This is a genomic window from Streptomyces sp. NPDC041784, assembly GCF_055591025.1.
Genome location: NZ_JBVJAB010000001.1, coordinates 243,496 through 295,135, shown reverse-complemented (window position 1 = coordinate 295,135; position 51,640 = coordinate 243,496). Strand labels below are relative to the sequence as shown.

The following is a 51,640-nucleotide window of genomic DNA, read 5'->3' as shown; positions in this document are numbered from 1 at the left end:
TCACCCACCCGCAGATCGCCACCAACCTCGACCAGCCCACCCCGGCGATCTCTCCCCCCCCCCCCGCCCCCACCCCCCCCCCCCCCCCCCCCTTCCCCCCCTCCCCCCCCCCCCCCCCCCCCCCCCCCCCCCCCCCCCGGACCGGCCGGACCGGTGTCAGGTCGCCGGCAGGGCCTTGCCGCGGCGGTGCCGGGACTGCTCGGGCGCCCGGGGGCCGACGCGGCGCAGGAAGCGCTCCAGCGGGTGCTCCACGCAGTGGTAGGCAAGGCCCGCGAGTGCCAGGCTCACCGCCAGGACGAGGGCCCAGAAGACCGCCGTCTCCGTGGTGCTGTCCGGGCGGCCGGTCACGTCCAGCAGGACGCGCAGCACGATCTCGTGGATCAGGTACCAGGCGAACGACCAGTTGCCGAGCCGGATCATCCACGTTCCGCCGAGACCGGTGGCCCGCCGTTGCAGGTCGCTGTACGCGGCCGCCGAGACCAGCGCCGCGAACAGCGGGGCCGACAGCAGGTGCGACGCGCTGTAGGCGCTGTTCCAGGCGGAGTCGGGGACGGCACGCGACCACGGGATGAGCGCCGCCTGGAAGGCGAGGACCAGCACCACCGCGACGGGCAGGTTGACCGGTGGCCGCCAGCCCCGCTTGACGGCGAGTCCGGCGGCGACGCCGAGCACGAACTGGAGCATCCGGACCGGCGGGAAGTAGTCCAGGAACCAGCGGCGGACGAGCAGGTCGGTGATCTGCGAGCCGAGCAGCCACACCGCGAGCGACGCGGCGCACGCGACGACCGCCACCCACAGACGGCGACGCGGGGTGCGCAGGAGAGGCAGCGCCATGAGCAGGGGGAAAGTGGCGTAGAACCACGCCTCGTCGCTGAGGGACCAGGCCGCGGGGTTGCCGCCCTTCAGCAGCGCCTGCTCCGGTACCCAGGCGTTGACCAGCAGCAGGGTCGCGGCGACGCCCTTGCGCGACCACTCCGTTCCCAGGGCGTGCCAGGCGGCGACGGACGCGATCACCGAGACGGTGAGCATCGGCCAGATGCGGGCGAAACGGCGCCACAGGAACACCTTGGCCGGCACGCTCTTCCCGTCGTAGGTCCAGGCCAGGACGAAGCCCGACAGGACGAAGAAGAACGTCACTCCACTGCGTCCGTACCAGGCCATGTCGCTCACCACCGGCAGGCGTCCGGCCTGGCGGGAGAGGTGGTACAGGACGACGACCAGCGCCGCCCAGAAACGCAACCCGGTCAACGACGGCAAACGGTCACGACCGGCCAGGACACCTGACTGACGGGCTATGCCCACATCCCACCCATTCTTCGCAAGTGCGGTCGCGTTGATTCGCCGCGGCACGGTGGCGCGCGGTGTGACGACTGCACGGCTCTACGGCTTCTCGCTCCGGGCGGGTGCTGTCCGATTCCCCTGCGCACCACGCCGGTTCCGGCGGCTCCCCTGGGTGCCGAACGGTGGCTCACCGGTCCGGGGAGCCGGTCGTGCGGCTCAGACCGCGCGCTCCGTCAGGACGCCGTCCTTCTCGTCGTAGAGGGCGCCCGTCTGCGGGCACTCCCACGCGCCGGGCTCACCGTCGCGCTCGACCAGGCGGACGCCGACGCGGCCGACCCAGCCGATGCGGCGGGCGGGGACACCGACGACGAGGGCGAAGTCGGGGACGTCCTTGGTGACGACGGCGCCGGCTGCGACCATCGCCCAGCGGCCGATCGTGATCGGCGCGACGCACACGGCACGGGCACCGATGGACGCCCCGTCGGCGATCTTCACACCGACGGCCTCCCAGTCGCCGCCGCGCTTCTGCTTGCCGTCGGGGTCCACGGAACGCGGGTTGTGGTCGTTGGTGAGGACGACCGCCGGGCCGATGAAGACGCCGTCGCCCAGCTCGGCGGGCTCGTAGACGAGCGCGTAGTTCTGGAGCTTGCAGTTGTCGCCCATCCGCACGCCCGAGCCGACGTACGCCCCCCGGCCGATCACACAGCCCTCACCGAGGCGCGCGCCCTCACGGATCTGCGCGAGGTCCCAGACACTGCTGCCGGCCCCGATCTCGGCACTGTCGTCGACCTGCGCACTGGGCTGCACCCTGTAGTTCACTTCTTCGCCTTCCGGTGTCTGGGTTCGCTTGGTGAGCATACGGGCCTGGGGAGTTGGTCGGGCATGGAGGGGCGCGGCGGACACGTCGTTGCCCATGAGTCGCTTTGGCGAAACGTGTGTGGATTCTGTGATTGTTGTCACCCCCCGAGGTGACGGAGAGGTGTTGATCGCGTGCGTCGCGTAAGGGGAGGATCATTTGACTTTCTTTAGTGTCTCTTTATGTAGCGATCGCGATGCCCAGGGTGAGGGATGCGAGCCAGGGGAGGGCTCGGCCCTACTGATGTCAGGGGCATGGCGAAAACGGGGGAAGGGGAATACCCATGCCGATGAAGCGGCTGTGGCGGCCCGGTGCCGCCGGAGCGCTGATCACGGCGTTGCTCGCGCTGGGGCTCGGGACCGGAGGCAGCCAGGCCGCGGCGGCCGCCTCCTGCACGGCGGGCACACCGTCCGACTTCAACGGCGACGGAGTCCGGGACATGGCCATCGCGGACCCCGACGCCACGGTGTCGGGCAAGCAACGGGCCGGACTGGTGCACATCGTTCTGGGCGGGGGCAAGGGAGTCGTCGAGATCTCCCAGGAGACCGCGAACGTGCCCGACGGGGCGGAGGCCGGTGACCGCTTCGGGTTCTCGCTGGCCGTGTACGACGCCAACAAGGACGGTTGCGGCGACCTGGCCGTCGGCATCCCGTACGAGGACGTCGGAACGGTCAAGGACGCGGGTTACGTCCAGGTCATCTACGGCTCGGCCACCGCGGTCGGGTCGGAATTCAACGCGAGGGGCTTCATCCAGGGCGAGGCCCAGCCGTTGAGCGGCGGGCCCGAGATCGGTGACCTGCTCGGTTACGCGATCGGAGCCGGAACCTCGACGACGGGCGTCCCCTACCTCGCGATCGGCATACCGGGCGAGGACGGGGCCTCCGGCACGGACATGGGCCTGCTCGGCTACATCCACGGCACGTCCTACGACGCGGCGAACGTTTCCCAGAACAGCCCCGGAGTGTGGGAGGACGAGGAGGCGTACGACCGTTTTGGAGCCTCGATCACCGCCACGGACCAGTTCTTCGCGGTCGGCGCACCCGGGGAGAGCGTCGGAACGGTGACGTCCGCCGGCGGTGTCCAGGTCTTCCGGCCGTCGATCAACACGGACGGGATCCCCGAACCTCTGGGCGGCCTGCATCAGGAACGCACGGTGACGGACGAGGACGTCACCGCCGAGACGGACGACCTGTTCGGTACCGCTCTCGCGATGGCGCCCCATCGCCCGTCGGGGGCGGGCACCGTCACCGATGCCCTCCTGGCCGTGGGCGCGCCCGGGGAGGACGTCCGCACGGTCGCCGATGCCGGAGCGGTGCGCACGTACCACGTCAAAGCCGACGGTACGGTCGCCGCCCTCACCTGGGTCGACCAGAACGCGGAGGGCGTCGACGGCGAAGCCGAGCCCAGCGACTACTTCGGCCAGCGGCTGGCGGCCGTGAACACCACCACCAGCGCGGTGAGCACCGCGACCACCATGCGCCTCGCTGTCGGCGTACCCGGCGAGGAGTCGACGGAGGAAGCCCCTGACGCGGGCGGCGTCCAGCTCTTCTCGCTCCTGGGTGCCCCCGGCGCCGCTGACTCCTGGATCGAGCCCGGCAACGGCATTCCCTCCGGACCGGCGCCCCGGACCTACGCGGGCATCAGCCTCGGCGCCGGCCCCTCGCTGCTGTACGTGGGGCTTCCCTACGGGCCGGCGGAGGGCCGCGCGGTGCACGGCTTCCCGTGGAACGCGGCCACGGGCAGTGCGCCGACGCAGACGTGGAAGCCCGGTGAGGGCGGGATCCCGGCGGTGAGTACGGCGTTCGGGGCGACGGTCCGATGACGACTCGGCCATGGCGCGGTGCAGTCCGCCGGACAGGACGTTCCGGCGGCTCGACTCCTGAGACCGACATGAACCGACTGGAGAGTGGACGAGTGTTAGCGGGGAGACCCAGATCGATGCGGCGCGGCCTGGCGTTCCGGGCCGTCGCAGCGGCAGTCGCCACCGGCGCGGTGGTGACGGGCGTGGTGGCCCTTCCCGCAGGTGGCGGAGGCTCGGCGCCCGGCCGCCCGGTCGCAGCAGAGCAGCCGGCTCTGACCGAGCAACTCGCCCTGGCCGCGGCCAAGGACAGCGGACGGAAGACCGAGGTCCTCGGACTGCGTACCGAGCGCAGGGAGATCTTCGCCGAGCCCGACGGCAGCTTCACCGCACGCGAGTACACCGAGCCCGTCCGCACGATTCGGGGCGGCAAGTGGGTCGACATCGATGCCACGCTGGTGCAGCGGGCGGACGGCAGCTGGGGGCCGAAGGCCTCCACCGTCGACCTGGCCTTCTCCACCGGCCGCGCGGGCGCACCCTTCGTGACGATGCGGCGGGCCGGCCGCGAGTTCGCCCTGGCCTGGCCGTACGGCAAGCTGCCCACGCCGGAGGTCGAGGGCGACACCGCCACGTATGCCGAGGTCCTGCCCGGCGTTGACCTGACCGTGCGCGCCGAGGCCGACGGCTTCGGCCATCTGTTGATCGTCAAGACGCCCGAGGCGGCGGCTGACCCGAGGTTGGCCAGGATCGACTTCGGCATGACGACTGACGGCCTGAAGGTCGCGGAAGATGTCACCGGGGCCATCGTCGCAGAGGACGCGGAGGTGGGTGGCACTGTCTTCCAGGCGGGCAAGCCGTCGATGTGGGACTCGGCCGCCGTAGAGGAGGCCGCGTCCAAGAAGCAGGGGCCCACCGCTGTCGCGAAGTCGTTGAAGGCCGCCACAGCGGGCGAGGTCGAGACCGGCGATGCCACGCCTGGCCCGCAGACCACACCGGAGCCCTCGCTGGACGGGCCGGGCGGCGGTGGCCGCGTCGCCCCGCTGGGCGTCGAGGTCGGCAAGGGCAAGCTGAGCCTCGTCCCCGACCAGAAGCTGCTCAAGGGCGCCGAGACCATCTTCCCGGTCGTCATCGACCCGATCTCCCGCACCACCTCGCGCACGTCGTGGACCGGAGTCATGTCCGGAATGCCCAGCGAGCAGGACTGGAAGTACTCCGGCAGCGCGGGTGTCGGCAAGTGCCCCACCGACTACAACCCGGTCTCCTGCAACGGAGTCGGCGTCCGTCGGGTGATGTTCACGATGCCGCTCTCCTTCTACAAGGGGAAGCAGATCCTTGGCGCGACGTTCTCGGCCCGGGTGGAGCACATCTACAGCGCCACTCCGACCGCGGAACCCATCCAGCTCTACCGGATCGGTGGACAGAACTACTCACTCACCTCGTCCAGCAACTGGTCCAACACCTCGGACGACTGGGACGACTATCTGCAGACCGTCGACAAGGCGATCTCCCCGACCTCCTGCTCCAGCCAGGCCAACCTGCACTTCGAGAGCAGCGCGAGCGGCGAGCTGACCAGCGAGATCAAGACGGCCGCCGCAGGTGGCTGGAACTCCATGACGCTGGGCCTGCGTGCGGCCGACGAGTCCCGTTTCGCCGAGTGGAAGCGGATCTGCGGCAACGCCTACCTGTCGGTCAAGTACAACAATCTGCCGCGGCAGATCAAGACGTCGGACATGTTCACCGACCCAGGTGGCGTGTGCAAGTGGGGCACGAACCGTCCCTATACCGACGTCCCACCGAAGCTCATGGCCATCGCGAGCGACCCCGACCACGGCAACGGGCAGACCGACCAGGTGAAGGTCGAGTTCAGGATCGAGTGGACCGACCCGGCGACCGGCACGGCCAAGAGCTACACCTACACCACGGCCTCGCTCGCCCCCACGCCCAGCACCAAGTTCGAGCACACCGTCAGATCGACGATCCCGCAGAACACGGTCATCCGCTGGAGCGCACGGGCCAACGACGGTGACGGCAGCGGCCCATGGAGTTCGGACGGGACGCAGCGCTGCGAGTTCATCTATGACAAGACATGGCCCGGAAAGCCGAGCGTGCTGTCCGAGAAGTACCCGTCCGACACCGTCTACCACGACGGCGTGGGCACGTACGGCACCTTCACCTTCGCACCCAACCCGAACGACGCCGCCAAGGGCAGCGACGTCGTGAAGTACCAATACTCCTTCGACGGCGCCGCGCCGACCACCGTAGCCCCGGACGCGACCGGCGGCTCCGTCACCGTGTCGTGGGTCCCGACCTGGGCCGGACAGCACGTGCTCGATGTGAGCGCCGTCGACAAGGCCGGTCACTCCAGCAGCACCCCGTACCTCTTTCTGGTGGGCGAGGGCAGGCCGGTCGTCGCACAGTGGAACCTCGCCGACGAGGCGGGTGAGACCGAAGCCCACGACGAGAGCGACGACTACTCGGCGGCCGCCGGCAGCGGAGTCACGTTCGGCGTCGAAGGCCCAGGGGGGAAGGTCGACCGGGCGGCCCGCTTCGACGGAAGTTCCGATGCCTACCTCGACACCGGCAAGACCGTGCTCGACACCGCCAAGGGCTTCAGCGTCAGCGCCTGGGTGCGCCCCACCGCCCTGGACAAGGACATGGCGGTCGTCAGCCAGGACGGCACCGGCGAGCCCGGCTTCACTCTCGGTTACGACGCTTCCGCGCAGACCTGGAAGTTCTCCGTCCCGGTCAATGACGTGGAGTCGCTCGGCGAGTGGAAGGCCGTTTCCACCGGAGTGTCCGTGGTCAAGGACCAATGGGTGCTGCTGACCGGTGTGTACGACGCCCAGAAGAGCGGCGGCCCCGAGCTCAGGCTCTACGTCAACAAGGACGCCAAGGGCGCCGGCCAGCGCCGATCCACATGGATGTCCCACGGACCGCTCCAGATCGGGCGCGCAACCGCCAAGACCGGATACCGCGACCACTTCGCGGGCGACCTCGCCGAGGTCCGTGTCTTCGACCGTGTCCTGCCGGCGGCCGAAGTCGCCGAGCTGATCACCGTCAAGCCCGAACGCAAGGGATACTGGCAGCTCGACAACGCCCTTGGCGGCGCTTCCGCCGAGACCGGCGGCGGGCAAGCACTGACGCTGTACGGCAATGCGACGATCTACCAACCCGCCGATGTGTTCGACAACGCCGCCCTGGTCGGCGACGGCCACCTGCTGCTGGACGGCGACGGGGACTACGCCTCGACCGCGAGCGCCCCGGTCACGGGGGGCACCAGCTTCACCGTGACCGTCCGCGCGCAGCTCACTACGCCGGACGCCGAGAAGTCGCAGACAGTGCTGTCCCTGCCGGGCGCCAACGCCAACCGGGTCCAGGTCCGTTACCAGGCCGCCACCGGTCAGTGGGAACTGGCCGTTGCCAAGACGGACGTGGCCGCACCAGAGGTCATCACCTTCACCAACGACCAGCAGACGCCCAGCGCTGACGGCTCCGGCCAGCACCTGGCGGTGGTCTACGACGCCTTCGCCAACTCCCTCCGGCTGTACGTCGAGGGCCAGCTCGTCTCCGGCGCCTATGGCAGGGACGCCACGCTGTGGCCCGCCACCGAGGGCCTGCAAGTGGGTCGTTCGCTGCGGGGGGAGAGCGAGTACTTCGCCGGCGCCGTCGACGAGGTGCGCGTCTACAGCGGGGCAGCCGACCAGATCGCGATCCAGCGGATGTCCGGGCTGACTGCCGAGCCGGACATGTGACGAGCGGTCACCTGGGCGGGGGGGGGGGGGGGGGGGGGGCCGCCCCCCCCCCCCCCCGCTCCCCCCCCCCCCCCCCCCCCCCCCCCCCCCCCCCCCCCCCCCCCCCCCCCCCCCCCCCCCCCCTCCACACCTTTCCTCCTTCGACCAGGGAGTTGTCCGATGCTCTTCCGTGGCCGCTCACTGAGCCGCCGCATGCCCAGACAGACGGTCGTCGCGACAGTGATCGGGCTTTCACTCGCACTGTCCGCGTCGTCGGTCCAGGCATTGGCTCTCGACGACGGCGCCCGGGGCTGGAACAGCCCCAGCGTCCAGGACGAGGATCCCGCCAAGGGATCCAACGCGAAAGCGAAGTCCCGCCCCACCGATCCGGCACGCAAGGCCGCGATCAAGGGGCTCGACAAGGCGGTGTGGCCCCAGCGGGGCGGCGCTGAACTGACCGTGGGCGCGGCTGGCGCGACCGAGGCCGGCGGACTACCGGTCAAGGTCGGCAAGGCCAAGGCGCAAGCGAAGAGCAAAGCGGCGACGACCGCGGACAAGGTCCGGGTCGACGTTCTCGACCCGAAGCGCGCCGCGCAACTAGGCGCAGGCGTTCTCCTCGGCGTCGAGCGCGCCGACGGCGCCGACCAGGCCGCCAAGGTGCGGCTGACCGTGGACTACTCCGAGTTCGCCGAGGGATTCGGCGGCTCCTACGCCTCGCGTCTCCAGCTGGTCCAGCTGCCGGCGTGCGCCGTCGTCGCCGTACCTGGCAGCAAGGACTGCCCCGAGCAGCCCAAGACGCTGCCCACGGTCAACGACGTGCGGGCCGGTACCGTCTCCGCCGACGTGACCGCGGCCCCGGCCCCCGCCGACGGCGTCTCCACCATGGCCGCCGACGCGACCTCGCTGGTCGCGGTGGCCGCGGGCCCGTCCGGCGCGCAGGGCACCTACAAGGCGACGGCGCTGGCGCCCTCGGCCAGATGGAGTGTCGCCCCTTCTTCCGGCGGGTTCAGCTGGAACTACCCGCTACGCTCCGTCCCCACCCCGGGCGGCCTGGTTCCCACTGTGGGCCTGGGCTACTCCTCCCAATCGGCGGACGGGCGCACGGCGGTCACCAACAACCAGGGCTCCTGGATCGGTGAGGGTTTCTCCTACGACCCCGGCTACATCGAGCGCCGCTACAAGCCCTGCTCCGACGACGGCCATGAGAGTTCCGGCGAGCAGTGCTGGGCGTTCGACAACGCCACGATCATGCTCGACGGCAGGTCGGGCGAACTGGTCAAGGATGACACGACCGGTGAGTGGCACACCGCGTCCGACGACGGCACCAAGGTCGAGAAGCTCACCGGCGCCACGAACGGCGACGAAGGCGACACGGCCGACAAGGGCGAGCACTGGAAGGTCACGACCCCTGAAGGCACCGAGTACTACTTCGGTCTGAACCGCCTTCCGGGCTGGGCTACCGGAAACGAGGAGACCAACTCCGTCTGGACGGCCCCGGTCTTCGGCGACGACGACAAGGAGCCCTGCTACAACGCCACCTTCACCAGCGCCCACTGCAAGCAGGCCTGGCGTTGGAGCCTCGACTACGTCAAGGACACCCACGGCAATGTGATGTCCTACTTCTACGAGCGCGAGACCAACTACTACGCGCTCAACGCGAAGACGGACGTCAACGGCACCGCGTACGACCGCGGCGGCTACCTCGAGCGCATCGACTACGGGCAGCGGGACGGCAGCGTCTACGCGGCCAAGGCCCCGGCCCGGATCGCCTTCAACACCGCCGAACGCTGCCTGCCCACCGCGGACTTCGACTGTGCGGAGAGCAAGCGCACCAAGGCGAACGCCTCCCATTGGCCGGACGTCCCGGTCGACCAGGAGTGCAAGTCCGGCACCAAGTGCACCTCGCCCGTCCAGACCTTCTGGACCACCAAGCGACTGACGTCGATCGTCACGCAGATGCGCAAGGACGCCACGAACCACTCGGACGTGGACGCCTGGACCTTCGCGCACCTGTTCACCGACAACGGCGACGACTCCAAGACGCTGTGGCTGTCGAAGATCGAACACGAGGGCCGGGTCGGCACCGCCGTGAAGCTGCCCTCCGTGGATCTCCTGGGCGAGCAACTGGCCAACCGCGTCGACGCGGTCGGCGAAAACATCGCGCCCTTCCACCGCTTCCGTCTGACGACGGTCATCAGCGAGACCGGCGCCCAGCTCGACGTCAACTACGCCCCCACCGACTGCACCAAGGCCGACCTGCCCAAGCCGGGCGAGTCGACCAAGCGCTGCTACCCGGTGAAGTGGGCCCCGCCGGGCTACGTCGACCCGATCACGGACTGGTTCCACAAGTACGTCGTGGCCGCGGTCATCGAGACCGACCGCACCGGCGGCAACGCCCAGATGGTGACCCGCTACACCTACCAGGGCGATGCCGCCTGGCGTAAGGCCAAGCCGGACGGCATCACAGACGAGAAATACCTGACCTGGGGCGGCTGGCAGGGCTACGGCAAGGTCAAGGTCACCAGCGGCAGCGCCGACAAGCAGACCACCCGTGTCGACTACACGTACCTGCAGGGCATGGATGGGGACAAGGACTCTGCCGGTGACACCCGGTCCGTGAAGGTCAAGGACTCCACCGGCGCTGAGTACACCGATCACGAGGAGTTCACGGGCCACCAGTTGGAAGCAGCCACCTACGACGGTGACGCGCTGATCTCCAAGACGATCGACATCCCTTGGAAGCACTACACGGCCACGCAGACGAGGAGCTGGGGTACTACCCACGCCTCCATCGTCCGCACTCGGACCAGCCGGGACTTCAACCTGAAGTCCGACGGAACGTGGACCGAGACGAAGTCCACGACGACGCACGACACGGCGAACGGCACCGGCCGCGTGCTGCAGGTCGACGACCTGGGAGACGTCTCCATCTCCAAGGACGACACCTGCACCCGCACCACGTACGCGGACAACCCGGCGAAGAACATTCTTTCGCTGCCCGCACGCAGCGAATCGGTCTCCGTCAAGTGTTCCGTCGACCCCGACCGTAAGACACAGGTCCTGGCCGATGAGCGCACTTCCTACGACAAGGGCACGTTCGGCGCAGCCCCCACGAAGGGGGATGCCACCAAGACCGAGCGGCTGGTCTCGCACGACGGGACCACGGCGACGTATCAGGTCACCGGTGCAACGACCTACGACGCCTACGGCCGTCCGGAGTCCCAGCAGGACGCCAAGCAGTATGCGGCAGGCCCAGCGGCGGACGGCACGCCGGACGAGACGAGAACCGTCTACACCGAGACGAACGGTCTGCTGTCGAAGACGACCGTCTACAACGCGCTGGACCACAAGACCGTCACCGACTATGCCCAGGCCTGGGGCATGTCGAGCGGCCAGACCGACCCCAACGGCAAGCGCACCGACCTCGCCTACGACGGGTTGGGCCGTCTGACCTCCGTATGGCTGGCGGACCGGGCCAAGGCGAAGACGCCGAGCATCAAGTACTCGTACAACGTCCGCAAGGACAAGGTCACCTCCATCAAGACGGAGAAGCTCGAGAACGACGGCTCCTACGGTGCCGAGTACCAGATGTACGACAGCATGCTGCGGCCCCGCCAGATCCAGACCGAGGGCGCGGACGGCAGCCGCATGGTCGCCGACTCCTTCTACGGCGCGACCGGGAACCTCCGTAAGACCAACTCGACGTACAACGCGGACGGCGCGGCCGAGGGCGAACTGCTGCTCGTGAGCGACAGCCAGGTCGGCGCACAGAGCCTGATCGAGTACGACGGCCTGGGCCGGACCACCGCTGACATCTTCGCCGTGTCGGGTGCGGAGCAGTGGCGCACCACCACCACGTACGACGGTGAGAAGACCCATGTCGACCCGCCGGTCGGCGCGATACCCGAGACGACGATCGCCGACAGTCAGGGCAACACGGTCGAACTCCGCCACTACCGGGGCTCCTCGCCGGGCGCGGGCGTGCCGTACGAGGCGACGAAGTACACCTATACGACGGCCGGCCTGCTGGAGACGGTCACCGACAGCAAGAGCAACCAGTGGCGGTACGAGTACGACCAACTGGGCCGTAAGAAGACCTCGATCGACCCCGACGCCGGTACGTCTCGCACGGAGTACGACGAGCTGGACCGCCCGGTCGTCAGCTACGACGGCAATGAGAAGAAGACCTCCACGGTCTACGACAGGCTCGGCCGCGTGGAGTCGACCTGGCAGGGCGACGTCAGTACCGGCACCAAGCTGAGCGAGACCAGGTACGACAAGGCGGGCTGGCTGGGACAGGCCTACGGCTCCCTCAACTACGTCTCGCCGACGGAGTACTTCACCTCGGCCATCCAGTCGATGGACGCGTTCTACCGCCCGCTGCAGACCGCTTACGTGGTCCCTGCTTCCCAGGACTCGCTCGCCGGTACGTACACCTTCACCACCACGTACAACCAGGACGGGTCGGTCCGTACCACCGGCCTGCCCGCCGTCGGCGACCTGCCGGCGGAGAACGTGACGTACACATACGACGCGCTACAGCGCCCGATGACCATGACGGGCAGCACCTCGTACGTCACCAGAACGGCCTACACGGACAAGAGCCAACTCAAGGAACTGGAGCTGTACTCGGGCAGTGGCAAGAAGGTCGGGCAGACCTTTTTCCACGAGAAGGGCACCGACCGACTGACCCGCTCGGTGACCGGCGTCGTCGGCTCGACCGCCCCGGCCCGGGACTCCTCCTACTCCTACGATCAGTCGGGCAATGTCCTGTCCGTCGCGGACACGGCGAACACGTCGACTCCGGACGTGCAGTGCTTCGCCTACGACACCCGGCAGCGGCTCGAGGACGCCTGGACCCCGGCGGCCACCACGGCGACCGCGGCCGGCTCCGGCACCCGCGGCTCCACCGTGCCGGTGGAGGGCTCCGGGCCGACGGCGTGTGACTCCGCCGCCGGCGCGAGCGCGCTCGGCGGTCCGGCTCCGTACTGGAAGTCGTACGAGACGGACGCCATCGGCAACCGTGTCTCCGAGATCAACCACGACACCGGGCTCGACGCGGCGAAGGACATCACGCGCGACTACGCGTACGGCGGCGCGGGAGCGCTGGGCGACGGTCCGCACCAGGTCACCAAGGTGGTGGAGAAGACCCCGACCGGGGACAGGCAGTCGACGTACGAGTACGACGACGCGGGCAACACCACCAAGCGCGTGATCGGCGGCAACGCCCAGTCCCTGCTCTGGAACGACGCCGGAAAGCTCAGCGAGGTCACCGAGGCGAACGGCTCGAAGACCAGCTACCTGTATGACGCTTCCGGTAGCCGCCTGGTGCGCAAGGACCCCTCCGGTACGACCGTCTACCTGCCAGGCACCGAGCTGAAGCTGTCGGCCGACGGCACCAAGAAGGAAGCCACCCGCTACTACGACTACGCCGGCCAGACCGTCGCGGTCCGTACCGCCACGAAGCTCTCCTTCATCGCCTCCGACCACCACGGCACGGGCGAGGTGGCGATCGATGCCGCGACCGGCGCGATATCCCAGCGTCGCTTCGACCCCTACGGCGTCGAGCGCGGCGAGAAGCTCGGCCCCTGGCCGGGAGAGAAGGGCTACGTCGGCGGCACGATCGACGCCTCGACCGGCCTGACCCACCTGGGGGCGCGGGAGTACGACCAGACGATCGGCAAGTTCATCTCGGTCGACCCGATCATCGACTACACCAGGCCCAGCCAGATCAATGGCTACGCGTACGCCGACAACTCCCCGGTGACGCTCTCCGATCCGTCCGGACTGGAGAGCTGCTACGAGTATGCGTACTGCTCGGGCTACTCGGGCACCTACACCGACACCGGTAACAAGGACGTCGACGACGCGGCCGCCGATGTCACCGAGGCCTCGTCGAACGTGGCGTCGGCTCAGGCACAGCAGTCCACCGCCAAGCAGCGCGTCACTTCCGCAGGCAAGGCGCTGGTCGCGATCGCCCGGGACATCCTGGGCGTGGACGCGGCCCTGGACTGCGTCTCCAGCGGCGACGTCGGCGCCTGCGGCGAGACCCTGCTCAACATCGCCGGCAGCTTCGCGGGCGGCCTGGCGGGCAAGATCCTCGCGAAGTACGGGGCACCGTGGGACTGGGCCAAGGGCGCCAGACTCGTGAAGCGGGTGGTCGGCCTGGTCGACGACCTGGTCGGCGGCGTGAGGAGCCTCTTCAAGGCGAACAAGGCGCTGGGCAAGGCCAAGGGGGCTCTGGCCAAGGCGCAGGACAAGCTGGCTGACGCGAGAAAGAAGGCCGCGGCGGCGCTCAAGAAGAAGGGCAACGACTCATGCCCAGTGCCGGCGGCCAAGCACAGCTTCCTGCCCGGCACCAAGGTTCTTCTGGCAAACGGCAAGACCAAGCCGATCGAGAAGGTCCAGCTCGGTGACAAGGTCACAGCGACCGACCCGGCTACGGGCAAAACGACGCTGCGCGTGGTCGTCGGCACGATCGTCACCGAGGACGACAAGCACTTTGTCGACCTGACGATCGAGAGCAAGTCTGGCAAAGCCGAGGCCCTGATCTCCACGACGACCCACCCGTTCTGGGTGGACTCGGAGAAGGCGTGGATCGAGGCCGGCGACCTCAAGCCGGGCATGGAGCTTCACACTTCGGACGGCAGCTCGGTAAGCCTCACGGACATCCGCTCCTTTGACAAGCGCCAGCGCACGCACGACCTGACTGTCAGCGATGTGCACACGTACTATGTGCTGGCGGGGGCGGCGCCAGTACTGGTTCACAACTGTGGCGACGCGGGATACGCGGATGTTTACCTGGATATGGAACAGGGGCACGCATCGATCGCGGTGACGCATAACGGCAGAACGATTCACACCGAGGCGGGTTCTCAAGTCGGAGAGGACTCCATCGTCGGCTTGCGGACCGCTTCTCATGCTCCCGGCACCGATGTCATTCGAGTGCCATTGCCGAATGCAAGGCGAGCACATCAGGGGCAGGAGTACTTTCTGGATGACAGCAACCTCGGACCGCATGACAGGGACACGAATAATTGTGTGACGTTCTGCGCGAAAATTCTCAAGGCCGGAGGATATGAAATACCGGAATCGACATCGATGAACATGGCGCGTTGGCTCTTGGAAACGAGCTTTGAGCGAAGGAGGTTGTGATGGCGGACGAGTGGGATTGGCTGAGAAACCCGCCGGCGTCCAGCAAGGTACCCGAGCCTCTGCGCGCCCCGACGGCATCGCCGGCCCTCAACCTCGGTGTGCGGGTGATCGGCAGCAACATCGTCGGTAACGACGTGGTCGAACTTGCCGCGCAGTTTATGGCCGAACATGCCCGGCTCGAACTGTGGATTGGGAGTCACGAGCCACCCCTGGGATTTCGGCAACAATTCGAGCGAGGCCGGGCCTCTTCTGAGGGACTGCTTGTGGCCTACGAGGCGTGGGTCGAGTTCGAAACCGCCTACCAGGCATCCGGCAGGAAGGTCGACCAGGTGCGCGACGAGCGGGAAAGACTGAAGGCGGCCCTACGCAGGGTCACCGATGCCCTCGTACGTGCCCGGATCGAATAGCTGAGAAGGTCGGGCGAAGTTCCCGCCCGTCAGCCCGTCCTTGACGCTTACAGAGGGGCCTCACCAGAGTCGATTCTGGCGAGGCCCTTTGGGTGTTTGGCAGAAATGGTGACGCAACGTCAGCGCAGGGGGAATCGGCCGGTGGCGCGTCGGGGTTGTCGTCGGTAGCGCCGAGGGCGTGGCTCAGCGTGTCTATGGCTTGGTGTTGGAGGCGGAGTCGTGCGTGGGCATAGACACCGGCGGTGACGCCAATGTGGGCGTGGCCGAGGAATTCCTTGATCACGACGAGGGGGACGCCTTGTCCCGGGAGCAGAGCGGCGGTCGAGTGGCAGCGGTCATAGGAGCGGATGCGTTGGAGTCCGGCCCGGTTGACGAAGTCGCGGAAGCGGCGGGCGAGGTTGTCCGGGTCGAGAGGTCGGCCAGTCGGGGTGGTGATGATGAGGCGGCTGTCCATCCAGCGGGCGCTGCCCGCTCCATGTGTTCCTAGAGGGAATTGAGGTATTCGGTGGGATGGTGATGCGGCGTTCAGACGCCCACCCTTGAGAGGGAGAATTTCTGTCTCGCAGTCGTTCGTTGCCCGATTGCCGGAGGAGCTGGTCAACCGATCGGCTCCTTCTGGTCGCTGCGCTCTCACTGTTTATCTTGATACTCGGAGGGTGGCTATTAGCGCAGCGAGGGGGTGTGTGTCGGTGATCAGGATGATTTCCGGTTCGTCGCTCTCGCCGAGAAGGATCCCCCCGGCGGGAGTCGCGGCGAGGTAGATACATGCGGACGCCTCCTGGCTGTACGTGGACTTCTGCCAGTGCAGTTCGGGCATGGAGGGCTCCTTCAGAGATCTTGGGCGAGTCGGGAGATGAAGTCGCGGGACTTGCCCGCAGGAAGGGCTGCCTGGGTGGTGCGGTCCAGAATCAGACGGTAGCGCTCCAACTGGGCAGGGGAATTGATGAGTTCCGCGCCGTGGTCGGTGTCGAGCTGGACGGTGTCCAGTTGCTGTACCGGGCCGTGGAAGTAGTCGATGCCCTGGCCCGAGGTGTGGAAGGGGCCGTTGTCGAAGGGGATGGCGGTGATCGTGACGTGATCGAGTTCGCTGATCTCGTTGAGGTGGTGCAGTTGCGCCCGGACTGCGGCGCGGTCGCCGACGCGCATGCGGAGTGCGGCCTCGTGGATGATCGCCGTGTAGGGCGGGGACTGGTCGCGGTGCAGTAGCTCCTGGCGCTTGATCCGATGCGAGACGCGGTGTTCGATCTCGTGCGGCTTCAGTGGTGGCACGGTCTGGCTGAACAGTGCGCGGGCGTGGTCGGCGGTCTGAAGCAGTCCGGGGATGTTGATCACGTGAGCCACCCGCAGGGCGGTGGCGTGGTGCTCGACTTCTGTCAGGTCCAGTACGCGGGGGGAGAGGGTGTCCCGGTACTCCTCCCACCAGCCGCGCCGGCGTTCGCCGGTCAGTGCGGCGAGGGCTTCGATCAGAGGTTCGTCGGTGCAGTCGTAGTGCCGGGCGATCGTGCGGACGCGGTCGGCGCTGACTCCGTAACGCCCCGCCTCGATGTTGCTCACGCGGGACTGCGTGGCCCCGACCAGTGCTGCGGCCTGGGTCGCTGACAGATCGGCCCGCTCGCGCAGCCTGCGCAACTCGGCTCCGAGGCGACGGCGCCGGGCGGTGGGAAGAGGGCTGGGCTGCGACATCGGCTGTGACTTCCCGTTCGTACGTCCGTTGTGAGGGTCACCCACACGAAGGTAATAGGGGCTACATTCCCCGGACTTCATGGAATGTAGTCCATCTCGTGTCCTATGGTGGCGATCAAGCCGCTCAACTGGTCCCACGGATAAGCCGGAAGCGCACCGCGTCGCGGCACTGCCACCACACGTCCCGGCCGTCGAGCGAACCAAGTCCCCCCACCGCAGGAGGCGTTCGTGGCCACCGTATCCCCGTCTGAGTGCGAAGGGGGTTCAACGTGGGCGTACTCCCTCCAACTGCCCCATGACCCGCGGGCCGCACGCATCGCCCGTGTCACCCTCCGTGCCGTCCTCGCCGGGCACGGCATCCCTCAACTCCAGGACGCCGCCGAACTGCTGGCCACCGAACTGGTCACCAATGCCTACCGGCACTCCACCGGCCCCGCGACCCTCCGACTTCGCGGGCTCGGGCGCAGTCGGCTGCGGGTGAGTGTCTGGGATGCCAACCCCCACATCCCGCCTCCCTTCGACAAGCGGTCCGGGTCCCTTCGGCCTGTCCCGGCGGATGCGGAGGCCGAGGGCGGACGTGGGCTGTTCCTCGTATGTCACTACGCGGAGGTGTGGGGCGGGTACCCCCTCGGGCGCGGCGGGAAGCTGCTCTGGTGCGAGGTCCGGGCGTGAGCGTCGCCGAGGGGCGGGCGGCTGTCACACCCCGGCGCTATCGTGGTTCCAGCGACACGCTCTGTAATCAGTGGAGGATCGTGGTGACCGTCATGACCGAGCGTCCCCGGGCCATAGACGCCCCGCCGAGCGGATCCTTCGAGGAGATGCTCCGGATCGTCGAGGAGATGGACACACCTGTCGGCTACCAGGCCGAGCTCATCCGGGGGAAGATCGTCGTGTCGCCGTGGTCGAAGCTGCGCTACAAGAAGGTCATGAAGTCGCTTCGGCTTCAGCTGGAACCGCATGCACCGGAGGGGCATGACGTGGATGTCGCTCCCTTCCTCTTCACCTTTCCCGGTTTCGAGCGCGGATACGGGCCTGACCTTCACGTCGCCGACGAATCCGCCTTCGACGCCGCCGGTCGTCACGCCGATGCCGCCGCTCTCTCCCTCGTCGCCGAGCTGACCTCCGACTCCACCAAGGACGTCGACTGGCTCGACAAGATGGCGACCTACGGGCGGATCGTCCCCGTGTATCTGCTGCTCGACATGCGGATCGGGGAGATCAATGTGATGTGGGACCCCTCTCCCAAGGGGTACCGGTCCCGGACCAACGTTCCCTTCGGGCGGCCCGTGCGGATTCCCGCGCCGTTCGACTTCGAGCTGGACACGTCCGGATTCGCCGTCGAGGAGGACGTGGATCCCGAGGTCGAGCAGAGGTGAGGGAGGCGGGTGGGGCGCGGCCCGGTTTGACCCCCTCGGCAGCCGCCCGTAGTCTTGACCGTCGGCGTGTTTCCTAGACCCGCCACATCCCCGTAAACCTCTTCCTCCTGGATGCCGGTTCCCGGTGACCGGGAGAGGTTGCCCGTGTTCGTTCCCGGGTGACTGGACTGCGGGGGTGCCGTTCCCGAGCGAGAGAGTGAGATCCGCGTGTACGCCATCGTGCGCAGCGGTGGTCGCCAGCACAAGGTTGCTGTCGGCGACATCGTTGAGGTTGACAAGATTTCCACCGCCAAGGTTGGCGACACGGTCGAGCTCTCGACCCTGCTCGTTGTCGACGGCGACGCTGTGACCAGCGACCCGTGGGTGCTGGCCGGCATCAAGGTCCAGGCCGAGGTCGTGGACCACCACAAGGGTGTGAAGATCGACATCCTTCGCTACAAGAACAAGACCGGCTACCGCCGTCGTCAGGGCCACCGCCAGCAGTACACGGCGATCAAGGTCACTGAGATCCCCGCGGCTGCGAAGTAAGGGACTGAGGAGACATGGCACACAAGAAGGGCGCATCGTCCACCCGGAACGGTCGCGACTCGAATGCCCAGCGGCTCGGCGTGAAGCGCTTCGGCGGTCAGGTCGTCAACGCGGGTGAGATCCTGGTCCGCCAGCGTGGCACCCACTTCCACCCGGGCGCCGGCGTCGGCCGTGGCGGCGACGACACGCTGTTCGCGCTGCTGCCGGGCGCGGTGGAGTTCGGTACCCACCGTGGCCGCAAGGTCGTGAACATCGTTCCGGTCGCCTGAGTCACCTGAATCATCTGATTCACGGCTCGACCGAAACACTTCGCGAGGCGGACCTCACTTCCCTTCCGGGAAGGCGGGTCCGCCTTTCGCGTGTTACGCAAGAGACAGTTCCGAACATTTCGCAGTGCTGGAGGCACCAACATGACCACCTTCGTGGACCGCGTCGAACTGCATGTCGCCGCGGGTAACGGAGGTCACGGCTGTGCCTCCGTCCACCGCGAGAAGTTCAAGCCGCTGGGCGGCCCCGACGGGGGCAACGGCGGGCACGGCGGTGACGTGATCCTGGTCGTCGACCAGTCGGTCACCACGCTCCTCGACTACCACCACAAGCCCCACCGCAACGCCACCAACGGCAAGCCGGGCGAGGGCGGCAACCGCTCCGGCAAGGACGGCCAGGACCTGATCCTGCCGGTCCCGGACGGCACCGTGATCCAGGACAAGGCCGGCAATGTGCTGGCGGACCTCGTCGGCCACGGCACCTCGTACGTCGCCGCGCAGGGCGGTCGCGGCGGCCTCGGCAACGCGGCGCTGTCCTCGGCCCGCCGCAAGGCGCCCGGCTTCGCGCTGCTCGGTGTGCCCGGCGACGTCCAGGACATCGTCCTGGAGCTGAAGACGGTCGCGGACGTGGCCCTCGTCGGCTACCCGAGCGCGGGCAAGTCCTCGCTGATCTCCGTCCTGTCCGCCGCCAAGCCGAAGATCGCGGACTACCCGTTCACGACCCTCGTCCCGAACCTGGGCGTGGTGACGGCCGGCTCCACGGTCTACACGATCGCCGACGTGCCGGGCCTGATCCCGGGCGCGAGCCAGGGCAAGGGGCTGGGCCTCGAGTTCCTTCGCCACGTCGAGCGGTGCAGCGTCCTCGTGCACGTGCTGGACACCGCGACCCTGGAGTCCGAGCGTGACCCGCTCTCCGACCTCGACATCATCGAGGAGGAGCTCAAGCAGTACGGCGGCCTCGACAACCGTCCCCGTATCGTCGTCCTGAACAAGATCGACGTACCGGACGGCAAGGACCTCGCGGAGATGGTGCGGCCGGATCTGGAGGCGCGGGGGTACCGGGTCTTCGAGGTGTCCGCCGTGGCGCACATGGGGCTCAAGGAGCTGTCCTTCGCCCTCGCCGAGATGGTGGGCGCGGCGCGCGCGGCCAAGCCGAAGGAGGAGGCGACCCGGATCGTCATCCGGCCCAAGGCCGTGGACGACGCCGGCTTCACCGTCACCCTTGAGGAGGACGGCCTGTTCCGCGTCCGCGGCGAGAAGCCCGAACGCTGGGTGCGCCAGACCGACTTCAACAACGACGAGGCCGTCGGCTACCTCGCCGACCGGCTCAACCGCCTCGGTGTGGAGGAGGAGTTGATGAAGGCGGGCGCCCGGGCCGGCGACGGTGTCGCGATCGGTCCCGAGGACAACGCGGTCGTCTTCGACTGGGAGCCGACCGTGATGGCCGGCGCCGAGATGCTCGGCCGCCGCGGCGAGGACCACCGCTTCGACGCCCCGCGCCCCGCGACCCAGCGGCGCCGCGACAAGCAGGCCGAACGTGACGAGGCGGCCCAGGAGTTCGAGGGCTTCGAGCCCTTCTGAGCCGTCGGCACCGCCACCACCGTCGTATCGAAGGACCCGTTGCGGAACCCCCGCGACGGGTCCTTCTTTGTCCTCTTGCTTGTCATGTATGCGCGACGCTCCGTTCAGCGCCCTGACTGGCTGCCCATGCCACCTTTCTTGCGTCCAAGACGTCTGCGACGCAAGGGAGTTCACCGATGGCCGCCGGAGCGAACCATGCCGCGTCCCCGGACCGCCGCCGTCTGCTCACCGCCGGTGCCGCCGTGGTCGGCGCCGCCGCCTCCGCCCAGCTGTGGCTGCCCGCCACCGCTCGCGCCGCCGGGACCGCCCTGCCCGACGGTGTGTTCAAGCTCGGTGTCGCCTCCGGGGACCCGCTGCCCGACGGGGTCGTGCTGTGGACACGCCTGGCCCCCGACCCGCTGAACGGCGGCGGGATGCCCCGCCGGACCGTGTCGGTGGAGTGGGAGATCTCGACCGATTCCCGCTTCCGCAGCGGCGTCCGCCGGGGCGTCGCCCAGGCCCGGCCCGAGTACGGGCACAGCGTTCACGTGGATGTACGAGGACTGCGCCCCGGCCGCGTCTATTGGTACCGCTTCCGGGCCGGCGGCCAGATCTCGCGCGTCGGCCGCACCCGCACCGCGCCCCAACCCCTCGGCCTCAGCCCCACGGTGCGCCTGGCGCTCGCCTCCTGCCAGAACTGGCAGCAGGGCTACTTCACGCCGTACGCGGACATGCTGGCGCAGGATCCGGACGTCGTCGTCTTCGTCGGTGACTACATCTACGAGTCGGGGCCCTCCGCGACGGCCGTGCGCCGGCACGAGGGCAGCGGGGAGCCGTACTCGCTCACGCAGTACCGCAACCGGTACGCCCAGTACCGCACCGACCCCGGACTCCAGCGGATGCACGCCCACGCGCCCTGGGTGGTCACCTTCGACGACCACGAGGTGGACAACGACTTCGCCGGGGAGATCCCGCAGGACCCCGACAAGCAGACGCACGACGCCTTCGTGGCCCGGCTCACCGCGGCCTACCAGGCGTTCTACGAGCACATGCCGGTGCGGGCGACGGCGATCCCGAACGGGCCGCACATCCGGATGTACCGCAACCTCCGGTTCGGGCAGCTGGCCACGCTGAACGTGCTGGACACCCGGCAGTACCGCAGCAACCAGGCGGTCAGCCAGGAGGGCGCCCAGGACCCCTCGCTCACCATGCTCGGCGCCGGGCAGAAGCGGTGGCTGCTCGACTCGCTGCGCGGCTCCGGCACCCACTGGAACCTGATCGCCTCCCAGATCATGATGGCCGAGACCGATCTGCTGCCCGGGCGGGGCAAGCTCTGGTACTACGACGCCTGGGACGGCTACCAGGCCGAACGCAACGCCTTCCTCGGGGAGTTCGCCTCGGTCCGCAACCCCGTCGTGCTCAGCGGGGACCGGCACCTGACGATGATCAGCGATCTCAAGCGGGACTTCGCCGACCCCTCCTCCGACGCCGTCGGCGCCGAGTTCGTCGGTACGTCGATCTCCAGCGGCGGCGACCGGGACCAGGCCGCCTTCCACACGCAGTGGGACCCGCTGAAGGCCGACAACCCGCACTGGAAGCTGATCGACGCCCACTGCGGCTACCACCTCTTCGACATCCGCAAGGACGCCGTCGACGCCCAGGTGCGGGTCGTCAGCACCGTCCTCAAGCCGACGGCGACCGCACGCACCCTGGCGAAGCTGCGGGTGACGGACGGGAAGCCGGGCGTCCGGAAGGTGTGACGGCCAGGTGAGCGGAGCCTGGGACTCATCTGTGTCCCAGGCCTCTCTCAGCGTCCCCTAAGGAACGCCTCTTACCGTCCCTTGACCATGGAGACGGACTGTACGAGAGACGACGCCCCGGTGAACGCGCCCGCGGAGCCCACTCCGCCGCCCGCGGCCTCAGCCGAGAAGCCCGCTGCCTCAGCCGAGAAGCCCGCGGCCTCCGCCCCGCCGCCCGAGGCCCTCGCCCCGCTGCCCGCCGGCACCCGCCTGCTGCACATCGGCCCGCACAAGACCGGGACCACCTCGATCCAGGGCGCGCTGTTCGGAGCCAGGGAGAAGCTGCCGGCATACGGCGTCGCGTTCCCGGCGACGAGCCGGCACCCCATGCAGGCCGTGCTCGCCGCCTGCTCCCGCACCGGCATGATCGGTGACACCACGCCCACCGAGCGGCACTGGCGGCAGCTGGTGGACCAGGTGGCGGCCACCGGCCGGAAGACCTCCGTGATCAGCAGCGAGTTCTTCGCCGACGCCCCGGACGACGCGACGATCGAGCGGGTCGTGGAGCAGCTCGGTGGCGAGCTGGTGCACGTCCTGGTCACGCTGCGCCCGCTGGCCCGGATCATGCCCTCGCAGTGGCAGCAGTACGTGCAGAACGGACTGCGCATGGGCTACGAGGACTGGCTGGAGCACATGCTCCGCAAGGCGCCGTACGAGAAGCCCAACCCGAGTTTCTGGCGGCGGCACCGCCACGACCGGCTGGTGGAGCGGTGGGTGCGGGTGGTCGGCGCCGAGCGGGTCACCGTCGTCGTGGTCGACGACCGGGACCGGGAGGGGCTGATGCGTACCTTCGAGACGCTGCTCGGACTTCCGGCCAATCTTCTGGAGCCCGTTCCGGACACGGCGAATCGTTCGCTCACCCTGGCCGAGACCGAAATGCTGCGGAATCTTAATAGTGAATTCCGGGGCAATGGCCTGCCCGATGAGCTTTATTCGAAACTTATCCGCAACGGCGCGGTCATGCATATGAAGAACGCGTGCAGCCCGACGTCACAGGACGTGAAGATCTCCACGCCCGGGTGGGCGGTCGAGGCGGCCGCCGGGATCGGGGCCGAGATGGCCGAGCGGATCGCCGGGATGGGTGTACGGGTCCTGGGTGATCCGGCGCTGCTGTCCGCCGTGCCGAAGCCGGCCGGGCCCGCCGTCCCGGCGGAGGCCCGGATCGCGCCGGAGGTGGCCGCTCAGGCGCTGTACGGGGCGCTCGCGGCGGTGGCCGCGACCCCGGAACGGACCGCCGCGCGCGGGGTGCACCAGACGTCGTCCAAGGAGTTGGTGAGGGTTCTCGGGCATCGCTGTCTGCGGCGGCTGCGCCGCCACTGAAACACTCTCACCGTCACTCTCAGGTATCACTCGATCTCTGTGGAGTTACTCACAGCATTTCCGGCGGGGATCCCCCTCGGTCGCCGACTCGTCTTACCCATCACCAGCGGTGCAAGGTGAATGGAGGGTGGCGCGCACATATGCAGTGAAGGGCGCTCACCTTGCATCGCGGTAACCGCAAGTGGGACCATTTCCCCGTTCCCTGTCGCCCCAAGGTAGGTCTTCTGGTGTCCCAGCACATAGCCAAGCCCCGTACGACCGCAGTGATCCTGGCCGGCGGTACCGGTCAGCGGGTGGGTCTGTCGATCCCCAAGCAGCTGCTGAAGATCGCCGGCAAGGCCGTCATCGAGCACACCCTGACCACCTTCGAGAAGGCCGACTCGATCGACGACGTCATCGTGCTGATGGCACAGGGCTATGTGCCCGACATCGAGAAGATCGTCGCCAAGGCCGGATTCAAGAAGGTCTCCAGGATCATCGAGGGCGGCTCCACGCGGAACGAGACGACCGAACGCGCCATCGCCGCGCTGGGCGAGGGCCTGGCCGAGGGCGAGGACCTCAACGTCCTGTTCCACGACGCCGTACGGCCCCTGCTGTCGCAGCGCGTCATCGACGACTGCGTGGCCGCGCTGGAGCGCTACCAGGCCGTGGACGTCGCCATCCCGTCCGCCGACACCATCATCGTCACCCGGACGCACGGCGAGGACGGCGAGTTCATCACCGAGATCCCGGACCGCTCCCGGCTGCGCCGCGGCCAGACGCCGCAGGCGTTCAAGCTGTCGACGATCCGCCGGGCCTACGAGGTCGCGGCCGGCGACCCCAACTTCCAGGCCACGGACGACTGCTCGGTCGTCCTCAAGTACCTGCCGGACGTGCCGATCAACGTCGTGGCGGGCGACGAGTACAACATGAAGGTCACTCAGCCGGTCGACGTCTTCATCGCCGACAAGCTGTTCCAGCTGGCCTCCACCGCCACGCCCGAGCAGAAGGACGAGGAGGTCTACCGCGAGCTGCTGACCGGCAAGACCGTCGTCGTCTTCGGCGGCTCCTACGGCATCGGCAAGGACATCTCCGAGCTGGCGGAGGCCTACGGCGCCACGGTCTACGCCCTGGGCCGCTCCACCACCGGCACCCACGTGGAGAACCCGGAGGAGGTCGACGACGCGCTGTCCAAGGCGTACAGCGAGACCGGGCGCATCGACTACGTCGTCAACACCGCCGGTGTGCTGCGCATCGGCAAGCTGGCCGAGACCGACAACGCGACCATCGAGGAAGCGCTGAAGGTCAACTACCTCGCGCCGGTGCAGATCGCCCGTTCGGCCTACAAGTACCTCGCCGAGACGAAGGGGCAGTTGCTGCTGTACACGTCCAGCAGCTACACCCGCGGCCGCGCCGAGTACAGCCTCTACTCCTCGACCAAGGCCGCCATGGTGAACCTCACCCAGGCCTTGTCCGACGAGTGGGCTGGCGACGGCATCCGGGTCAACTGCGTCAACCCGGAGCGCACGGCGACACCCATGCGGACCAAGGCGTTCGGACAGGAACCGGCGGGCAGCCTGCTCTCCTCCGAGGCCGTCGCCCGGACCTCGCTCGACGTGCTGCTCTCCGAGCTGACCGGGCATGTCATCGACGTCCGCCAGCAGGACCCGACAGCGCCCGCGGGCAGGGCCTCCGGCTTCGAGCAGGCACTGGCCTCGGTGCTCGACCGCCAGGACGGCGTGGCATAATCAACCGCAAATAGCCATTGAATTTCAGGCCTCTGTGGCTCCCTGTTTACGGAGAATTCACAGGGGCCTGAATCCGTAAAACTCCCGAAACCTCCACAAAGGATTTTCCGGACTTTTAAGGCTTCTATGACCGGCACCCCTCCCAGAGCAGGTTTCTCCGTGATATCCACCGCTATTCGCGTGGCCCGGGTGGGCAGCGCGGCCGAGCTGGCCGCGGCGGTTCTCATGATGCTGGGCTACCCCTGCCTCATGCTGGCCGCGCTCGTCCCGAGCACCCCCGCCTTCGCCGCCGCGGCCGCCGTGACATACCTGGCGGACCTCTACCTCCACCGCAAGGGCACCTACCTCCTCAACCTGCTGAACAGGCTGAGGGTCGGTCTGCCCACCCGGTTCCTGGTCCGCGAGCTGCTGCTGATCCTGCTGCTGGCCAGACTCGACCTCTCGGAGGAGCCGGTCTTCTACGCGGCGATCGCCTGCTTCGCGGTCTTCTTCGGACTCCAGGCCCCGCACGGCGCGCTGGTCACGCTCATCGGCAAGCGCCGCCAGATGCCGGTCGTCACGCGCAACGTCGACCTGGTCTCCCGGCTCACCATCCCGGACGCCCCGCCGCGCCGGCTGATGACCCGGGCCGCCCTGAAGATGCTGCACCTGGACCTCGCCGCGGTGGTGGGCCTGCTCGTCTACGCGGTCACCGACTCCGAGCCGGCCGGCTACGCGGGCGTCGCCGTCACCGCCGTCCTGGGCCTGCTGTACGTCGTCGCGCTGGTGCCGTACCTGCGTGCCCGCCGGCTGCCGCCGAGGCCCGACCAGGTGCTGGCCGTCGTCAGCACCTGGCTGCGCGAGTACCGGCCGGAGACCGTGCTCTACTTCTCCGGCTCCAAGGACTCCGCCTACCAGGTCAACATGTGGCTGGAGACGATGGAGCAGCTGGACTCCCGGCCGCTGATCGTCCTGCGGGAGCGCGCCGTCCTGGAGCGGATGGCTCCCACCACGGTCCCCGTCATCTGCGTGCCCGGGGGGGTGCACCTGATGAACATGGACCTGTCCATGGTGCGGGTCACGCTGTACGCCGCGAACGTCGGCAAGAACATCCACATGCTGCGCGTGCCCACCATGAAGCACGTCTTCATCGGCCACGGCGACAGTGACAAGCTCGCCAGCGTCAACCCGTTCAGCAAGGCCTACGACGAGGTGTGGACCGCCGGCCGGGCCGGCCGCGACCGCTACGCCATCGCCGACGTCGGCATCCGCGACGAGGACATCGTGGAGGTCGGCCGCCCGCAGCTCGCGCCGATCGAGACGTGGAAGGGTGCGCCCGCGGACCGCATCCCCACCGTCCTGTACGCGCCCACCTGGGAGGGCTGGGACGACAACCCGGGCAACACCTCGATCCTGCTGGCCGGCGAGAACATCGTGAAGAAGCTGGTCGCGGCCGAGCCCCCGGTGCGCGTGCTCTACAAGCCGCACCCCTTCACCGGCACCCGCAGCGCCAAGGCGGGCGCCGCGCACCGCCGGATCACCGCCCTGATCAAGAAGGCCGCCGAGCAGCGCGCCGCCGACCCCCGCTTCACGGCCGACCCGGTCGACCAGGCGAAGGCCAAGGCCGAGCTGACCCGTCTGAAGGCCCGCCTGGAGGAGCTGTCGCTCTCCTTCGACGAGAAGGCCGACGAGGCGGTGACCAGCCGCGACGGCATCGTCGACATGCGCAAGCACGAGGAGGCCGCCCGGCTGCGCGCCGAGTGGAACGCCGCCTACTGGCGGACCTTCCCGTCCTTCGAGCACCGGGTGATCACGGGCGCCGAACCGCGTCTGTACGACTGCTTCAACGCCTCCGAGGGGATGGTCTCGGACATCTCCAGCGTGGTCTCCGACTTCATCGCCAGCGGCAAGCCGTACGCGGTCACCGACTCGGCGGAGCTGGGCGCGGAGGAGTTCCGGCGGCAGAACACCGCGGTGCGCGCGGCCGTGATCCTCGACAACGGCGCCGAGGGGCTCGACCAGCTGCTGGGCGCGGTGCGCGACCGGAGCACGGACGCGCTGGCCGAGGACCGCAAGGAGCTGAAGGAGTACCTGCTCGGACCCGACGAGCCGACCTCCCTCGAGCAGTTCAACACCGCCATCGCCGACCTCGCGCTCAAGGCCGAGGCCCGCAACGTCGGCCAGGAGTCCCGGGCCGCCGCGGCGGACGCCGGCGCCGACGGCGAGGCGGCTCTGACCAAGGGTGTTACGACGGGTTGACGATCGTGTGTCCAGGAACGCGGCCCCCGGAGATTTCCTCCGGGGGCCGCGTTCATGTCGCAAACTGTGATCCGCAACACGTGCGGGAAGCAGGGCAACCTGTTCAAGTATTGAACCGTCTACCGGGTATCAAGAATCTTCCATAGGGGGAAACGTTGCGTGCTGAGGGGGAGAAATGACCCTTGCACAGCCTGACGTCACGGTGATCATCGGGGCGTACGAAGCAATGCCGTATCTCGTCGAGTGCCTGGCATCCGTCGAGGCGCAGACGATGGAACCGGAGCGCATCGAGGTCATAGCCGTCGACGACGGCTCCCAGGACGGCACGGGCGACTACCTGGAGGAGTTCGCGGCCCGCGCACCCATGGCGGTCACGGTGATCCGCCAGGAGAACTCCGGCGGTCCCAGCGGCCCGCGCAACGTGGGCCTCGCCAAGGCCACCGGCCGCTACGTGTTCTTCCTCGACGCCGACGACCGGCTCGGCACGGAGGCCCTGGAGCGGATGGTCGCCATGGGCGACCGCAACAACACCGACGTCGTCCTCGGCAAGGTGGAGGGCGTCAACCGCAACGCGCCCAAGTCCATGTGGGGCAAGAACCGTGAGCGCACGGACGTCTTCACCTCCAACATCAAGTTCACCCTGAGCGCGCAGAAGCTGTTCCGCCGGGCGTTCCTGGAACGCCACGGCATGCGCTTCGACGAGTCGCTGTGGACCGGCGAGGACGCGCTGTTCACGATGGAGGCCTATCTGCGGGCCGACGGCGTCTCCATCGTGGCCGACCACACCTGCTACTACCTGGTGGGCCGCGACGACGGCAAGCACGTGACGAAGAGCGGCAGTTACACCCTGCGCTTCGACTCCGCGCGGGCCCTGATGGGGCTGCTGGAGCGGATGCTGCCCCCCGGCCCCAAGCGGGACGTGCTCATGGTCCGCCCCTTCCTCGTCACCCTGCTGCCGCAGTTCGGGCCGGTCTTCCTCCGCCAGGACGAGGAGATCCGGCGCACCAAGTTCGAACTGGCCAAGCCGCTGATGGACGCCTACTGGAACGAGGGCGTGGCCCAGCGGCTCAAGGTCCACGAGCGGCTGCGGCTGGAACTGGTGGCCATGCAGCGCCCCGACCTCCTCGAGGACGTCATCCGGTTCATCAAGGACAAGCAGGAGCCGACGCCCGTCCTGAAGAAGGGCGCCACCAAGCTCTACCTCGCCTACCCGCACTACCGCTCCCGCAAGGCGGGCGTCCCCGACCGCGTCTACCTCGCCGAACCCCGCGAGGCCAAGGCGTACCCGGGGTGGCGCGAGGCCCCGGCGGAGACCTTCCTGCGCGCCGCGAACCGCAAGGTGCGACGGAAGCTGCGCCGCCTGAAGAAGCGCTTCACCGGGCCGCGGGGGACCGCGGCGGCTTAAGGGCCGTACGACCAACCGCGAAGGGGCCCGGTCCTGGGGAGGACCGGGCCCCTTCGCGTGCGTCGGTTCCGCGTCACTTCGTCGGCTTCAGCGCCCGGCGGAGCGGGCCGCCCACCACGCGCCTGGCACGGCGGTAGATGGAGGGGGCCGGGATGCCCGCGGCGGCCTTGGCGGCCGCCTTCACGCCGGCCGCCCGGGACTTCGCCAGCTCCCGCCGCAACTGGGCGTTGTCGGTGTCCAGTGCGCTGATGCGCTGCTGGAGCCAGCCGAACCGGCTGGTCAGCGAGGCGAGGTCGGCGTCGTTCCAGGGCCGTACCCCTGCCGGGAACGTCAGCGAGCGCAGCTGCCGCTCGAAGGCCTCGCCACCGTCGCCGTGGGTGAAGGTGTTCTCCAGGCCGTTCTTCTCCAGGAAGCCCATGAACCGGTCGAACCGCTCCCGGTGGTTGCCGTTGAGCGCGCCGAAGTCGGCCTCCTCGTACAGCCGCGCCGGGTCGACGTCCGCGGGCACCTCGTTCAGCTGCCGGTGCGGGATCTCGAAGTAGCGGCACAGCTCCAGCGTCCGGGAGTCGCCGCACAGCACGGTCACCGGGGTGCCGGCCAGCAGCGCCGCGATGTTGCCGTGGATGCGCGAGCCGAACGAGAAGTCGTAACCCTTGAGGTCGTCGATCCAGGTGACCGGGTCGACGTACACCCTGGCCTTGCCCTCGCGGTACATCGGGTGGTCGGGGTGGGTGGGCATCTGCTTGATGCGGCCCGCCGAGGACTCGGTGTCCCGCCAGTGCAGCTGCCGTGCGTCGGTCAGGTTCTGGCCTATGAAGCTCAGGTTCGGATACCGCGCGTGGGTGTTCCTGATGATCGGGTCCAGACCGCCGTACCGCACCGCGCTGTGCGAGCCGTTGATCGCGATCCGCGACTCCGGGGTGAGCGCCGCCGCCCGCTTCTCGACGTCGAGCCGGTCGCCGTGCATGAACAGCGACGGGCAGCCGATGATCTCGATGTCCCGGAAGCCCATGTCGGTGAGGTACTTCGCGGTGAACTCGCCGCGGACGCCGAGGGTGGCGCTGTGGTCCAGCACCGCCGAGACGAACCCGCGCACCGTCGGCTCCATCGCCTTCAGCCGCGCCGGGTCGTTGTCCAGGCCGGCCTGCGCACCGACGCCGAGGACCACGACCGGGATCTTCAGCTTGGAGATCAGCCGGGTCAGCCGCTGGAGCGGGATCTCGAAGGACGGCCGGAAGGCGTTGGCGAGGGGCACGACGAAGGCGTCGTACTCCGCGTTGATGCGGGCCGCGGCGTTGACGTCGGTCGCGATGCCGTTGGACACGACCTCCGTCCGGCCGGGCACGGTGAGGATCTTGTGCGCGGCATCGCTGAAGATGAGGTTGCCGGCGTTGGTGGCGAACACGTCGCGGTGCAGAGCTTCCTCGACGGGGACGACGTCGAAGGGGCTCTTCCCCGACCTGAGGAGTAGGCGCTTCACAGGGCGAACTGTAAGTGACCCAAACTTCAAAATAAATTTGGCTGACCTTCAAACTTCATATGGAACCCCCACAACCTTTTTGCCGTACGCAACGCGTGAGCAAAGAGTCACGCAAAGGTGGAGAGTCGAGGGTCGGCCGGCTGTCCGGGGACTGGAACTCGCGCGCGCCCCAGGGCCCCGTTCGCGTAGATTGCCAGGCAGTCGTGGACCTACCCGAGGGGCGAAGAACAAGGTGGCAGGGGCAAGGCAGGCTGTGGGCGAGGCCCGCAGGATCGTCGTCAAGGTGGGCTCCTCGTCGCTGACCACCGCCGCCGGCGGCCTGGACGCCGACCGCGTCGACGCGCTCGTCGACGTCCTCGCCAAGAGCCGCAGCGGCGGAGAGCGGGAGATCGTCCTGGTCTCCTCCGGCGCCATCGCCGCCGGACTCGCCCCGCTCGGCCTGCGCCGCCGCCCCAAGGACCTCGCCCGCCAGCAGGCCGCCGCCAGCGTCGGCCAGGGCCTGCTCGTCGCCCGGTACACCGCCTCCTTCGCCCGCTACGGCGTCCGCGTCGGCCAGGTGCTGCTGACCAGCGACGACATGAGCCGGCGCGCCCACCACCGCAATGCGTCCCGCACCCTCGACAAGCTGCTCGCGATGGGCGCGTTCCCGATCGTCAACGAGAACGACACCGTCGCCACCGACGAGATTCGCTTCGGCGACAACGACCGGCTCGCCGCCCTCGTCGCCCACCTCGTCCACGCCGACCTGCTGGTGCTGCTCTCCGACATCGACGGGGTGTACGACGGCGACCCCGGCAAGCCGGGCACCTCCCGGATCGCCGAGGTGCGCGGCCCCGAGGACCTCGCGCACGTCGAGATCGGCAGCGCCGGCAAGGCGGGCGTCGGCACCGGCGGCATGGTCACCAAGGTCGAGGCCGCCCGGATCGCGGCCGCCGCCGGCATCCCCGTGGTCCTCACGAGCGCCGTGCACGCGGCCGACGCCCTCGGCGGCGGCGACACCGGCACCTACTTCCACGCCACCGGCAAGCGCTCCGCCGACCGGCTGCTCTGGCTCCAGCACGCCTCCACCCCGCAGGGCTCGCTGACCCTGGACGACGGAGCGGTGCGGGCGGTCGTCGAGCGGCGCACCTCGCTGCTGCCGGCCGGGATCGCCGGCGTCGAGGGCGAGTTCAGCGCGGGCGACCCCGTCGAACTGCGCGACACCTCGGGGCGGCCGGTGGCGCGGGGGCTCGTCAACTTCGACGCCCGCGAGATCCCCCAGCTGATCGGGCGGTCCACCCGGGAGCTGGCGCGGGAGCTGGGCGCGGAGTACGAGCGGGAGGTCGTGCACCGCGACGACCTGGTGATCCTGCATCCCTGAGGGCGTCGAACGGCTGTCTGCGGACGCGCTCGAACGATCCGTACCGGTGGGGGACGTTCCGTGAAAGCCCCCCACGGAGCCGTGCGGCCTGCTCAACTTTGTCTCACGGAGACATTCCGCACGAGTACCGCTGAAGCGCTGCGTAAAGGAGGCCGTCGTGAGACGAGTGCGCCCTGGGGTGGCGGCGGCCCGTGGGAGTACCAGTACCGACGGGGCAGGCTCCCGGTCCACCCGGGTGCCCGGGGAGGAGCGCGCCCTGACCAGCGTGGCGGCCGGTGACCGGTACCGGGCCGAGGAGCAGTGGGAGGGCGGCCCCGAGGGCACGCGCCCCGCCGACGCGCCCCGGCTGTGGCACGTGACCCTGAGCGTCTCCGGCGAGGAAGCCCCGCTGAAGGAGGTCCGGCGCGCGCTGGAACAGCTCGCCCACGACCATCCCTTCCTGCTGACCAGCAGATACGCCCCTGACCACGCCGAGATCCGGTACTGGGAGGAGGCCCGCGACCTGCACGACGCGGCCGCCGTCGCCCTCCGGCTGTGGGGCGAGCACCGCCAGACGGCCGGGCTGCCGCCCTGGGAGATCGTCGGCCTGGAGGTCATCGACCGCCAGACGTACCACCAGCGCATCGCGGAGGGCTACGGACCCGCTCCGGCCACGCCCGTGGGGGTCCACCCCTTCTGATTCCGGCTGATCCCGCTGATGCTGATTCCGGCTGATCCCGGCTGATCCCGGCTGATCCCGGCTGATTCCGGGGAGTGCGCCGGGCGCGTTCCGGGGGCGCATCCGGCCCGCATCCGGCCCCTGAGCACCCGTCCCGGTCCCGTCTCGGCCCCCGTCTCGGGGTGTGGGATGCGCGGTGGCCCGGTTCCCGCGGCGCACTACCCTTCCCGTATGACCACGCTCTCGCCGTACGACGCCATGTCCCCGGTCACCCAGGCCGCCTACCGCGCCAAGGCGGCCGCCGCCGATCTCGCGCCGCTGCCCCGGGCCGCCAAGGACGACGCGCTGCTCGCCATCGCGGACGCGCTGGAGGTCCGTACGAGCGAGATCGTCGAGGCCAACGCACGGGACATCGCCAAGGCCCGGGAGGCCGGCACGGCCGAGTCGGTCGTCGACCGGCTGACCCTCACCCCGGAGCGGGTGCGGGTCATCGCCTCCGACGTCCGGGACGTCGTCGCGCTGCCGGACCCGGTCGGCGAGGTGGTCCGCGGCTCCACCCTCCCCAACGGCATCGACCTGCGCCAGGTCCGCGTGCCGCTCGGCGTGGTCGGCATCATCTACGAGGCCCGCCCGAACGTCACCGTGGACGCCGCCGCCCTCTGCCTGAAGTCCGGCAACGCGGTCCTGCTGCGCGGCTCCGCCTCCGCGTACGAGTCGAACACCGCCCTCGTCCGGGTGATCCGCGACGCCGTCGGCGGCGCCGGGCTGCCTGCCGACGCCGTCCAGCTGGTGCCCGGCGAGGGCCGCGAGAGCGTGCACGAGCTGATGCGCGCCCGGGGCCTGGTCGACGTCCTCATCCCGCGCGGCGGCGCCTCGCTGATCCGGACCGTCGTCATGGAGTCCAAGGTCCCCGTCATCGAGACCGGCACCGGCAACTGCCACGTCTACGTCGACGCGGCGGCCGACCTCGACATGGCGATCGACATCCTGATCAACTCCAAGGCCCAGCGGGTCAGCGTCTGCAACGCCGCAGAGACCCTCCTGGTCCACCAGGACATCGCCCCCGAGTTCCTGCCGCGCGCCCTGGACGCCCTCGCCGAGGCCGGGGTCACCGTCCACGCCGACGAGCGGGTCATGGCCTACGCCAAGGACTCCGAGGCGACCGTCGTCGAGGCCACCACCGAGGACTGGGAGACCGAGTACCTCTCCTACGACATCGCCGCCGCCGTCGTCGACTCCCTCGACAAGGCCGTCGAGCACATCCGGCTGTGGACCTCCGGGCACACCGAGGCCATCGTCACCACCTCCCAGCAGGCGGCCCGCCGCTTCACCCAGCTGGTCGACTCCACCACGGTGGCCGTGAACGCCTCCACCCGCTTCACCGACGGCGGCCAGTTCGGCTTCGGCGCGGAGATCGGCATCTCCACCCAGAAGCTGCATGCCCGGGGCCCGATGGGCCTGCCGGAGCTGACCAGCACCAAGTACATCGTCACCGGCGACGGCCACGTACGCCGCTGACGGACCCCCTCCGGCGGGGGCGCATATGCGCGCGGCAGGCGCGTCCGGTCTGGGCGCGCGGCCCGTGAGAGGCGTCTCATCGGGCGGATGAATTTCCCTACCGTCTGCCCAAATTGACCCCCCAGGTCTACTCTGGATCCGTGCCGGAGGACGTGGGGGGTATGCCGTTCCCTGACGGCTGGGAGCCCGACGACGACCACGACCGCGGGGTGTCGGACGAAGAGTTCGCCTCCGTGGTCTTCGACGAGGCCTTCGTACAGGCGGCCGTGGTGCACGAGCCGACCGCCGTCGAACGCCTCCTTGCCGCCGCCGAGGCGAGAGCCGAGGCCTCCGAGGCCGAAGCCCGCAGAGCCCGCGCCCGCGGCGATCACTACGACGACGCCTACGGCCCCGGCGATTTCGGCCATGATCCCGACCTCGACGACCTGGACGACATCGACGACCTCGACGACCGCTACGGATCCTCCGGGCCGTACGGCAAACAGGTCCGCTGGCACCGCCCGGTCGCCTGGATGCTCGCCGTCGTCATGGGCGTCGGCATGGTCGCGCTGGCCTTCGCCGCCGTCTACCGGGGCGCCTCCTCGGGCAGCCGGGACCCGGTCCCGCCGCCCGCCACCACCGGCCTGGAACAGGGGAGCGCCGCACCCCCGTCCGCGTCGGCGTCCTACTCCCAGCCACCCGTCTCCGCCGTCCCGCGCACACCCTGACCCCGGGAGCGGCGAGGACCGGCGCGGGTGCCGCGGGTGCCGCCGCGGCGGCCCGCGGCACGGCCGACACGGGCGACGGACCTGGTGAGAACCTGTCAGAACTTGTCGCGCGGCAGGGCGTTTACCCGGGCTCCGCGCGACCTACTCTGAAAGTATGGGCGGGCCTGGAGAGCCACCTGAGGGGACACCCGAGGGCGCCCCCGGAGGTGGCGAGGACGAGTACCGATCCGTCGTCTTCGACGAATCGTTCGTCCGCGCTGCCCGCCTCCAGGAGTACTCCGCGCAGGAACGCCTGGCCGACCACGCCCCCGCCGTGCGCCGCCGCCCGCCGCTGCGCCGGGGCCTGACCCGGCAGGCGCTGCTGCTGGTCCTGCTGATCGCCCTCGCTTTCGGCACCGCCATCTACATGGGTGTACGCAACCCCTACCAGAGCCCCACGGCCCGCCGGTCCGTCGAGCCCCTGCGGATGACGCTCGTCCCGCTCGCCCCGACCACCGCCGTACCCGGCGCCGCCGACACCGAGACGCTGTACGCGCACAGCCCCGCCGCCCGGTACCGCGTCGGCGCCGCCGGCATCCCGCTGCCGGGCTACCGGCGCACCGCGCATTTCTCCGACAGCCAGGTCTTCGCCGCGCTGAACAGCGCCAAGGAGTACCTCGTGCGCTCCTCCCTCTACCCGGAGGTGCTCACCGGGCAGCAGGTGCGGCCGGTGCGCGGGCTGATCGACGGCGGCCAGCTCGAACAGTTCGACGCGAGCTTCACCCATCCGGCGGCCGACGGACGGCACGCGCCGACCGGCTGGCTGGTCCGTTTCGACCCCGCCCGGGCCGAGCTGGCGAGCGACCGGATCCGCGTCCAGGGCACGCTGGCGGCCGCCGAGACCGACTCGTCCACCCTCGAGGTCACCGCCGACCACACCTTCGTGTACGCGCTGCGGCCGGCCGGTGCCGACGCGGAGGCCCCGGCCTCCCTGTTCACCGTCCGCCGCGAGCTGCACTTCCGCTTCGACCGCGACGACCTGCGCACCAACCAGCTTCAGCTGGTCGGCGCCGGCGTCCAGGCCGGACCGCTGTCCTGCGCCGAGGACTCCGCCAACCAGCTACGTCCGCTGCTGGCCGGCCAGACCGCCAAGGAGGGCGGCCCGGCCGGCACCGATCCGTTCGCCACGGGCGGCGTCCCGGCGCTGTGCGGGGTGCTGGCGGCGGGTGCGCAGCCGAAGGTGTGAGGCGCGCTCAGCCCTTGTCGAAGGGAGGCGTGTCCGCCGGTCCGTCCGGGCCGCTGCCGTTCGTACCGCTGCCGTTCGTACCGCTGCCGTCCGGGCCGCTTCCGTCCGGGCCGTTCGTCGGCCGGTCCGCCGAGGGCGCCGAGCCGGTGAAGCCCCCGAAGCCCCGCCGCACCCGGCCACCCAGGTCGCCGGCCCCGCCCGCGATGTCGCTGACCAGCTTCATCAGCGGGTCCTTGGAGTTCTTCACGCTGCTCGTGTAGTGGGCGGCCGACTCACGGAAGGAGTCCGTGACCGAGGTGTCCTTGTCCTCGCTGCGCCGCGGGTAGTGGCCGTCCATGATCCGCTGGTGGTCGCGGGACTCCGCCCACTTCTTCAGCTCCGCCGCGCGCACCGTGGTGAAGGGGTGCGTACGGGGCAGCACGTTCAGGATCTTCAGCACGGAGTCGCGCAGGTCGCCGCCCTCCTCGTACTCCTCGGCCTGCTCCAGGAACGCGTCCACGTTCATCTCGTGCAGGTGGTTGCCGCCGGCGATCTTCATCAGGCCGCGCATCGAGGCCCGCAGGTCCTGGCCGACCAGCAGACCGGCGCGGTCGGCGGACAGCTCCGACTTGCGGAACCACTCGCGCAGCGCCGTCACGATCGCCATGATCGCGAGGCTGCCCAGCGGTATCCAGGCGACCCGGACGGCGAGGTTCGTCAGGAACAGCAGGATCGTGCGGTACACCGCGTGCCCGGACAGGGCGTGGCCCACCTCGTGACCGATGACCGCCCGCATCTCCTCCTCGTCGAGCAGCTCGACGAGCCCGGTGGTCACCACGATGATCGGCTCGTCCAGGCCGATGCACATCGCGTTGGGCTGCGGGTCCTGGTTGACGTACATCGGCGGGACCTTCTCCAGGTCCAGGATGTGACAGGCGTCCCGCAGCATGTCGTTGAGGTGCGAGAACTGCTGGTCGGAGACCCGCACCGAGTCGGACAGGAACAGCAGCCTGAGGCTGCGCTCGGGCAGCAGCCCGCTGAGCGCCTTGAACACCGTGTCGAAACCGCTCAGCTTGCGCAGCGCCACCAGGGCGGAGCGGTCGGCCGGGTGCTCGTAGGCGCGGGAGGAGATCCCGGGGAACCGCCTGCGCTGCCTGCTCGGCACGGTCCCGGAGCCGTCGTTCTCGCGGGCGTCGTCGGACATGTCTTCCCCCATGTGCGTTGGTGTGGCCCTCGTCGCACGGCCTCTTTGTGGACCTTTGTGCGGCCCTTTGCGCCCCCGAAGCAGAGCTCAGCCCAGGCGGAGCTACCGTGGACGGGCACTGCACCGAAGGAGTCCCGCGCCATGGAGCACCACCCCGCAACCACCTGGCTGACCGAGGCCGCCGGCGCCGCCCAGCAGCAGGGGGCGGGGAATCTGCTCCGCGTCGTACTGGTCGTGATGGTCCTGGGCTGTGTGCCCACCGCGTGGTTCCTGCTGCGGGGCTACAAGCGGAAGGACGACTGAGCCGACGGGAAGGTTCCCCGCCGCTTCGAAACGGCCGAGGGGGCAACCCGCGTCCCCAATGGCGGAGTCGGCGTGATCGCCGCCGAGCCGCCCGCTTACGATGGGCCGACATCTTTATCCCGCCCTCACCGGATAGGTCCTGCCGACGATGAGTCTTCACAGCGCCGCTGCCCAGCTGGTCACCCTCGCCGCCGAGGGTGAGGAGCACGGCGGCAATCACGCGAGCCTGAACCCCCTGGTCACCGGCGGGGGCGCGTTCGTCATCCTGATGCTCCTGCTGTGGATCACCACCCGCTTCAACCGCGACCGCTGAGGCACACGATGCCCATACCGGGGCAGCCGGGGCACCCCGGGCATCCGTCGGCGGGTGCCCTCGGGCAGGGCCGGTAGGGTCTGCACGCATGGGAGAGCACGACATGCCTACCGGCCCGTCGAACCCGGGCAAGCGCCGCCTCGGCGTCATGGGCGGAACGTTCGATCCGATCCACCACGGACACCTCGTGGCGGCCAGTGAGGTCGCCGCGCAGTTCCACCTGGACGAGGTCGTGTTCGTGCCGACCGGCGAACCCTGGCAGAAGAGCCACCGCAGGGTCTCCCCGGCCGAGGACCGCTACCTGATGACGGTCATCGCGACCGCCGAGAACCCGCAGTTCTCGGTGAGCCGGATCGACATCGATCGCGGCGGCCCCACCTACACCGTGGACACCCTGCGCGACCTGCGGGCCCTCAACCCCGACACCGACCTCTTCTTCATCACCGGTGCCGACGCCCTCGGTCAGATCCTGACCTGGCGGGACAGCGAGGAACTGTTCTCCCTCGCGCACTTCATCGGGGTCACCCGGCCGGGTCATCACCTCACGGACCCCGGTCTGCCCGAGGGCGGCGTCTCGCTGGTCGAGGTTCCCGCGCTCGCCATCTCCTCCACGGACTGCCGTGCGAGAGTCGCCAAGGGCGACCCCATCTGGTACATGGTGCCGGACGGAGTCGTGCGTTACATCGACAAGCGCGAGCTGTACCGCGGCGAGTGAGCCGAGAGGGGTACCGGTGAACGACCGATACGACGCGGGGTACGGGGGCGACCCGTACGAGCTCGTCGGCTACGACGAGTACGGCCAGCCGGTCTACCGGCAGGTCCCGGCCCAGCAGGTCCCGCAGCAGCAGCCCTACGACCCTTACGGGCAGCAGGGCGGGCAGGGAGGCCAGAGTGGCCAGGGCGCTCAGAACGGGCACGGTGGGCACGGCGGGCAGGGCTACGGCTACGACCCGTACGCCCAGGGCGGGCAGCACACGCCCCCCTACGACCCGTACGCCACCGGTCGGCAGCCGACCGCGACCGGGTACGACACCGGGCAGCAGGCCGCCGCCCACGACCCGTACACCACCGGTACCGCGGCCCCGTACGACCCCTACGGGCAGACCGCCGTCGGCGGGCAGCAGCCCCGCGTCGAACAGCCCCGTACCGCCGAGCAGACCGCCTACATCCCGCAGCAGGCCGGACCGGCCGCGCCGGAGGGGACCGGCGAGCGGGACGGGCGGGGCGAGCGGGGCAGGCGGCGCGAACAGGGCGGACAGGGCGGTCCGGAGGGCGCCGGGAGCACCCAACCGGACTACCGCACCGAGCAGTTCGCGTTCGTGGAGGAGCCCGACGGCGACTCCGAGGACGTCATCGACTGGCTGAACTTCACCGAGAACCGCACCGAGCGCCGCGAGGAGGCCAAGCGCCGCGCCCGCGGCCGGCTCGTCGCCCTGGCCGTCGTCATGGCCCTGGTCGCGGTCGGCGGCGTCGGCTACCTCTGGTACGCCGGGAAGCTGCCCGGACTGTCGGAGTCCGCGGACACCGGCACGAAGACGACGACCGCCGGCACCGCGCAGAAGCGGGACGTGGTCGTCGTCCACCTGCACGACACGGCCGGCGGCGGCACCGCCACCGCGCTGCTCGTCGACAACACCACCACCGAGCAGGCCACGACCGTCCTGCTGCCCAACTCCCTGGTCCTCACCGCCGACGACGGCACCACGACCACCCTCGCCAAGTCCGTCGACGACGACGGCTCCGACGGCACGCGCGAGGCCCTGGACACCGTCCTCGGCACCGACATCGAGGGCACCTGGCGGCTGGACACGCCCTACCTCCAGAACCTCGTCGACCTGGTCGGCAACATCGAGGTCGACACCGACACCGACGTGCCCGACCCGAAGGCCAAGAAGGGCGAGGCCCCCCTCGTCAACAAGGGCGAGGACCAGACCCTCAGCGGCAAGACGGCCGTCGCCTACGCCACCTACCGTGCCTCCGGCGAGGCCCAGAACGCCCAGCTGGAGCGGTTCGGGCAGGTCATGCAGGGCATCCTGCGCAAGATCTCCTCCGACCCGCAGGCCGCCACGGTCACCGTGCAGACCCTCGCCCAGATCCTCGACCCCTCGCTGACCGACAAGGACCTCGGCACCTTCCTCGCCAAGCTCGCCGACCTCGCCAAGGGCGGCGACCACAAGACCGCCCTGCTGCCCGTCGAGGCCGACGGCACGCTCAGCGCCGAGGACAGCGCCGGCGTGGTGAAGGACGTCCTCGGCGGCACCGCGAAGAGCCCCGACAAGGACGCGGCCGTCGCCGTCTCCGTCCAGAACGCCGGCGGCACCAAGGCCGACACCGAGGACGCGCGCGTGGTGCTCCTCAACGGCGGCTTCACCTTCCTCGACGCCGGTACGGCGTCCGGCGCGCAGAGCGCCTCCAAGGTGCTGTACGCGGACGCCGCCCAGAAGGAGAACGCCACCGAGGTCGCCAAGACCCTGGACCTGCCCACCAGCGCCGTACAGAAGGGCGAGGTCACCGCCAACGCGGACGTCGCGGTCGTCCTGGGCCAGGACTACGAGGCCTCGTCGTCGTAGCCGGCGGTCCGGCGGGGTGATCCCGTAATCACGTGGGGTGCCGTCGGCGGTCCGTGAGACCCTTGAGGTCAAACGACCGCCGACGGAAAGCCACGTAGTGACCGCCACCGACCGCTCGATCGAGCTCATCACCACCGCCGCGCAGGCGGCCGCCGACAAGCTCGCGCACGACATCATCGCCTACGACGTCAGCGACGTGCTGTCGATCACGGACGCCTTCCTGCTGGCCTCCGCGCCCAACGACCGCCAGGTCAAGTCGATCGTCGACGAGATCGAGGAACGTCTCCTGAAGGACCTGGGCGCCAAGCCCGTACGCCGCGAGGGCGACCGCGACGCCCGCTGGATCCTGCTGGACTACATCGACATCGTCGTCCACGTCCAGCACAGCGAGGAGCGCGTCTTCTACGCCCTGGAGCGGCTCTGGAAGGACTGCCCCGAGCTGGAGCTGCCCGAGGACGCCCTGGCGACCCGCGGCAAGGCCGCCGAGCACGCCAAGCTCCAGGCCGAGGAGGACGACACCGCCGGATTCGGGGAGCTTCGGTGAGTGCCCCGGCGCAGCCCGGCGGCCGCGGGCCTGCCCGCGGCCGCCGCGTCATCCTCTGGCGCCACGGCCAGACCGCGTGGAACGTGGAGCGCCGCTTCCAGGGCACGACGGACGTCCCGCTGACCGAGACCGGCGTCGCCCAGGCCCGCCGCGCCGCCCGGCTGCTCGCCTCCCTCCGGCCCGACGCCATCGTCGCCTCCGATCTCTCGCGTGCCGCCAACACGGCCGCCGAACTGGCCGCGCTCACCGGCCTGGAGATCACCCACGACGAGGCCCTGCGCGAGACGTACGCGGGCGTGTGGCAGGGGCTGACGCACGAGGAGATCGTCGGCCGGTACGGCGAGGAGTACACCGCGTGGAAGCGCGGTGAGCCGGTCCGCCGCGGCGGCGGCGAGCTGGAGACCGAGGTGGCCGACCGCGCCGCCCCGGTCGTGCTGCGGCACGCCGAGAAGCTGCCGGAGGACGGCACGCTGGTCGTCGTCAGCCACGGCGGCACGATCCGCACCACCATCGGCCGGCTGCTCGGCCTGGAGGCGCACAACTGGGAGAGCCTCGGCGGCCTCTCCAACTGCTGCTGGTCCGTGCTGGGCGAGGGCGCCCGCGGCTGGCGTCTGCTCGAGCACAACGCCGGCACCCTGCCGGAACCGGTGCTCGGCGACGACGACTGAGCGTCCCCGTCGGCCCCGGACCCCGGATTTCACTTTCTGGCAGGTCGCAGGCTAAAGTTCTTCTTGTTCGCCCCGCCAAGCGGGAAGAACACCAGGGGCTATAGCTCAGTTGGTAGAGCGCCTGCATGGCATGCAGGAGGTCAGGAGTTCAATTCTCCTTAGCTCCACTGGTGAAGATCCCGCTCCCTTCGGGGGGCGGGATCTTTCGTTGCTCCCGGGATCTTTCGTCACTCCGGGGACGGCTCCACGGGTGGCCCGGCGTACCTTCGGCAGACTGTTCCCCCACCGGCTTGAGTCACTTGGGCCCCGGAGGCGTATACCTCTTCGGAAGCGCTTCTCACATGCATGTTCGCGCTCGCCGCGACAGCAACGCCCGGTGCCGTGTCCGGACTGGTACTGAGGCGTCGCTGACCGTATTGGCCCGGCCGTGGCAGAATCAAACGGCCGGAAGGGGGCGCGACCCGACGGGAGGGAGTAGCGATGCCTGCGAGCATCCTCGGAGAGGTCGGTCACCTCTTCGAAGCGGCGTTGACACGGGACACGGCCACCCGCCTCAGCTGCCCCTCCTGCGGCTCCGGCCATGTGGCCCAAGTCCTCGGGGACAACGGCGGCATCTCCTACGTGTGCACGGCCTGCGGCCACAGCTGGAGCTGATCGATGGGTGCACACAGGCGAAAGTGCGACTGGTGTGGCAGCGGCACCCCGATCGTGCGCGACATGGAACCGGTCAACCCCGACTACCAGTACTGGTGCGAGGAGTGCGCGCGGGCGCTGATCATAAAAGGCGACCCCATCGAGACGTACCGCGAACTGGAGGGGGAGCCGATCTACGGCCGTCTCCTCGAGGAGCACTGCACGCTCAAGCGGTTCTATTCGTTCGTCACGGCTTGACGTTCCCGTCAAACCGGACAGAACGGAAACGATTTGGTGGTCCACCCCCTGGACCGTGTAATGTTGGCGTCGCCGCCGGGGAAACCCGGGCGGCACGGTCGATACGCGGTTTCACCGCGAGACCACAAGGGGCTATAGCTCAGTTGGTAGAGCGCCTGCATGGCATGCAGGAGGTCAGGAGTTCAATTCTCCTTAGCTCCACAATCAGATCCCGTCCGATCGTGAAGATCGGGCGGGATCTTCTGCATTCCCGCCCGCACTGTGTCCAGGGGAGTCGGGCAGGTGCGGGGCTGACGCCACAGGGGCCGCCCGATGCCGGGCGGCCCCTGTGGCTGTGTGGACGGGCGGGTGCGGTCAGCGGCCCAGGGCGCGGCGGCCGCGGCCCTGGGAGAGCACCGGGAGGTTGCGGGAGGGCGCCTGCGCGCGCGTGTCCTCCTCCAGCCGCAGGGCCAGCGCCGGGCAGCGCCGCACCGCCCGGAGCGCCTTGGCCTCCGCGTAGCGCGGCACCTTGGCCTGGGCGACGGTCGGGAAGCCGTCGGCGCCCAGCTGGAAGACCTCCGGGAGGATGTCCGCGCACAGGCCGTGGCCCCGGCACAGCGTCCAGTCCACGTAGATCTTCTGGCGGCTGTCACCGCTCTCCTGCGGCGCTGCGCCGCTGGTGATGCTCGCCGGGGCCATGCCCTCCTCGAAGAGCGGCAGAACGCCCTCCACGGGCCGTCCGCAGCCGTTTCCGAGGACGTGGGCCGCGAGGTCGTCTGTGAACGCCTTGATGGTCGACTCCAGGAACATCGCGGAGCCGTCCGGGTGCGAGCACGCCCCGCGCCGCTTGACGTTCTTGGCGACCTGCTTGAGCGCCTCCAGGGCGGCCGGGCCGCCGCCGTTGATGATGTCCTCCATGCCGCGCGCGGCGGCCGGCAGGCCGAGGTAGCAGGGACCGCACTGTCCCGCGCTCTCCTCGGCCAGCCACTGCGCGACGCGCAGGGACTCGCCCAGCGGGCAGGTCTCCTGACTGATCGGCAGGATCGCGCCGGCGCCGAGAGCGCCGCCCACCGCGTCCAGCGAGTTGCGGGAGACGATCGCCTCGTTGACGGTCGCCGCGTCGATCCACTTGCCGTGGTAGCCGCCCGTCAGCACGCCCTGGGGCACCGGCGGGGCACCGGCCAGCTGGAGCACGTAGCGCAGCGGCACGCCCGTGGGGACCTCGATGACCATCGGGCGGGCGACCGCGCCGGAGACGGTCAGCATGACGGTGCCGGGCTCGTCGTACAGGCCGGTGTTGCCGTAGCGCTCCGGGCCGATGCGGGCGGCGATGGCGAGCTGCGCGAAGGTCTCGGCGTTGGACAGCAGGGTCGGGGCGCCGCCGACGCCGTTCTGCGAGGCGCTGACCTTGCGGCCGGGCGGGATGGCCGGGCCGCCGTCGATGGAACGGATCAGCGACGCGGCCGCGCCGGTGACCATGCGGATCGGGTTGCGCTGGACGAACGCCTTCAGCGCCGAGCGGCGGCCGTTGCTCAGGCCGCGTTCGGCGAGGGCGGCCTCCATGGAGCGCTGGGTCGATTCGCGGGTGACCCCCACCACGAGCGTGCGGGCACCCAGCGCCTCCGCGACCAGCAGCGCGCCGTCCAGGATGAGATGCGGGGCACGGTTGATCATCACCGTGTCCTTGCGGCAGGCCGGTTCGTCCTCGCTGCCGTTGACGACGACGACCGGCCGTACGCCCCGCTTGATCGCCGCGTCGGCGACGGAGCGGAGCTTCTTGTGGAAGGGGAATCCCGCGCCGCCGCGGCCCTTGAGGTTGATGCGTTCGGAGAGCTGCGCGAGCTTTTCCCCGCCCATGGGTTCGAGCGGCCCGTGCACCTTCAGGTGCATGGGCAGATCGAGTCTCTCGACAAGGTCGAAGCCAGACGTGAGCTGCGGAAGGCCGACCACGCGGACTTCCGGGACGTCGGGCAGGGCCTCGTTCACCTATAGCCTCCGGAAGGCGTGTTCCAAGGTTCGCCCGAACCCGGTGAGTCGAAGGACGCACCGGGGGATGGTTCATTGGCGGGACCGCTGTTGTACGTGTCGTTCGAGTTGTACGCGCCGTACTGGGCGTTCGTCTCACCCGTGTTGTACACATCACCTCCCACAACCGGAATGGTGCCCGTATTGCCATAGACCGGGATGTTGAATCCCGTGTCCTGGAGCGGGTCGTAGGCGGACGGAGGTGCCTCGCCGACCGGCGGCGGGGACGGGACCGGCCAGGTGCCCGAGGTGCTGCCGCCGCTGTCCACGCGCTGCATCGCCTCCGTGGCCTGCATGTCGAACGGCATGTTCATCTGCGCGGTCTGGTCGACCCCGGCCCCCGCGTACGGCTGTTGCGGACTGGGCGTGTTGACGGCGCGGTAGGCGGCCGCGAAGCCGTTGGCGGACTCCTGTGCGGCCTGTGTGTCGTACAGCGGGGACGCCTGCGGGCTCATCCGGGGAGTGCTCCGCGTGTCGGACGCGGACGAGCGGCCCCCGCGTCCCTCGTAGCCGGGCAGGGCGGAGCTGCCGGTACCCCCGCCGGACCCGCCGCCCTCGGCCACACGCGCGCGTGACGCCTCCAGGCCGTCCATGGAACGGTCCGGGGAGTTGCCCAGGAGCGTGGTGAGCCGGTCGGCGAGCCGGCGCTTGATCGGGCGCGGGGCGGCGCGCAGCGCGAGGGCGGCGATGACCCCGAGCAGGCACAGCTGGTACGAGATGACGAAGAACGGCTTGGCCGCTCGACCCGCGTAGAGGCCGTGGATCAGGGCCGCGCACAGCGCCGGGTAGGCCAGCATGTGCATGGCGCGCCAGCGGGCGGCGACCTCGGCCGGCGCGGCGAACTGGTTGCGCAGCGCGCCGGTGATGCCCACGAAGATCATGAGCAGGCCGGCCGTGGAGCCGAGGCCGATGAGTCCGCCGATTCCGGTGACACCGAGTGAGAACGGGATGAGCGCGGCGATCAGGACGGTGTGCTCCAGTGCCACCTTGACGGTGATGTGCACCAGGAGGAAGGCGATCGAGCCGACCGCCGTCACGCGGTGGACGCCCTGCGCGATGATCCGTTGGCGTGTGTTGAGGAAGATCCGGTCCTGGGCGACGAGGCCCCAGATGACCGAGCAGGTGAGGCACACCAGCGACAGCACACCCGCACCGAAGTTCAGGAACGACTGGACTTGGTCACCACCGGCGAGCACGACCACGGGTATGAGGACCAGGACGACAGCCGAGGCCACCCCATAGGCCGACCGACCCGGCTTGGGGAGCGAGCTGTTACTGAGAAGAGGGTTCATGGGGGCAACTCCGAGCAGTTTCGGGAAAGCGGTCCCGCTGCCGAACTCTAAGTGGCTCCATACCGATGGGTACGAGGTTTGAGTTATTGCGTTGTTATCAAATGACAACGGGGACGTTCCGATGTCCCCTTAGTGGCTGTTACGCGAAGTAATCCTTGACCTTTGTTCAGCTTCAGCTCCGCCGGGTGCGCCCGGTGTCCGTGTGAGATACGCACGCGCGTGCCCGTCTGCTCAAGTCGCCGGGAAGTCCGTCGCGGCCCGATCAGGGGCTGCGGTACCCTAGCGCCATGCGTGCCGTACGCCTTCTGCTTAGCGAGCCGCGCTGATCAGTCCCGACCGCCGGTGAACCGGACGGCTCGGAATCGGCGCGGCGTCCCCTCCTGTGCGAGGGGATTTTTCGTTTCCGGATGACACAGCCGCTGGCAGAGACGATCGATGGAGCTTTGAGGATCATGAGCGAGACGAACCCCGCTGCCACTGCCGAGGTGGCCGCGCCGCACCGCTACACGGCGGTCATGGCCGCCGAGATCGAGGCACGCTGGCAGGACTTCTGGGACGCCGAGGGCACGTACGCCGCTCCCAACCCCAAGGGTGACCTGGCCGGCGACCCCGCGGTCGTCGCCCGGCCCAAGAAGTTCATCATGGACATGTTCCCGTACCCCTCCGGTGCGGGCCTGCACGTCGGCCACCCCCTGGGCTACATCGCGACCGACGTCTTCGCCCGCTACCAGCGGATGACCGGGCACAACGTCCTGCACACCCTGGGCTTCGACGCCTTCGGCCTGCCCGCCGAGCAGCACGCCGTGGCGACCGGTGAGCACCCCCGGGTCACCACCGAGGCCGCCATCAGCAACATGAAGTCCCAGCTGCGCCGGCTGGGCCTGGGCCACGACAAGCGCCGGTCGTTCGCCACGATCGACCCGGACTACTACAAGTGGACCCAGTGGATCTTCCTGCAGATCTTCGGCTCCTGGTACGACGACGAGGCCGGGAAGGCCCGTCCGATCGCCGAGCTGATCGCCCAGTTCGAGTCCGGTGAACGCGCCGTACCGGGCCACACGCGCGCGTGGAACGAACTGAGCGCCGGCGAGCGCGCCGACGTCCTGGGCGACTTCCGGCTGGCCTACGCCTCCGACTCGCCGGTCAACTGGTGCCCCGGACTGGGCACCGTGCTGGCCAACGAGGAGGTCACCGCCGACGGCCGCTCCGAGCGCGGCAACTTCCCGGTCTTCAAGGCCAAGCTGCGCCAGTGGAACATGCGCATCACCGCCTACGCCGACCGCCTGCTGGACGACCTGGACGCGCTGGACTGGCCCGAGGCCATCAAGCTGCAGCAGCGCAACTGGATCGGCCGCTCCGAGGGCGCCCGCGTCGACTTCCCGATCGACGGCGAGCGCATCACCGTCTTCACCACCCGCCCCGACACCCTGTTCGGCGCGAGCTACATGGTGCTGGCCCCCGAGCACCCGCTGGTCGAGAAGTTCACCCCGGACACCTGGCCCGAGGGCACCCACGACGTGTGGACCGGCGGCCACGCGAGCCCGGCCGAGGCCGTCGCCGCGTACCGCGCGCAGGCCGCGTCCAAGTCCGACGTCGAGCGCCAGGCCGAGGCCAAGGACAAGACCGGCGTCTTCATCGGCGCGTACGCGACCAACCCGGTCAACGGCGAGCGGGTACCCGTCTTCATCGCCGACTACGTCCTGATGGGCTACGGCACCGGCGCGATCATGGCCGTCCCGGCCGGCGACCAGCGCGACTTCGAGTTCGCCCGCGCCTTCGAGCTGCCGATCACCTGCATCGTCGAGCCGACCGACGGCCGTGGCACCGACACGTCCACGTGGGAGGACGCCTTCGGGTCGTACGACGCGAAGATCATCAACTCCGCCAACGACGACATCTCCCTGGACGGCCTGCCCGTCGCCGAGGCCAAGGCGCGCATCACCGAGTGGCTGGCCCGCAAGGGCATCGGCGAGGGCACCGTCAACTTCCGGCTGCGCGACTGGCTGTTCAGCCGCCAGCGCTACTGGGGCGAGCCCTTCCCGATCGTCTACGACGAGGACGGCGTCGCCCACGCGCTGCCCGAGTCGATGCTGCCGCTGGAGCTGCCGGAGGTCGAGGACTACTCGCCGCGCACCTTCGACCCGGACGACGCCGACACCCAGCCCGAGACGCCGCTGTCGCGCAACGCGGAGTGGGTCGACGTCACCCTGGACCTGGGCGACGGGCCGAAGCGGTACCGGCGCGAGACCAACACCATGCCCAACTGGGCCGGTTCCTGCTGGTACGAGCTGCGCTACCTGGACCCGCACAACAGCGAGCAGCTGGTCGACCCGGAGATCGAGCGGTACTGGATGGGCCCGCGCGAGGGGCAGCCGCACGGCGGTGTCGACCTGTACGTCGGCGGCGCCGAGCACGCCGTGCTGCACCTGCTGTACGCGCGCTTCTGGTCCAAGGTCCTGTTCGACCTGGGCCACGTCTCCTCGGCCGAGCCGTTCCACAAGCTGTTCAACCAGGGCATGATCCAGGCCTACGTCTACCGTGACAGCCGGGGCTTCCCGGTGCCGGCCACCGAGATCGAGGAGCGCGACGGCGGCTTCTTCCACGCGGGCGAGCCGGTCAAGCGCGAGCTGGGCAAGATGGGCAAGTCCCTGAAGAACGCGGTCACCCCGGAGGCGATCTGCGCCGAGTACGGCGCCGACACCCTGCGCCTGTACGAGATGGCGATGGGCCCGCTGGACGTGTCGCGCCCGTGGGACACCCGCGCGGTCGTCGGCCAGTACCGCCTGCTCCAGCGCCTGTGGCGGAACATCGTCGACGAGTCCACCGGTGAGGTCACCGTCGTCGACGCCGAGCCCGACGAGACGACGCTGCGTGCCCTGCACAAGGCGATCGACGGGGTCCGCCAGGACCTGGAGGGCCTGCGCTTCAACACCGCCATCGCCAAGATCACCGAGCTGAACAACCACCTGACCAAGGCGGGCGGGGCGCTGCCGCGCACGGTCGCCGAGGACCTGGTGCTGCTGGTCGCGCCGCTGGCCCCGCACATCGCCGAGGAGCTGTGGCGCAAGCTGGGCCACACCGACTCGGTCGTCCACCAGGACCTGCCGGTCGCCGACCCGGCGTACGTCGTGGACGAGAGCGTGACCTGCGTCGTGCAGATCAAGGGCAAGGTCAAGGCGCGGCTGGAGGTGTCGCCGGCCATCTCCGACGAGGAGCTGGAGAAGGTGGCGCTGGCCGACGAGAACGTGGTCAAGGCGCTGGGCGGTGCGGGGATCCGGAAGGTGATCGTGCGGGCGCCGAAGCTGGTGAACATCGTTCCGGCGTAGTGCCGTCCCGGCTGTCCCCCTAGGGAGAGCCGTCCTCCCTGTCCCCTAGGGGTGCTGTGCGGGCAGGTTCGGGGTTCTGCCGGAACTCCGGACCTGCCCTTTGCGTTTACCGTTTTGAGAGCGGGCGCGTATGTGCTGGGGAGCGGGCGTGTACGTGCGGCGCGATGTGAGCGGCGCGAGGTGTGTCGTGGCAGGCCGGAGGAGGAGCTCGTGGAAGCAGTCGTCGCAATCTTCGCCCTGCTCGTCGTGCTGTTCCTGGCGCTCGGCGCCTACGCCACGGTGAAGGTGGTCGGCGCCGCCAAACGCGGTGTGGACCGCACCATCACCCAGGCCCGCCGCACGGTCGAGGACCACACCCTGCGGGCCAAGTCCTTCGCCCAGCTCGGGCCGGCCGGCGAGGTCGCCCAGCTCCGCCTCAAGCTGCGCACCTCGATGCGCGCCACACAGGAAGCCCTGCACGCGGGCGTGGCCGAGGACGCGTCTCTCAAGGAGTCCCTCGGCCTCTTCGAGCGCCTCAGCGCACACGGTCACGAGCTGGACGCCGAACTCAAGCGCCTGGAGTCCGAGCCGGACCGGGCGACGCTCACCGAGCGGCTGCCGTCCCTGCGGGAGCGCACCGAGCGGATCACGGAGTCCGCCGACGCGCTTCGCTGGGCCGCCCGGGACCGCGCCAGCCGCTTCGCGCAGGACGACCTGGACACCCTCAGCGCACAGATCGACGTCGAGGCCGGCGCCCTGCGGCACTGGACCACCCCCGAGTCCCCGTCGGCCCCGCCCCCGTGGCCGGAGGCCCCGGCCGCCGCCGACGGCGCGACGCCGGAGCAGACCTGGCCGAAGACGCCCGAGGCGCGCACGGCCGACGAGCCGACCCGGCCCGCCATCACTCCGCCCGGACCGCGCCCCACCTATCCGTGGCAGAAGAAGCCGCGCCCGGAGAGCACGACCTGACGAGAGCACGACCTGAAGAGAGCACGACCTTGATGCGCGGGGGATCGTGTTGGCGCCAGGGACCGTGCCGCGGTGTGTCCTCGCGTGGTACTGATTCGGTCAAGGCCCTCGCAGGTGGGAGGGGCTGGGCTGCCGTCCGGGGGCTACGCCAGGTAACCTCCAGCTCATGTCCCGCCATGTCGCGATCGTCACGGATTCCACGGCCTACCTGCCGCAGCGGACGATGGAGCGTCACGGCATCACCGCGGTGCCCCTGACCGTCGTCCTCGGCGACCAGGCCCTCGAAGAGGGCTCCGAGATCTCGACCCGCTCCCTCGCCCAGGCGCTCCAGAAGCGACGCCCCGTCACCACCTCGCGCCCCAGCCCTCAGCTCTTCGCCGAGACGTATCGCAGGGTCGCCGAGTCCGGCGCCGACGGCATCGTCTCCCTCCATCTCTCCGCCGAGCTGTCCGGCACGTACGACGCGGCGGTCGTCGCGGCGCGGGAGGTGCCGGTGCCGGTGCGGGTGGTGGACACCGGCATGATCGCGATGGCCCTCGGCTTCTGCGCGCTCGCCGCTGCCGAGGTGGCGGAGGCGGGTGGCACGGTCGACGAGGCGGTCACCGCCGCGGAGAAGCGGGCCGCCGGCACCTCCGCCTACTTCTACGTCGACACCCTCGACTATCTGCGCCGTGGCGGTCGGATCGGCGCCGCCCAGGCCCTGTTGGGCTCCGCGCTCGCGGTGAAGCCGCTGCTCCAGCTCGACGGGGGGCGCATCGAACTCCTGGAGAAGGTCCGGACGGCGTCGAGGGCGATCGCCCGCCTGGAGGAGCTGGTGGCCGACCGGGCGGGGAGCGCCGCGGTCGACATCGCCGTGCACCACCTCGCCGCTCCGGAGCGCGCTGCCGCGCTCGCGGACCGGTTGCGGGAGCGGGTGCCCGGGGTGGCGGATCTGCATGTCAGCGAGGTCGGCGCGGTGATCGGGGCGCACACGGGGCCGGGGTTGCTGGGAGCCGTGGTCTCGCCTCGTTGAGCGGTACTCGCTCTGCTACCGGGGTCGTTCACTCGTGTTGCTACGGGGGGTCTTTCACTCGTGTGAGTGGGCTGGTTATCCACAACTGGGTGGTATTCCCCGGAAATTGAGCAAGATCATCGCGATGCGGTGAAGTGTCCGATCCTCGGGGCATGGCACTTCGATCACGCACCCGCACCGTGTTTCCGACCAGCGGTCCCGGCCGGGGTCCCGGCTCCGACGGGCGGCACCGCACCTCCCCACGTCGTCTCCGTCGCCGTCCGTCCGGTCCCGGCCGGGCCGGGCACCGGCATGCTTCGGCGGAGGAACTGCGGCGGCGTGCGCAGGCGTTGTTCGCCGAACGGACCGTGGAACGGCGGGAGTCGGGGACGGGGCCGCCGCCGGTCAGCTACGAGGGCCCGGGAGCGGGCGGCTCGGACGCCGATGCCTCCGGGACCGAGGGCGTCGAGGAGCGGGCTGGTGACGCCGGTGGCCGGTGGGAGCGGGCCGGGGCGGCGCTGCGGGAGCG

General features: G+C 69.6%; 38 protein-coding genes, 2 tRNA genes and 1 pseudogene (1 of these 41 cut by a window edge). 33 read left to right on the top strand and 8 right to left on the bottom strand.

Going from position 1 to position 51,640, the window contains the following annotated elements:
* Positions 1-156 precede the first annotated feature (156 nt).
* On the bottom strand, positions 157-1,248 hold the full coding sequence (locus tag ACZ6D7_RS01330) for an acyltransferase family protein (protein WP_469482100.1): 1,092 nt from the start codon (positions 1,246-1,248) through the stop codon (positions 157-159).
* 249 nt (positions 1,249-1,497) lie between these two features.
* Entirely contained in the window at positions 1,498-2,100 is a 603-nt protein-coding gene (locus tag ACZ6D7_RS01325; RefSeq protein ID WP_469482098.1) for an acyltransferase, read from the bottom strand.
* Between the two features lie 320 nt (positions 2,101-2,420).
* Between ACZ6D7_RS01325 and ACZ6D7_RS01320 the strand changes: the two genes are divergently transcribed.
* The 4 genes from ACZ6D7_RS01320 to ACZ6D7_RS01305 all read left to right on the top strand — a co-directional run bounded on the left by ACZ6D7_RS01320 (position 2,421) and on the right by ACZ6D7_RS01305 (position 15,228).
* Positions 2,421-3,959: an FG-GAP repeat protein gene (locus ACZ6D7_RS01320; protein ID WP_469482096.1), complete on the top strand. Its 1,539-nt coding sequence runs from the start codon at positions 2,421-2,423 to the stop codon at positions 3,957-3,959.
* Between the two features lie 116 nt (positions 3,960-4,075).
* A complete protein-coding gene (locus ACZ6D7_RS01315) occupies positions 4,076-7,687 on the top strand; it encodes a LamG domain-containing protein (RefSeq protein ID WP_469482094.1) in 3,612 nt (1,203 codons plus the stop codon).
* Positions 7,688-7,879: 192 nt separating this feature from the next.
* A complete protein-coding gene (locus ACZ6D7_RS01310) occupies positions 7,880-14,821 on the top strand; it encodes a polymorphic toxin-type HINT domain-containing protein (RefSeq protein WP_469482091.1) in 6,942 nt (2,313 codons plus the stop codon).
* Positions 14,821-15,228 (top strand): hypothetical protein, encoded by a 408-nt coding sequence (locus tag ACZ6D7_RS01305; protein WP_469482089.1) that lies wholly within the window; start codon positions 14,821-14,823, stop codon positions 15,226-15,228. The genes ACZ6D7_RS01310 and ACZ6D7_RS01305 overlap by 1 nt, the downstream gene beginning before the upstream one ends.
* Positions 15,229-15,364: 136 nt before the next feature.
* Here the strand turns inward: ACZ6D7_RS01305 and ACZ6D7_RS01300 are convergent.
* Positions 15,365-15,685, bottom strand: a pseudogene (locus ACZ6D7_RS01300) (tyrosine-type recombinase/integrase); the annotation flags it as partial.
* A gap of 371 nt (positions 15,686-16,056) precedes the next feature.
* A complete protein-coding gene (locus ACZ6D7_RS01295) occupies positions 16,057-16,911 on the bottom strand; it encodes a helix-turn-helix domain-containing protein (protein ID WP_469482087.1) in 855 nt (284 codons plus the stop codon).
* 228 nt (positions 16,912-17,139) lie between these two features.
* Here ACZ6D7_RS01295 and ACZ6D7_RS01290 point away from each other — a divergent pair, with 228 nt between their 5' ends.
* The 10 genes from ACZ6D7_RS01290 (at position 17,140) to ACZ6D7_RS01245 (ending at position 29,130) form a co-directional block, all read left to right on the top strand.
* Positions 17,140-17,583 carry an ATP-binding protein gene (locus ACZ6D7_RS01290; protein ID WP_469482085.1) on the top strand — a complete coding sequence of 148 codons (444 nt, stop codon included), beginning with the start codon at positions 17,140-17,142 and terminating at the stop codon, positions 17,581-17,583.
* Entirely contained in the window at positions 17,580-18,287 is a 708-nt protein-coding gene (locus tag ACZ6D7_RS01285; RefSeq protein WP_469482083.1) for a Uma2 family endonuclease, read from the top strand. The genes ACZ6D7_RS01290 and ACZ6D7_RS01285 overlap by 4 nt, the downstream gene beginning before the upstream one ends.
* A gap of 207 nt (positions 18,288-18,494) precedes the next feature.
* Positions 18,495-18,815 (top strand): 50S ribosomal protein L21, encoded by a 321-nt coding sequence (gene rplU / locus ACZ6D7_RS01280; protein ID WP_007381993.1) that lies wholly within the window; start codon positions 18,495-18,497, stop codon positions 18,813-18,815.
* A 14-nt stretch (positions 18,816-18,829) separates the two neighbouring features.
* Positions 18,830-19,084: a 50S ribosomal protein L27 gene (rpmA, locus tag ACZ6D7_RS01275; protein WP_030779398.1), complete on the top strand. Its 255-nt coding sequence runs from the start codon at positions 18,830-18,832 to the stop codon at positions 19,082-19,084.
* Between the two features lie 141 nt (positions 19,085-19,225).
* Complete coding sequence (gene obgE / locus ACZ6D7_RS01270) at positions 19,226-20,662, top strand: GTPase ObgE (RefSeq protein ID WP_469482080.1); 1,437 nt, start codon at positions 19,226-19,228, stop codon at positions 20,660-20,662.
* Between the two features lie 176 nt (positions 20,663-20,838).
* Positions 20,839-22,401, top strand: a complete 1,563-nt coding sequence (locus tag ACZ6D7_RS01265; protein ID WP_469482078.1) for an alkaline phosphatase D family protein — start codon at positions 20,839-20,841, stop codon at positions 22,399-22,401.
* A gap of 120 nt (positions 22,402-22,521) precedes the next feature.
* On the top strand, positions 22,522-23,760 hold the full coding sequence (locus ACZ6D7_RS01260) for a hypothetical protein (protein ID WP_469482076.1): 1,239 nt from the start codon (positions 22,522-22,524) through the stop codon (positions 23,758-23,760).
* Between the two features lie 227 nt (positions 23,761-23,987).
* Positions 23,988-25,487: a D-ribitol-5-phosphate cytidylyltransferase gene (locus ACZ6D7_RS01255; protein WP_469482072.1), complete on the top strand. Its 1,500-nt coding sequence runs from the start codon at positions 23,988-23,990 to the stop codon at positions 25,485-25,487.
* A 159-nt stretch (positions 25,488-25,646) separates the two neighbouring features.
* On the top strand, positions 25,647-27,725 hold the full coding sequence (locus tag ACZ6D7_RS01250) for a hypothetical protein (protein ID WP_469482070.1): 2,079 nt from the start codon (positions 25,647-25,649) through the stop codon (positions 27,723-27,725).
* Positions 27,726-27,900: 175 nt separating this feature from the next.
* Positions 27,901-29,130 carry a glycosyltransferase family 2 protein gene (locus ACZ6D7_RS01245; protein WP_469482068.1) on the top strand — a complete coding sequence of 410 codons (1,230 nt, stop codon included), beginning with the start codon at positions 27,901-27,903 and terminating at the stop codon, positions 29,128-29,130.
* 73 nt (positions 29,131-29,203) lie between these two features.
* Here ACZ6D7_RS01245 and ACZ6D7_RS01240 read toward each other — a convergent pair whose 3' ends face one another.
* Positions 29,204-30,610: a polysaccharide pyruvyl transferase family protein gene (locus ACZ6D7_RS01240; protein WP_469482066.1), complete on the bottom strand. Its 1,407-nt coding sequence runs from the start codon at positions 30,608-30,610 to the stop codon at positions 29,204-29,206.
* Between the two features lie 253 nt (positions 30,611-30,863).
* On the opposite strand from ACZ6D7_RS01240, the gene proB reads away from it, so the two are divergent.
* The 5 genes from proB (at position 30,864) to ACZ6D7_RS01215 (ending at position 36,078) form a co-directional block, all read left to right on the top strand.
* Positions 30,864-31,970 (top strand): glutamate 5-kinase, encoded by a 1,107-nt coding sequence (proB, locus tag ACZ6D7_RS01235; RefSeq protein ID WP_469482982.1) that lies wholly within the window; start codon positions 30,864-30,866, stop codon positions 31,968-31,970.
* 157 nt (positions 31,971-32,127) lie between these two features.
* Entirely contained in the window at positions 32,128-32,649 is a 522-nt protein-coding gene (locus ACZ6D7_RS01230; protein WP_469482064.1) for a hypothetical protein, read from the top strand.
* A gap of 210 nt (positions 32,650-32,859) precedes the next feature.
* Positions 32,860-34,146: a glutamate-5-semialdehyde dehydrogenase gene (locus ACZ6D7_RS01225; RefSeq protein ID WP_469482062.1), complete on the top strand. Its 1,287-nt coding sequence runs from the start codon at positions 32,860-32,862 to the stop codon at positions 34,144-34,146.
* 140 nt (positions 34,147-34,286) lie between these two features.
* Positions 34,287-34,853 carry an SCO2584 family spore wall biosynthesis protein gene (locus ACZ6D7_RS01220; RefSeq protein WP_469482060.1) on the top strand — a complete coding sequence of 189 codons (567 nt, stop codon included), beginning with the start codon at positions 34,287-34,289 and terminating at the stop codon, positions 34,851-34,853.
* 154 nt (positions 34,854-35,007) lie between these two features.
* Positions 35,008-36,078: an SCO2583 family membrane protein gene (locus ACZ6D7_RS01215; protein ID WP_469482058.1), complete on the top strand. Its 1,071-nt coding sequence runs from the start codon at positions 35,008-35,010 to the stop codon at positions 36,076-36,078.
* Positions 36,079-36,085: 7 nt separating this feature from the next.
* Here the strand turns inward: ACZ6D7_RS01215 and ACZ6D7_RS01210 are convergent, their stop codons facing one another.
* On the bottom strand, positions 36,086-37,261 hold the full coding sequence (locus ACZ6D7_RS01210; protein ID WP_469482056.1) for a M48 family metallopeptidase: 1,176 nt from the start codon (positions 37,259-37,261) through the stop codon (positions 36,086-36,088).
* 141 nt (positions 37,262-37,402) lie between these two features.
* On the opposite strand from ACZ6D7_RS01210, the gene ACZ6D7_RS01205 reads away from it, so the two are divergent.
* The 10 genes from ACZ6D7_RS01205 (at position 37,403) to ACZ6D7_RS01160 (ending at position 42,751) form a co-directional block, all read left to right on the top strand.
* Positions 37,403-37,564 carry a hypothetical protein gene (locus ACZ6D7_RS01205; protein WP_469482054.1) on the top strand — a complete coding sequence of 54 codons (162 nt, stop codon included), beginning with the start codon at positions 37,403-37,405 and terminating at the stop codon, positions 37,562-37,564.
* A gap of 148 nt (positions 37,565-37,712) precedes the next feature.
* Entirely contained in the window at positions 37,713-37,877 is a 165-nt protein-coding gene (locus ACZ6D7_RS01200; protein ID WP_469482052.1) for a hypothetical protein, read from the top strand.
* An 88-nt stretch (positions 37,878-37,965) separates the two neighbouring features.
* Entirely contained in the window at positions 37,966-38,592 is a 627-nt protein-coding gene (gene nadD / locus ACZ6D7_RS01195) for a nicotinate-nucleotide adenylyltransferase (RefSeq protein ID WP_469482050.1), read from the top strand.
* Positions 38,593-38,608: 16 nt separating this feature from the next.
* The gene (locus tag ACZ6D7_RS01190) at positions 38,609-40,447 is read left to right on the top strand and encodes an LCP family protein (RefSeq protein ID WP_469482048.1); all 1,839 of its coding nucleotides are present in this window, start codon (positions 38,609-38,611) and stop codon (positions 40,445-40,447) included.
* 97 nt (positions 40,448-40,544) lie between these two features.
* Entirely contained in the window at positions 40,545-40,991 is a 447-nt protein-coding gene (gene rsfS / locus ACZ6D7_RS01185) for a ribosome silencing factor (protein ID WP_469482046.1), read from the top strand.
* Positions 40,988-41,659 carry a histidine phosphatase family protein gene (locus ACZ6D7_RS01180; RefSeq protein ID WP_469482044.1) on the top strand — a complete coding sequence of 224 codons (672 nt, stop codon included), beginning with the start codon at positions 40,988-40,990 and terminating at the stop codon, positions 41,657-41,659. Before rsfS ends, ACZ6D7_RS01180 begins: the two co-directional genes overlap by 4 nt.
* A gap of 94 nt (positions 41,660-41,753) precedes the next feature.
* Positions 41,754-41,826: transfer RNA gene (locus tag ACZ6D7_RS01175), tRNA-Ala, on the top strand.
* Positions 41,827-42,139: 313 nt separating this feature from the next.
* Positions 42,140-42,313 (top strand): hypothetical protein, encoded by a 174-nt coding sequence (locus tag ACZ6D7_RS01170; protein WP_469482042.1) that lies wholly within the window; start codon positions 42,140-42,142, stop codon positions 42,311-42,313.
* Positions 42,314-42,316: 3 nt separating this feature from the next.
* Positions 42,317-42,550: a hypothetical protein gene (locus tag ACZ6D7_RS01165; RefSeq protein WP_003976229.1), complete on the top strand. Its 234-nt coding sequence runs from the start codon at positions 42,317-42,319 to the stop codon at positions 42,548-42,550.
* A 128-nt stretch (positions 42,551-42,678) separates the two neighbouring features.
* Positions 42,679-42,751: transfer RNA gene (locus tag ACZ6D7_RS01160), tRNA-Ala, on the top strand.
* A gap of 153 nt (positions 42,752-42,904) precedes the next feature.
* Here the strand turns inward: ACZ6D7_RS01160 and ACZ6D7_RS01155 are convergent.
* Positions 42,905-44,515 (bottom strand): NADH-ubiquinone oxidoreductase-F iron-sulfur binding region domain-containing protein, encoded by a 1,611-nt coding sequence (locus ACZ6D7_RS01155; RefSeq protein ID WP_469482040.1) that lies wholly within the window; start codon positions 44,513-44,515, stop codon positions 42,905-42,907.
* A complete protein-coding gene (locus ACZ6D7_RS01150) occupies positions 44,512-45,846 on the bottom strand; it encodes a cytochrome b/b6 domain-containing protein (RefSeq protein WP_469482038.1) in 1,335 nt (444 codons plus the stop codon). Before ACZ6D7_RS01150 ends, ACZ6D7_RS01155 begins: the two co-directional genes overlap by 4 nt.
* Before the next feature lie 452 nt (positions 45,847-46,298).
* Here ACZ6D7_RS01150 and leuS point away from each other — a divergent pair, with 452 nt between their 5' ends.
* From leuS to ACZ6D7_RS01130, 4 genes are all read left to right on the top strand, one after another.
* Positions 46,299-49,172, top strand: coding sequence for a leucine--tRNA ligase (gene leuS / locus ACZ6D7_RS01145; RefSeq protein WP_469482036.1), 2,874 nt, complete (start codon positions 46,299-46,301; stop codon positions 49,170-49,172).
* Positions 49,173-49,382: 210 nt separating this feature from the next.
* Positions 49,383-50,120 (top strand): hypothetical protein, encoded by a 738-nt coding sequence (locus tag ACZ6D7_RS01140; protein ID WP_469482034.1) that lies wholly within the window; start codon positions 49,383-49,385, stop codon positions 50,118-50,120.
* 166 nt (positions 50,121-50,286) lie between these two features.
* Complete coding sequence (locus ACZ6D7_RS01135; RefSeq protein ID WP_469482032.1) at positions 50,287-51,132, top strand: DegV family protein; 846 nt, start codon at positions 50,287-50,289, stop codon at positions 51,130-51,132.
* Positions 51,133-51,284: 152 nt separating this feature from the next.
* Positions 51,285-51,640 carry the 5' end (the start) of a ComEA family DNA-binding protein gene (locus ACZ6D7_RS01130; RefSeq protein ID WP_469482030.1) on the top strand. Its footprint extends 730 nt past the window's final position, so 356 of the gene's 1,086 nt are visible here — the first part of the coding sequence; the start codon lies at positions 51,285-51,287; its stop codon lies beyond the right edge, outside the window.

Bases quoted from the DNA above. Each gene is read 5' to 3' on its own strand.
- ACZ6D7_RS01320 (WP_469482096.1), top strand. From the start codon at position 2,421: ATGCCGATGAAGCGGCTGTGGCGGCCCGGTGCCGCCGGAGCGCTGATC.
- ACZ6D7_RS01315 (WP_469482094.1), top strand. From the start codon at position 4,076: ATGCGGCGCGGCCTGGCGTTCCGGGCCGTCGCAGCGGCAGTCGCCACC.
- ACZ6D7_RS01310 (WP_469482091.1), top strand. From the start codon at position 7,880: ATGCCCAGACAGACGGTCGTCGCGACAGTGATCGGGCTTTCACTCGCA.
- ACZ6D7_RS01305 (WP_469482089.1), top strand. From the start codon at position 14,821: ATGGCGGACGAGTGGGATTGGCTGAGAAACCCGCCGGCGTCCAGCAAG.
- ACZ6D7_RS01295 (WP_469482087.1), bottom strand. From the start codon at position 16,911: ATGTCGCAGCCCAGCCCTCTTCCCACCGCCCGGCGCCGTCGCCTCGGA.
- rpmA (WP_030779398.1), top strand. From the start codon at position 18,830: ATGGCACACAAGAAGGGCGCATCGTCCACCCGGAACGGTCGCGACTCG.
- obgE (WP_469482080.1), top strand. From the start codon at position 19,226: ATGACCACCTTCGTGGACCGCGTCGAACTGCATGTCGCCGCGGGTAAC.
- ACZ6D7_RS01265 (WP_469482078.1), top strand. From the start codon at position 20,839: ATGGCCGCCGGAGCGAACCATGCCGCGTCCCCGGACCGCCGCCGTCTG.
- ACZ6D7_RS01245 (WP_469482068.1), top strand. From the start codon at position 27,901: ATGACCCTTGCACAGCCTGACGTCACGGTGATCATCGGGGCGTACGAA.
- ACZ6D7_RS01225 (WP_469482062.1), top strand. From the start codon at position 32,860: ATGACCACGCTCTCGCCGTACGACGCCATGTCCCCGGTCACCCAGGCC.
- ACZ6D7_RS01215 (WP_469482058.1), top strand. From the start codon at position 35,008: ATGGGCGGGCCTGGAGAGCCACCTGAGGGGACACCCGAGGGCGCCCCC.
- ACZ6D7_RS01210 (WP_469482056.1), bottom strand. From the start codon at position 37,261: ATGTCCGACGACGCCCGCGAGAACGACGGCTCCGGGACCGTGCCGAGC.
- ACZ6D7_RS01205 (WP_469482054.1), top strand. From the start codon at position 37,403: ATGGAGCACCACCCCGCAACCACCTGGCTGACCGAGGCCGCCGGCGCC.
- ACZ6D7_RS01200 (WP_469482052.1), top strand. From the start codon at position 37,713: ATGAGTCTTCACAGCGCCGCTGCCCAGCTGGTCACCCTCGCCGCCGAG.
- nadD (WP_469482050.1), top strand. From the start codon at position 37,966: ATGGGAGAGCACGACATGCCTACCGGCCCGTCGAACCCGGGCAAGCGC.
- ACZ6D7_RS01170 (WP_469482042.1), top strand. From the start codon at position 42,140: ATGCCTGCGAGCATCCTCGGAGAGGTCGGTCACCTCTTCGAAGCGGCG.
- ACZ6D7_RS01165 (WP_003976229.1), top strand. From the start codon at position 42,317: ATGGGTGCACACAGGCGAAAGTGCGACTGGTGTGGCAGCGGCACCCCG.
- ACZ6D7_RS01150 (WP_469482038.1), bottom strand. From the start codon at position 45,846: ATGAACCCTCTTCTCAGTAACAGCTCGCTCCCCAAGCCGGGTCGGTCG.
- leuS (WP_469482036.1), top strand. From the start codon at position 46,299: ATGAGCGAGACGAACCCCGCTGCCACTGCCGAGGTGGCCGCGCCGCAC.
- ACZ6D7_RS01135 (WP_469482032.1), top strand. From the start codon at position 50,287: ATGTCCCGCCATGTCGCGATCGTCACGGATTCCACGGCCTACCTGCCG.